The organism is Helicobacter pylori (assembly GCF_021062735.1).
GTDB classification, from domain to species: Bacteria; Campylobacterota; Campylobacteria; order Campylobacterales; family Helicobacteraceae; genus Helicobacter; species Helicobacter pylori_DN.
Genome location: NZ_JAHXLB010000014.1, coordinates 1 through 46,837 on the forward strand (window position 1 = coordinate 1; position 46,837 = coordinate 46,837).

General features: G+C 39.0%; 38 protein-coding genes, 4 tRNA genes and 3 pseudogenes. 21 read left to right on the top strand and 24 right to left on the bottom strand.

Annotated elements, in window-relative coordinates; translation table 11 throughout:
- A pseudogene (locus tag KX581_RS06495) lies at positions 1–260 on the top strand (hypothetical protein); the annotation flags it as partial.
- Between the two features lie 124 nt (positions 261–384).
- Here KX581_RS06495 and speA read toward each other — a convergent pair.
- The 6 genes from speA to metG are packed head-to-tail and all read right to left on the bottom strand — an operon-like array spanning position 385 to position 7,623.
- Positions 385–2,232: an arginine decarboxylase gene (gene speA / locus KX581_RS06500; RefSeq protein WP_231175902.1), complete on the bottom strand. Its 1,848-nt coding sequence runs from the start codon at positions 2,230–2,232 to the stop codon at positions 385–387.
- A gap of 14 nt (positions 2,233–2,246) precedes the next feature.
- The gene (locus KX581_RS06505) at positions 2,247–3,416 is read right to left on the bottom strand and encodes a glycosyltransferase family 4 protein (RefSeq protein WP_231175903.1); all 1,170 of its coding nucleotides are present in this window, start codon (positions 3,414–3,416) and stop codon (positions 2,247–2,249) included.
- Between the two features lie 3 nt (positions 3,417–3,419).
- The gene (locus KX581_RS06510) at positions 3,420–3,848 is read right to left on the bottom strand and encodes a hotdog domain-containing protein (protein WP_171923803.1); all 429 of its coding nucleotides are present in this window, start codon (positions 3,846–3,848) and stop codon (positions 3,420–3,422) included.
- A gap of 16 nt (positions 3,849–3,864) precedes the next feature.
- Positions 3,865–4,650 (bottom strand): tRNA 5-methoxyuridine(34)/uridine 5-oxyacetic acid(34) synthase CmoB, encoded by a 786-nt coding sequence (cmoB, locus tag KX581_RS06515; RefSeq protein WP_231175904.1) that lies wholly within the window; start codon positions 4,648–4,650, stop codon positions 3,865–3,867.
- 3 nt (positions 4,651–4,653) lie between these two features.
- The gene (locus KX581_RS06520) at positions 4,654–5,661 is read right to left on the bottom strand and encodes a ferrochelatase (protein WP_231175905.1); all 1,008 of its coding nucleotides are present in this window, start codon (positions 5,659–5,661) and stop codon (positions 4,654–4,656) included.
- Complete coding sequence (gene metG, locus KX581_RS06525; protein ID WP_231175906.1) at positions 5,662–7,623, bottom strand: methionine--tRNA ligase; 1,962 nt, start codon at positions 7,621–7,623, stop codon at positions 5,662–5,664.
- A 168-nt stretch (positions 7,624–7,791) separates the two neighbouring features.
- Here metG and cfaS point away from each other — a divergent pair, with 168 nt between their 5' ends.
- A complete protein-coding gene (gene cfaS / locus KX581_RS06530) occupies positions 7,792–8,961 on the top strand; it encodes a cyclopropane fatty acid synthase (protein WP_017283187.1) in 1,170 nt (389 codons plus the stop codon).
- Positions 8,962–8,963: 2 nt separating this feature from the next.
- Here the strand turns inward: cfaS and KX581_RS06535 are convergent, their stop codons facing one another.
- The 12 genes and pseudogenes from KX581_RS06535 to KX581_RS06590 all read right to left on the bottom strand — a co-directional run bounded on the left by KX581_RS06535 (position 8,964) and on the right by KX581_RS06590 (position 19,858).
- Positions 8,964–10,835, bottom strand: coding sequence for a mechanosensitive ion channel family protein (locus KX581_RS06535; protein WP_231175907.1), 1,872 nt, complete (start codon positions 10,833–10,835; stop codon positions 8,964–8,966).
- A 604-nt stretch (positions 10,836–11,439) separates the two neighbouring features.
- Positions 11,440–11,516: transfer RNA gene (locus KX581_RS06540), tRNA-Arg, on the bottom strand.
- Positions 11,517–11,534: 18 nt separating this feature from the next.
- Positions 11,535–11,611 (bottom strand) — tRNA-Arg (locus KX581_RS06545).
- A 59-nt stretch (positions 11,612–11,670) separates the two neighbouring features.
- Positions 11,671–11,747, bottom strand: a tRNA-His gene (locus tag KX581_RS06550).
- A gap of 67 nt (positions 11,748–11,814) precedes the next feature.
- Positions 11,815–11,892 (bottom strand) — tRNA-Pro (locus KX581_RS06555).
- Positions 11,893–12,076: 184 nt separating this feature from the next.
- The gene (hpaA2, locus tag KX581_RS06560) at positions 12,077–12,826 is read right to left on the bottom strand and encodes an HpaA2 protein (RefSeq protein WP_231175908.1); all 750 of its coding nucleotides are present in this window, start codon (positions 12,824–12,826) and stop codon (positions 12,077–12,079) included.
- Between the two features lie 77 nt (positions 12,827–12,903).
- Positions 12,904–14,430 (bottom strand): glutamine-hydrolyzing GMP synthase, encoded by a 1,527-nt coding sequence (guaA, locus tag KX581_RS06565; RefSeq protein ID WP_231175909.1) that lies wholly within the window; start codon positions 14,428–14,430, stop codon positions 12,904–12,906.
- 10 nt (positions 14,431–14,440) lie between these two features.
- Positions 14,441–14,929, bottom strand: coding sequence for a hypothetical protein (locus KX581_RS06570; RefSeq protein WP_079372543.1), 489 nt, complete (start codon positions 14,927–14,929; stop codon positions 14,441–14,443).
- Positions 14,930–15,094: 165 nt separating this feature from the next.
- Positions 15,095–17,484, bottom strand: a pseudogene (locus KX581_RS06575) (molybdopterin guanine dinucleotide-containing S/N-oxide reductase).
- Positions 17,485–17,586: 102 nt separating this feature from the next.
- Positions 17,587–18,177 (bottom strand): DUF3972 domain-containing protein, encoded by a 591-nt coding sequence (locus tag KX581_RS06580; RefSeq protein WP_180606048.1) that lies wholly within the window; start codon positions 18,175–18,177, stop codon positions 17,587–17,589.
- A gap of 25 nt (positions 18,178–18,202) precedes the next feature.
- A complete protein-coding gene (locus KX581_RS06585; protein ID WP_120872756.1) occupies positions 18,203–19,525 on the bottom strand; it encodes an aminotransferase class V-fold PLP-dependent enzyme in 1,323 nt (440 codons plus the stop codon).
- Between the two features lie 18 nt (positions 19,526–19,543).
- Positions 19,544–19,858, bottom strand: coding sequence for a histidine triad nucleotide-binding protein (locus KX581_RS06590; protein ID WP_001100331.1), 315 nt, complete (start codon positions 19,856–19,858; stop codon positions 19,544–19,546).
- A gap of 80 nt (positions 19,859–19,938) precedes the next feature.
- Between KX581_RS06590 and pheS the strand changes: the two genes are divergently transcribed.
- From pheS to cheW, 13 genes are all read left to right on the top strand, one after another.
- Positions 19,939–20,925, top strand: coding sequence for a phenylalanine--tRNA ligase subunit alpha (pheS, locus tag KX581_RS06595; RefSeq protein WP_231175910.1), 987 nt, complete (start codon positions 19,939–19,941; stop codon positions 20,923–20,925).
- Positions 20,925–23,219, top strand: coding sequence for a phenylalanine--tRNA ligase subunit beta (pheT, locus tag KX581_RS06600; RefSeq protein ID WP_231175911.1), 2,295 nt, complete (start codon positions 20,925–20,927; stop codon positions 23,217–23,219). The genes pheS and pheT overlap by 1 nt, the downstream gene beginning before the upstream one ends.
- Before the next feature lie 15 nt (positions 23,220–23,234).
- A complete protein-coding gene (aroA, locus tag KX581_RS06605; RefSeq protein WP_231175912.1) occupies positions 23,235–24,524 on the top strand; it encodes a 3-phosphoshikimate 1-carboxyvinyltransferase in 1,290 nt (429 codons plus the stop codon).
- Complete coding sequence (locus KX581_RS06610) at positions 24,514–25,338, top strand: 4-hydroxy-3-methylbut-2-enyl diphosphate reductase (protein ID WP_000403575.1); 825 nt, start codon at positions 24,514–24,516, stop codon at positions 25,336–25,338. The genes aroA and KX581_RS06610 overlap by 11 nt, the downstream gene beginning before the upstream one ends.
- A 120-nt stretch (positions 25,339–25,458) precedes the next feature.
- Positions 25,459–27,129, top strand: coding sequence for a 30S ribosomal protein S1 (locus KX581_RS06615; RefSeq protein ID WP_231175913.1), 1,671 nt, complete (start codon positions 25,459–25,461; stop codon positions 27,127–27,129).
- 28 nt (positions 27,130–27,157) lie between these two features.
- The gene (locus KX581_RS06620; protein ID WP_120872768.1) at positions 27,158–27,691 is read left to right on the top strand and encodes a hypothetical protein; all 534 of its coding nucleotides are present in this window, start codon (positions 27,158–27,160) and stop codon (positions 27,689–27,691) included.
- 15 nt (positions 27,692–27,706) lie between these two features.
- Positions 27,707–29,281, top strand: coding sequence for a phosphoglycerate dehydrogenase (serA, locus tag KX581_RS06625; RefSeq protein WP_120872770.1), 1,575 nt, complete (start codon positions 27,707–27,709; stop codon positions 29,279–29,281).
- Between the two features lie 9 nt (positions 29,282–29,290).
- Entirely contained in the window at positions 29,291–31,141 is a 1,851-nt protein-coding gene (locus KX581_RS06630) for a menaquinone biosynthesis decarboxylase (protein ID WP_231175914.1), read from the top strand.
- Positions 31,142–31,150: 9 nt separating this feature from the next.
- Positions 31,151–31,819: a YggS family pyridoxal phosphate-dependent enzyme gene (locus KX581_RS06635; protein ID WP_231175915.1), complete on the top strand. Its 669-nt coding sequence runs from the start codon at positions 31,151–31,153 to the stop codon at positions 31,817–31,819.
- A 1-nt stretch (position 31,820) separates the two neighbouring features.
- A complete protein-coding gene (locus KX581_RS06640) occupies positions 31,821–32,579 on the top strand; it encodes a UDP-2,3-diacylglucosamine diphosphatase (RefSeq protein ID WP_180629630.1) in 759 nt (252 codons plus the stop codon).
- A 3-nt stretch (positions 32,580–32,582) separates the two neighbouring features.
- On the top strand, positions 32,583–33,521 hold the full coding sequence (cheV3, locus tag KX581_RS06645) for a chemotaxis protein CheV3 (RefSeq protein ID WP_231175916.1): 939 nt from the start codon (positions 32,583–32,585) through the stop codon (positions 33,519–33,521).
- 57 nt (positions 33,522–33,578) lie between these two features.
- On the top strand, positions 33,579–35,990 hold the full coding sequence (gene cheAY2, locus KX581_RS06650; RefSeq protein ID WP_231175917.1) for a chemotaxis histidine kinase/response regulator CheAY2: 2,412 nt from the start codon (positions 33,579–33,581) through the stop codon (positions 35,988–35,990).
- Entirely contained in the window at positions 35,987–36,484 is a 498-nt protein-coding gene (gene cheW, locus KX581_RS06655; RefSeq protein WP_000070770.1) for a chemotaxis protein CheW, read from the top strand. The genes cheAY2 and cheW overlap by 4 nt, the downstream gene beginning before the upstream one ends.
- Positions 36,485–36,748: 264 nt before the next feature.
- On the opposite strand, the gene tpx is transcribed toward cheW, so the two are convergent.
- Positions 36,749–37,249, bottom strand: coding sequence for a thiol peroxidase (tpx, locus tag KX581_RS06660; protein WP_231175918.1), 501 nt, complete (start codon positions 37,247–37,249; stop codon positions 36,749–36,751).
- 223 nt (positions 37,250–37,472) lie between these two features.
- Between tpx and sodB the strand changes: the two genes are divergently transcribed.
- Both sodB and cmoA read left to right on the top strand, forming a co-directional pair.
- Complete coding sequence (gene sodB, locus KX581_RS06665; RefSeq protein WP_000494623.1) at positions 37,473–38,114, top strand: superoxide dismutase [Fe]; 642 nt, start codon at positions 37,473–37,475, stop codon at positions 38,112–38,114.
- 51 nt (positions 38,115–38,165) lie between these two features.
- Positions 38,166–38,897, top strand: a complete 732-nt coding sequence (gene cmoA, locus KX581_RS06670) for a carboxy-S-adenosyl-L-methionine synthase CmoA (RefSeq protein ID WP_231175919.1) — start codon at positions 38,166–38,168, stop codon at positions 38,895–38,897.
- Between the two features lie 32 nt (positions 38,898–38,929).
- Here the strand turns inward: cmoA and KX581_RS06675 are convergent, their stop codons facing one another.
- The 3 genes from KX581_RS06675 to KX581_RS06685 are packed head-to-tail and all read right to left on the bottom strand — an operon-like array spanning position 38,930 to position 41,250.
- Positions 38,930–40,789 carry a primosomal protein N' gene (locus KX581_RS06675; RefSeq protein WP_231175920.1) on the bottom strand — a complete coding sequence of 620 codons (1,860 nt, stop codon included), beginning with the start codon at positions 40,787–40,789 and terminating at the stop codon, positions 38,930–38,932.
- Positions 40,774–41,010: a hypothetical protein gene (locus KX581_RS06680; RefSeq protein WP_000555364.1), complete on the bottom strand. Its 237-nt coding sequence runs from the start codon at positions 41,008–41,010 to the stop codon at positions 40,774–40,776. The genes KX581_RS06675 and KX581_RS06680 overlap by 16 nt, the downstream gene beginning before the upstream one ends.
- A 12-nt stretch (positions 41,011–41,022) precedes the next feature.
- The gene (locus tag KX581_RS06685; RefSeq protein ID WP_021173588.1) at positions 41,023–41,250 is read right to left on the bottom strand and encodes a hypothetical protein; all 228 of its coding nucleotides are present in this window, start codon (positions 41,248–41,250) and stop codon (positions 41,023–41,025) included.
- Between the two features lie 202 nt (positions 41,251–41,452).
- Between KX581_RS06685 and KX581_RS06690 the strand changes: the two genes are divergently transcribed.
- Positions 41,453–42,199: an SPOR domain-containing protein gene (locus KX581_RS06690; protein ID WP_180510957.1), complete on the top strand. Its 747-nt coding sequence runs from the start codon at positions 41,453–41,455 to the stop codon at positions 42,197–42,199.
- A 39-nt stretch (positions 42,200–42,238) separates the two neighbouring features.
- Here the strand turns inward: KX581_RS06690 and KX581_RS06695 are convergent, their stop codons facing one another.
- Positions 42,239–42,763, bottom strand: a complete 525-nt coding sequence (locus KX581_RS06695) for a hypothetical protein (protein WP_180611005.1) — start codon at positions 42,761–42,763, stop codon at positions 42,239–42,241.
- Between the two features lie 180 nt (positions 42,764–42,943).
- Here KX581_RS06695 and KX581_RS06700 point away from each other — a divergent pair, with 180 nt between their 5' ends.
- The 3 genes from KX581_RS06700 to gdhA all read left to right on the top strand — a co-directional run bounded on the left by KX581_RS06700 (position 42,944) and on the right by gdhA (position 46,406).
- Complete coding sequence (locus tag KX581_RS06700; RefSeq protein WP_231175921.1) at positions 42,944–44,167, top strand: M48 family metallopeptidase; 1,224 nt, start codon at positions 42,944–42,946, stop codon at positions 44,165–44,167.
- Positions 44,164–44,988 carry a peptide chain release factor N(5)-glutamine methyltransferase gene (locus KX581_RS06705; RefSeq protein WP_180611002.1) on the top strand — a complete coding sequence of 275 codons (825 nt, stop codon included), beginning with the start codon at positions 44,164–44,166 and terminating at the stop codon, positions 44,986–44,988. Before KX581_RS06700 ends, KX581_RS06705 begins: the two co-directional genes overlap by 4 nt.
- Positions 44,989–45,059: 71 nt before the next feature.
- On the top strand, positions 45,060–46,406 hold the full coding sequence (gene gdhA / locus KX581_RS06710; RefSeq protein ID WP_079339702.1) for an NADP-specific glutamate dehydrogenase: 1,347 nt from the start codon (positions 45,060–45,062) through the stop codon (positions 46,404–46,406).
- 18 nt (positions 46,407–46,424) lie between these two features.
- Here the strand turns inward: gdhA and KX581_RS06715 are convergent.
- Positions 46,425–46,837 (bottom strand): annotated as a pseudogene (locus KX581_RS06715) (glycosyltransferase family 10 domain-containing protein); the annotation flags it as partial.

A 46,837-nucleotide genomic window follows, 5' to 3' on the forward strand; every position in this document is an offset into this window, starting at 1 on the left:
AAAACTTAACAAGACCCGATGGTAAGAGTGTTGGTGTTACTTTGGAGGAGTGGGCGAGGTTTTTACCTAAAAATAAAGAAGAGGCGAAATTTGTTGCGCAACTTTTATGCGATGGCGGTATCAATAAATACGGATTAAGCTGTGCAGGTCTTACCGAAAATCTGTTAAAAGACATTTACCCTGTCTTTGGTTTGGCGAGCGTGGGCGAGATCAATGAGTATCTTGATAATTTAGATTCGATGAGTATCTTGGTATTTTAGATAAGGAGGGCGAGGTAGAATAACCCCACCCTTATAAGGGGGCTCTCTTTTATTTTCTCTCTTATTTTTCTTTTTTCATTGATTGATAGCGATTAAAGTCGTTTAAATCCATTGATAGCGCTCTTTAAGAAATCGTGCGCAAATACCCGTTTTCGCTCAGCATGACATACAAGCGCCCCATGATTTCTTTCTTTTCTTCCATGTCCAGTTGGTTGTTGTCTTCAATTTTTTGTTTTAAAAGGCGCTCGATTTCTTTAGTGTCATAGTCTAAATCATCTAGCACATCTAAAATCGTTTGGGCTTCGCAAATATCTTCCACTTCATAATCGCCTTTTTCATCAAAAACCACGCTAAATTCCGTAGGGTGCGTGAATAAATTGTGTTTCATGCCTAAAACTTCTTGATACGCTCCCACTAAAAAGAACGCTAAAAAGTATTCTTCTCCATCTATATCTATATCGTGCAAAAACAAGGGCTTTGTGGAATCAAAAGCGATTTCCCCATCGCTATCGCAAGTAATATCCCACAAGCTCGCGCTCCTGGTGGGCTTTTCATCTAATTTATTCAAGGGCATGACTGGGAAATTCTGTCTCAAGCCCCAATAATCCGGCAAGCTTTGGAAAAACGAGCAATTCAATAAATAGCGCTCTTGAACCTGCTCTTGAATGCGTAAAATATCGTTATGATCCTTAACATAAAGCAACTGCACCGCTTTTTTGACGATCAAATGGGCTAAAACTTCAGTATTGCTCCTGTCAATCAAATCAATATAGCCCAGATCAAAAAGCGTGAATAGCGACTCGGTGTGATCAAAACTATCATGCAAGTATTCAATGGCGTTTTTTTCATTGATATTAGCGAGCAAGTCTAGCATTTCATCAATCAAGGGAGGGTTATTACTTTCTTTGATTTTTAGGGATTTTTCATTGTATTCATGCGAAAACAATTCTAACACCGGGGCCACTAAAACGGCATGGTTGGCGGAAATATAACGGCCTGATTCAATGAAAATATCCGGCTCTATTTCCTGCTTATTTTTCACAATTTCCCTCAATAAAAACACCACATCAGCGCTGAATTCCTCTAAAGTGTAGTTCTTGTCTTGGTGGTGCTTGTGTTGGGTGTATTCTACGGCTAACCCCCCTCCAATATTCACGCTATTAAGATTTTTAGCGCCCATTTTACGCAATTCTGCATACAAGTTTCCCGCTTCTCTTAAAGCCTTTTTTAAAGGCGAAATATCGCTGATTTGAGAGCCTATGTGGAAATGTATCATGTGGAAATGCTCTAACAAGTCGTTTTCTTCTAAAAGGCGCATCGCTTCTAAAACTTCAGTGCTGCTAAGACCAAATTTAGAATTGATCCCCCCACTCTTTGCCCAAACGCCAGTGCCAGTGCTGTGCAAACGGATGCGAATGCCAATTTTAGGGCAGGCTAAAAACTCGTTTTGTTTAGCCACGGCGATAATGGTTTTTAACTCATTCAAACCCTCAATGGTTAAAGTGATTTCATGCTGCATGCTTTTAGCGATAAAGCCAAGCTCAATCATTTCTTTGTCTTTAAAGCCATTCACGGTGATAGGGGCTGTAGGGTTAGTGTAACTCATTGCGATGATGAGCTCAGACTTGCTCCCGGCCTCTAAGCCGTAATCCAAACCCTTAGCCCCTTGCACTAAAGGGAAAACAAACGAGGGCATTTGATTGACTTTTAAAGGGAAAACCGCCTTAAAAGCCCCGCTGTATTGATACTCTTTAATCGCTGAAGAAAACGCATCAAACAGGCTTTTGATTTGTTTTTGCACCAAATGGGGGAATCGCACCAACAAAGGCCCTCTATAGCCCTTATCGCGCACGCTTTGAACGATTTCTAAAAGCGAGGGGTTTTTGCCATGGCAAACTTTAACCAAGCCTTTTTCTATCTTAAATTCGTTATTGCTCCAAAATTTAATCCCATAATCATGGACTTCTTGCATTTTTTATCCTTTTGTTACGATAAGGTTTTAAAGAGATGGGGGTTATTTTTAAAATCTTTAATCGCTTCTTCATAAACTTTTTCAATGTGAATGACTGAATTTTCTAAAGTGTAATTTAAAGCGCTTTTAGCGTATTTATTTTGCATCCTTTCTCTTTCAAGCTTGTTTTCTAACCACCAGTCTATTTTAGCGCTCAAATCTTTAGCGTTATTAGGCTCAAATAGCGATCGTTCATCTAGCGCAAATTGCCTGGTCGCGCTTAAATGGCTATTAGCGATAATAGGCACAATCCCCACGCTAATAGCCTCTAAACACGCAATCGCTTCGCTTTCCACATTGGCTGTGTGCACATAAAGGGTGCAAGTTTTTAAAATCTCTAACAATTCATTGGAATTGACAAACCCAAATTCCGTTTTTACGCCTAGTTTTTGGGCTAAAAGTTTGATTTTTTTCTCCTCAGGCCCTTTGCCTTTGAGCAATAATACAATATCTTGTTTGTATCGGCTTAAAGCAATCGCTTTGATTAAAACGCTTTGATTTTTTTCATTAGAATAGCGCCCTACCATAGCGATTTTAAAGGGTGTGGTGTCAAAAAGGCTTTTTTGCGGGTGTTCAAATTTAAACATGGGATCAAAGCCGTTAGAGATAGCGTATTTTTTCCCTCCATAGTTGTATTTTTCTAATTCTTCTACAATGAATTTTGATGGGCAATGGATATGGTGGATATAGCGGTAATGCGAAGATTTAAACCACGAAAAAAGCGTCATGTTAAACCACGAAAACCACCCCAATTTCATGTTATAAGAAATATGCTCTGGCTGTAAATGGAAAGAGCCAATATAAGGCACTTGCATTTCTCGTGCGATTTTTACGGCTGTTTTTTCTAGCAAAAAAGGCAAATAAGTATGGATCATATCCGCTCCCTTAAAAGCCTTTCTTAAGACTTTTTCATTGGGTTTAGCAAAAAGAATGTGTTGTTTGTGTGAAATTTCTGTAACTAGGGGAATATAGCGCTCTTTAAGGTTGTAATACCCCTCTTCTTCGCTCCCTAAATTATCCACATGAGGGGCAACCACTCTCATAACATGCCCTCTTTTTTTCAGCGCTTCAAAAAAACGAAACGCCGTCATAGAAGTGCCATTACTGGTGTCTTTAAAGCTATCCACGACTAAAACAATAACCATTAACTACTCTTCTTTAAAATTGAATTTAAAAGGCTTTTTATCAAACACCACGATTTCTATCATTCCCTCTAAAACCTGAATGTCTAACACAAACGCCTCTATTTTGATTTCAGCTTTTTTCACGCCATCTTGAATGACTTGCGCTTTAATGAGCGCTTCTTGATTCAATTCTAGGGGGGCATAAAAATTGATGTTATTAGAAACCACCACGCTGTGTCTTTTATTCAACGCACACAAGGCCGCATAATTGCACGCAATAAGCACAAACCCGGTATGCACAAAATTTTCTTCATACACCATGCTTTCATTGCCCTTGAAACGTGCATGGGCTATATCTTTTTCTAAAACGACCAATTCAGTGCCAACGCTTGGTTTGAAATTCTTACAAGTCTCTAAAGAGTCATAATCCACACGAACGACTGATTCTTGCACTATCTTAATCCTTTATTTAACGCTTGCTTGGTTTAAGCATTTTAAAATACCCCCTTAAAGGAGCGTCATACCCCTCTAAAGTTTTAGAGAGATCTGTTTTATCCAAAAAATCTTCCAAACTCTGCCCCAAAATAAAATCCGTTTTACGCTGTTCTTTAGGCGTGGTCTTTAAAACGCTAAGAATCTCAAAATTTTCAAACCCTACCCTTTCGCACCACCCTTTTAAAGTGCTAACACTGGGGATAAAATAAACGTTTTTCATTTTAGCATAAGTTTTTTTAGGGCAAAGGGCGATGTCTAGGGGCGAATCAATGATTAAGGTATCCAACACCAGCTCCCCTTTTATCTTTAAAGCATGATACAAGGCTTTTAAAGCCTCTAGCGGGCTTTTTCTATGGTATAGCACCCCTAAGCAAAAAATGACATCAAAAGCGTTAGGGTATTTTTCATGCAAATCCTCTACCCCTAAAGACTCGTAAATGATTTTTTTTTCTTTATCAAAAAAGGGGGCTAAAAATTCAAATTGTTTTTTGACTAAAACGCCCGGATCAAACCCCACCAAACTTTTAGGCCCATGTTCTAGCATTTTAAACAAGTAATAGCCGTTATTGCAACCCACATCAGCCACAACCTTATCTTTTAAAGGAGTGGCGTTTTTGACTAAATCCCATTTAATAGAGCTATCCCATTCGCTGTCAATCTTGATTTGAGAAATTTCAAAAGGGCCTTTACGCCATGGCCTTAACGCCATGATTTCTTCTAAAAGGGTTTTTGGATTGAATTTATCGTTACAAATGAGCATGACTTACCATAGCGTGGGGGTTTTTTTAAAAAGGGGGGGGTTTAAAAGGGATTCTAAATGATGAGAGCTAATCCCATAAATAAAAGCGAAATTAAACGATAAATTTTTTAATTGCTCTTTTAAGTTGTTGTGGGTGGTGTAAAAATAAGGGTTGGTTTTTTGAAAGAAAGCCGCGCTGTTTTTACGGCAAAACACGACAATTTTCCCCCACGATAAAGTCTCAAAGGCTTTTTGAAGCATCATTTCAAACAATTCTTTTGAAGTCTCAGCGGCAATCACCCTTGCCGTTGCACCATAGGGGGCTATTTCTAAATTTTTATTCACAAAAAAGGGTTTACAATGATCTAGTGGGTATTCTTTTTTGCCCAAAAGATTCAAATCAAACGCAATTTGTAATTTCTCGCACAATTGAATGACCCTTTTTAAAGGCTCTAAAAAGATGCATGGCATTTTTAATTCGTATTCTTGTTTTTCATAGACTAAAGCGCTGCAAAAAAACGATTGGTTGAGAATGATCAAACGGCTTTCTTTTAAATCTTCTTTTAAACGCTCTTGCTTATAAAACAAATGAAGCCACTCCAATTTATCAAAAAAGGCTATTTTACACCCCTCTATAATGAACAAATCTTCAAGGCTCTCTTTCAAGCACCACACAAAATCGCTCACCATGATTTTAGAAGCGATCTCTAATTCTATAGGGCTTAACAGCGCTCCAACCACGCGCTCATTCAACAAGCAAAATTTAAACAAATGATTCAAAGAATGCTCTATATCTTTAAGCTTGATCCATGCCACATCTCTATCGTTTAAAGGATACTCTCCTGCGTATAAAATCCCATAAGCCCCTAACTCTAAAGCTTTAGGAATGAGAGTGTGATCTTTGGCTACAAATAAAGAGCCTTTTTGGACTTTGTTTAAAGACAAAACAATAGAATTAAAATAGCTGATTGAGGGCGTGTTTTGCAATTCGCCCAAACTCAATTCTACGGCTTCATTCACCCCTAATCGCATTTAGCTAATCAAACTTCCTGCAATTTTTTCTCTGGTAGGGCTGATTAAAGCCAGATTATCATTATCTCGCACCGCTAAAATCATACCCTCACTCATCTCACCCATAAGCTTTGCGGGTTTTAAATTAGCCACCACGCACACCATTTGACCCACCAAGCCTTCAGGCTCATAATCCAAAGCGATCCCTGAAATAATCTGTCTCAAACGGCCTTCGCCTAAATCCACTTTTAAACGCAGTAATTTATTGGATTTTTCAATCCTTTGAGCTTCTTTGATAAGCCCCACTTTAATTTCTACTTTTTTGAAATCCTCAATGCCGATATAGTTTTCTTGTTTTAGTGGGGCTTTTTCTTTTGCGTCCTTTTTTTCTTTTTTTTCTTTTTCGTTTTTTTCTGGTAAGACTTCTCCCGCTTTTTCAGCCTTTTCAATTTTCTCAATTTTGGAAAATAAAGGCTCGGTGTCTTGTAAAATCATATCTTGTAATTTTTTAGCTTTAAAAAAGCGTTCGTAATTATCAGGCGTAATTTCTGCATGAAAAGCGCTCGCTAATTTAGCCGCGCTCTTTGGCATGAACGCATAGAGCAAAAAGCTTGATTGTAAAAGCACATTTGCGATCAAACTCAATAAGGCTTCTAGTTTTTCTGATTCGTTGTTTTTGTGCAAAACCCACGGCTCTTCTTTAGCGATGAGTTTGTTTAAAAAATCATAAACATTAAACAATTCTTCTAAAGCTTTATGCAATTGCATTTTAGGCACAAAAGAATTAGCGTTATCTAAAATTTGATGCACTTTTTCTAGCTCTTTAGAATAATAAGCGGTGATTTTTGCGCTTTTTAGAGAATGGTTGAAATATTTTTTAGCCATGCCTAGCAAGCGATTCAACAAATTCCCTAAATCGTTATTCAAATTCGCATTGATCCTTTCTATTAACGCTTTTTTAGAAAAATCCCCATCTTGCCCAAAAGGCACCTCACGCAATAAAAAATAGCGTAATTCCTCAATCCCATACTCCATAGCGATTTTTTGAGCGTCTAAAACATTACCCAAGCTCTTACTCATTTTCACGCCCTCTATCGTCCACCACCCATGCACGCAAAGCTGTTTGAATAGGGGCAAATTCAAACTCATCAAAAAAGCCGGCCAATAAATGGCATGGAAGCGTAAAATATCCTTACCCACAATATGCCTAGCGCATGCAAAATGTGCCATTTTATTGTCTAAATTATTCAAATACCCTAGCGCGCTCGCATAATTCAATAAAGCGTCCAGCCAAACATACACCACATGTTTAGGATCGTTCATTTTTTTAGGCAAAGGAATGCCCCATTCAAAGCTCGTGCGCGTGATAGACAGATCCAATAAACCCTGCTCAATAAAAGAAGTTACTTCATTTTTACGATAAATGGGCAAAATCGCTTCAGGGTTTTTAGCGTAAAAATCCAATAAAGGCTTCTTATACGCGCTCAATCTGAAAAAATAACTCTCTTCTTCTAAAAGCGTGGTCTCTCTCAAGCAATCAGGGCATAAGACTTTATCGTTCGTATTGTCCGTTTTAGAGATCGCGCAATAACTCTCACAGCTCACGCAATAATACCCACTATAAGCACCTTTATAAATATCCCCTTTTTCAAACATGATTTCAAAGGCGTTTTGCACGCATTTTTGATGCTCGCTGTCTGTGGTGCGGATAAAACCATCATAATCTAAATTGAAAAAATCCCACTGGTCTTTAAAAATCGCGCTAATGCTATCAGCGTAAGCTTTAGGGCTTTGATTTCTCAATCTCGCGCTTTGTTCGATCTTTTGCCCATGCTCATCGGTACCGGTTAAAAAAAAGACTTCTTCGCCTTGAAGCGTGTAATACTTCTTTAAAGTATCCGCAATCAAAGTCGTATAAGCATGGCCAATATGGGGGACATCATTCACATAATAAATGGGAGTTGTGATCAGTGATTTTTGCATCTTTATAATCGTGTTACCTTAAAATTGTTTAAATCTCTTAATTTTAACATGCTTTTAAAAATTTAGAGAATAGAGGTTGAATTTATGCGTATTCATGGGGTGTTTTTAGCTTAAAATTCATTATAATTAACGCTCAAAAAATTGAAAAATGAGTTAAGGAATAGACAGATGATTTCAAAATTTTTACTCAAAAGCATGTTCAAGCAGTGGAAAAACGGCGATTATCAGGTCGTTTTTTGGGATAATAGCGTTTATAGAAATGGCGAACATTCGCCTAAATTCACCCTTAAGATCCACCGCCCCCTAAAATTTAGCGACATTAAAAAAGACATGTCTTTGACGATTGCTGAGGCTTATATGGACGGCGTGATTGACATTGAAGGCTCTATGGATGAGGTGATGCATTCTTTGTATTTGCAAACCAATTATGAGCATTTGCACAAACATGACAACGCTAAAGCTATCCAAAAACCCATCAAAGAAAGCTCCAACATTTCTAAACATTACGATCTAGGGAATGACTTTTATTCTATCTGGCTGGATGAAACCTTAAGCTATTCATGCGCGTATTTCAAAAAAGACGATGACACTCTCCATGCCGCCCAACTCCAAAAATTGGATCACACTTTAAAAAAGCTCCATTTAAAGCCTGGCGAAAAACTGCTGGATATAGGCTGTGGTTGGGGCTATCTCTCTGTAAAAGCCGCGCAAGAATACGGGGCGCAAGTGATGGGGATCACCATTTCTAGCGAACAATACAAACAGGCTAACAAACGAGTCCAAGAGCTAGGGTTAGAGGATAAAGTAACGATCAAGTTATTGAACTACCAGGATTTAGACGGGCGCTTATACCGCTTTGATAAGGTGGTGAGCGTGGGCATGTTTGAGCATGTGGGTAAGGATAATTTGCCCTTTTATTTCAAAAAAGTTAAAGAAGTGCTAAAGAGAGGCGGGATGTTTTTGCTCCACTCCATTTTATGCTGTTTTGAAGGCAAGACTAACGCATGGGTGGATAAATACATCTTTCCAGGTGGCTACTTGCCCTCTTTAAGAGAAGTGATGAGCGTGATGAGCGAATGCGACTTCCACTTGCTCATGGCGGAAAGCTTACGCATCCATTACGCTAAGACTTTAGACATTTGGCGAGACAATTTCAACCACAATCTAGACCAAGTGAAAAGACTCGGCTATGACGAACGCTTTATCCGCATGTGGGATCTGTATTTAAGGACTTGCGCGTCCGCTTTTAGGGTGGGGAGCGCGGATTTATTCCAATTGCTTTTAACCAACAGCGTGGATAACACTTTCCCCTTAACCAAAGAATACATCTACCAATAATTTTAGATTTTAGCCCCTTCTTTCAGGCTAACTTCTGGCAAACTCTCCACATACAAGCTCTGTGATGGGAAAGCAAAACTCAGATGGTGCTTTTCTACAATCCCCATGATTTTTAACATCACATCTTCTTTGATTTCTAGCCACTCTTCCCAAACCACTGTTTTAGAAAAGCAATACACTAAAATATTGATAGAACTGTCCGCAAACTGGTCTAAAAAGACAAACAAATCGTTTTTATACCCTAAAAAATCATCAATAGAAACAATATCTTTTTTAAACATGTAGCGGTAATCGCTCACATTTTGTAAAGCGCTATCGGCTCCATTAGCGATTTTAGGGTGGTTTTCTAACATTTCTTTAATGTCTTTCACGCAAAGCTGTAAAGCGCTTTGACTGGAGCTATAAGTTAAGCCTATTTCCATTTTAATACGCCTTCCCACTTTACGGCGGCTCCAATTCCTAATGGGTTTTCCGGCTAATTCTGAATTAGGCACGGACAAAAGAGCGTTATCAAAGGCTCTGATCGTGGTGCGTCTTAACCCCATTTCCACCACCGTGCCCTCCACTTCACCGCACACGATCCAATCCCCTTGAGAAAACGAATTGTCTAATAATAAAATGACAGAAGCAAAAAAATTCGCCAACACATCTTTAACCGCCAAAGCCACCGCTAACCCCCCAATCCCTAAAGAAGCGATGATGGCTGAAACATTAAACCCTAGTTGTTTTAAAACCCCTAAAAGCGCGACAATAAAGATCAAAAAATACACGACTTTTAAAATCAAGTTGATCACTTCTTTTCTAAAATTGTGCGTGCTTTTGGTAGCCATATTCGTAACTAACGCTTCCCCATAGCCTTTAAAAAGCGCTATCACTAACCATGCTAAAAGCATGATATACACCGCGCCCACCCACATAGAAACTTTAGGGGGCGACGCGTTAGGGTAGTAGAAAATATCTAAAGCTATATCGCAACTAAACAGGGCTAAAAAGACAGAAACCGGCGAAACAATGCTTTTTTGCACATTGACATGCATTTTTTTATTGCGTTGCATGACTTCAAAAATCCAATCCAACAATAAAGCTAAAAGCCAAGTGATCAACTTCCTTAAACCTAGCAATAAGGCTAAAATCGTCAAAGCAAGCACAATCTTACTCACTTGCAAGCTATGGGCTGTGAAAGGCAAGACCTTGCTGATTTTGTTTAACACAAAATCCATATTCACTTCCATGACCAGGTTTTTAGGAAGCACTTCTTTAGGGTGGTTTTTAATGTAACGCAAGACTTCAGTGTAAGTGTTCAAACGCAATTCATAATCGCTAAACATCTGCTCTAATTCATGCATTTTGACATTGTCTAAATTTTTAGGGAAAGTGTAGAGTTTGAATTGCCCTAAACGCAAAAGAAAAGCATCGCTGATACTTTCCACATCTTTTTGTTCGCTAAAAATATCAATACTGCTCCTAATTTTATCTATAAAACGATACAAAATTTCATCTATCAACAAAATATCTAAAGACAATCTGTCTTTCATGAAAGTGTAGAAATCATTGCCCTTAATGCTTCTGGACAAACGCTTTTTGATTTTCTCTTGCTCTTTTAAATTTTGATTGATGTCAATGCCAATTTTATCCCTTTCATTCAACACTTTAGAAGTCAAACTTTTAATCAAGTCATTCTTTTGGGTGTTATACAGAGAGATTTCAGCGCTTTTTTCAGGGTTTTTCTTGTAAGTTTCAATGACTTGATTGAGTTGGTTGATTTGATTGAGAATCAAAAACAAATCCACCGCATCTGTTTCATGCTCTTCAACCGCTCTCAAAGGATTTAAAAACAATGACAATACCAATGCCCAATACAATAACCAACGCATATAAAACCCCATTCAAACAATAAAATTTCTTTCTATGATTTTTAGCCAATGTCTTGCGATTATACCAAAAATTAGAAACGCTTCACCCCATAAAGTTGCCCATGCAATTTGAAAGCGCTTTTTATTTATCCCTAAAAAGCGGGCTTTATCCCAATTGTGAGCCTCTTTTCAGATCGCTATATTGCTTGATGGCTTTGAGTATTTTTTAATTTTATGATTGAAGTTCAATTAAAAACAGAGCCTTAATTTTTAACAAATCTTGCTTTATATTTGATATTTTTATAGTAGGATTTCGCGCAAGTCGCAGTCAAAAAGCTTTCTCTGTTCGGTGCAATAAAGTCACGGATAATGTGCATATCTTTTATTCTTACATGTTTCACTTTTTAGGTTTTTATAACCGCTTTTATTAATGTTTTCATGCAAGATCTGTGTTTTAGAGATTTCCAGCCCTACCACTTGTGATTGGGCTATTTTGATGATCAATCTTTAGAAGAAAAAACCATAAAGATGTAGTATCCTATGCCTATAAGAAAAACAAGAATTAAGAAAATGAGCAATCCCCACTCTAAAGAATCCATAACTCCTCTTTAAAGAATGTCAAAAGTGGTGCGCTTGGCAGGACTCGAACCTGCGACCTACGGCTTAGAAGGCTGTTGCTCTATCCAGCTGAGCTACAAGCGCATGGTATTTGGCGTTAGGTGGTGCGCCCGAAGGGAGTCGAACCCCTAACCCCCAGATCCGAAGTCTGGTGCTCTATCCAATTGAGCTACGAACGCTTACAATTCAAATAAAGAAACGACTAATATAAATTTGGTAAAACGCTTATTTAATGAGATGGGGTGGAAGATGGGAATTGAACCCACGACCCTCAGGACCACAATCTGATGCTCTAACCGACTGAGCTACTCCCACCATTCAATGAAAGGAAGCAATATTCTACCAAAGAATTTTAAACAGAACAATAAATTATGCAAAAAAGTGGTCGGGGCGAAAGGATTCGAACCTTCGACCCCTTGGTCCCAAACCAAGTGCGCTAACCAGACTGCGCTACGCCCCGAAATTTTCACATGAAGCGTTATTATAGCTGAATTTTTTGATTTTTGAGCGTAATTTTTCAAAAATGCCACTAAAATCAAAAGCGGCACTCAAAAATGATATTAATCCAACTCCCCCACCCTTTTAAAAAGCTACTCTTTTAAAAACAACTCTAAAGGATTTTTAAGCTTTTCGTTTCTTAAAAACTACTTTCGTTTTTTCATTTCACCAGAAACTTTTTCATAATGTTCCATGTGTTTTTTGCTTAACTCTTTGGTGATAAGCACCATCACTTTGTGATAGGCTTGATTCATGATCTTTTTAATAGCTCTGTCATGGTCGGTTTCTTTAATCTTATGCACAAAAGTTTTGGGGACAAAACCTCCAGAATTGGTGCGCCGTAATTCCACTCTTTCAATCATAGCCTCAATCTTTGAAACATCAATACCAAAACTATGGACAATATCCTCGCTACTAGGCTCAACAAAATTCAAATTCAAATACCCCGAAGACATGTCTATAACCTTTTCTTCATTCGCCGCATCGTCTCCTTCTACAATATCTTCTAAGATAGCCATATTCCCATCCATGCGTAAAACAAGCAACGCTTTTTCTTTGATGTCTTGAGGGATTTCGCTAACATCTTTGAATTGCGAAACGCTATAACCCTTCCTTTCCAAAACATTACTCAATTGAAGGGCTAAAGATTTTTCAAACTCTTTTTGATAGCTTTCAGGGATAACCTTATTGATCTCTATTTTAGGTTCGATCAAAACGACTAAATGGCCATTTTTAGGCTCTTGCTTGCCTTTAATAGGGTAGTGGAAATGCAACTCCACGGACTCGCCCGTATTATTGTGCTGTTGCTTTGCAGGCATTCCATCAGCTAGAGCCGTATAAAACGCCCCACTCACTAATAACGATCCTAAAACTACCGCTAAACTACCTTTTTTCATTAACTTCCTTTCTTTTTTAAAATCAATTCCTAATCTTACCCAAAAAATCCCACTTTTAGCGCTATTTTTACGGATAATCATTCCCATTCAATCGTTCCTGGTGGCTTAGAAGTAATATCATACACCACCCTATTGATACCGCTCACTTCATTAGTGATACGATTAGAAACCTTTTCTAAAAAAGAATGCTCTAAAAATGAAAAACTCGCCGTCATGCCATCGCTCGCATTTACCGCTCTTAAACAAATAGCGTTTTCATAAGTGCGATTATCCCCCATAACCCCCACAGAATTGACATTCAACAGCACGCAAAAAGCCTGCCAAACCTTGTCATACAGATCCGCCTTTTTAAGCTCTTCTATAAAAATAAAATCCGCTTCTTGCAAGCATCTGATCTTACTCTCGCTGACTTCGCCTAAAATCCTTACCGCAAGTCCAGGCCCTGGAAAGGGGTGGCGCATCAAAAAATCCTGGCTAACGCCCAATTCCTTACCCAACAAACGGACCTCATCTTTAAACAATTCCCTTAAAGGCTCTATGAGTTTAAAGTCCATCCATTCAGGCAGTCCGCCCACATTATGGTGGGTTTTGATCACTTTTGAAGGCCCTTTAACGCTCACGGATTCAATCACATCAGGGTATAAAGTGCCTTGGGCTAAAAACTCAATTTTGCCTTTTAAATGGTGCTTCTTGGCTTCTTTTTCAAACACTTCAATAAAGGTTTCGCCGATGATTTTTCGCTTCAATTCAGGCTCGCTCACGCCCTTTAATTTAGACAAAAAGATTTCTTTAGCGTCTATCGTGCTTAAAGGGATTTGCAAGTCTTTAAACATCGCTTGGACTCTTTCTTTTTCATTTTTACGCAACAAGCCATGATCCACAAAAACAGCGATCAAATTATCCTTAATGGTTCTGTGTAATAGCGTAGCGACCACCGTAGAATCCACGCCCCCACTCACCGCACACAAAACCTTAGCGTTAGCAATTTTTTCTTTCAACCTTACAACTTCTCTTTGAGCGAAATGCTGCATCCCCCAAGTTTTTTCACAGCCACAAACTAAAAGGGCAAAATTTTCTAAAATCTTACCCCCTTCTTCGCTTTGAACGACTTCTGGGTGGAATTGCAAGCCAAAAATCTTGCCGTTTTCAATCGCGCAATGGGGGGAATTAGGGCTTTTGGCAAGGGTAGTGAAGCCTTTAGGCAATTCTATGACTTTATCCATATGGCTCATCCACACAAGGCTTTTAATCTTCACGCCTTCAAAAATCACAGAATCTTGAACGATTTCTAAAACAGCCTTACCAAATTCTTGCTCATTCGCACCAGCCACTACCCCCCCAAAAAAATCCACCAAATACTGCATGCCGTAGCAAATCCCTAAAATCGGCAAATTCAAATCAAAGATTTTCTCGTTAGGCTTGTAAGCGTCTTTAGCATACACGCTCGCTGGCCCCCCACTCAAAATCAAACCTTTAGGGGCTTTTTTTTGAATGTTTTCTATGCTTTCAAAAAAAGGGACTATTTCTGTATAAATCCCGCTCTCTCTCAATCTTCTAGCAATCAGCTGTGTGTATTGGCTCCCAAAATCTAATACTAAAATCATCGCTCATTCTTTATTTTTGTGGGATCTGTGTTTTATTGTATTGATTTTTGTAATTCACCCTATAGCTTTCAGCCAACTCAGGCGCTTTTTGCACAAACCAGCGTTCTAATTTTTCTAGTTCGTATCTGTAATTTCCACCTTTTGAGCAATATTGAGAATCAATCAGCGAAAACACATAGAGCGTCTTATTTTCTTTAGATTGGAATAAAAACTCCTTATGGAATAGCGCTTTTTTAGGCATGCCACTCATCAGAGTCTCAGGCAATAAAAAAGCGTCAAAATCACAAAGCACTTTTTTACTCAATTTGTTGCTTTTGGTAACCACAAAAATGATCTCTTTTTTCATGTCTTGTTTAAAAGCTAATGAAAGCACATTCAAAAAGGGCGGAGTCAAACTTTTATCCACCCTAACCTTAAAAGCTTTAGAATCCCCTAATAAGACCCCCATAGACAAAACCAACCCCACGCAACATTTCAAACTCGTTTGAAAAATATTCATCTTTTATCCTTATAAGCGTCAATATTGAAAACAGAAATTAAACACATTGATTGGGTATTATAATATAAAAATTGAGAATTACCCCACGCTTCAGCTTGGCTAGCGCTCAAGTCTTTAGTGCTTAAGTCTTTCTAAAACACTCTCATGCTAGTATTTTCACTCCGTTTAAACCCCAATGATGCTTGGTGTTGAAATGGAATGATAGGGTTTGACTAGTTCATACCTTCTGAGTCTTCTAATATTAACTAAGGCGGTATTGGCTGAAATGGCTTGTGTCATGCTGCTTGTGGGGCGTAAAGAAGTGAGCGTATTCACATGCCCTGCATTGCATCGTGGGTTTCTAACCCTCTCATCTTCTGGGTCATACCACGCCCCTTTTTGGATACTCAAAACCCCTTGACGGATATTCTTAGTTACAAACGCCCCTGCTAACAACCTCCCCCTAGCGTTAAACACTTCCACGATTTCACCATGCCTAATGCCTAATTTATTAGCGTCTAGTTCGTTGATCATTACAGGCTCTCTGCCTTGAATTTTATACACATTCCTAACCCAAGTGTTATCAAGCTGTGAATTGACACGGTATTTTGGGTGCGGAGAGATCAAATGGAACGGATAAATCTCAGCCATTTTAGAGCCTAGCCACTCAGCTGGCTCAAACCAAGTAGGATGCCCTTTAAAATCAGCCAGTTTAAAATCCGTGCATTTTTGAGAAAAAATTTGAATTTTCCCGCTCTCTGTATCCAGTTTATTACTAATAGGGTCTTGCCTGAATTTCGCATGACGCACAAACTTTCTCGCATTTTCAGGGATTTCAAACTCCACAAAGCCATCCCTCCAAAATTGATCAAACGATTTCAAAGTAGGGCCATCGCTTTTTTCATAAAGGCCCTTAATCCATTCCATGTAACTCTTAGATTCAGTGAATTTCTGCTCTGTTTCATTGCCCCCAATGCGCAAAGCAAGCTGTCTGAAAATCTCATAATCGTCTTTGGATTCATAAACAGGCTCTACCACTTTACGCATGGCATAAACCACATTCTTAGAATAACTCCCTCCAAAAGTAATATCATCTCTTTCCATAGTGCTAGTGGAAGCAAAGACAATATCAGCAAATTTCGCTGTAGGCGTCCACCAAGGCTCATGCACGATCACGCAATCTAAGGTTCTTAAAGCACGAATCAGCTCGTTTGTATCAGCTTCATGCCCTAATAAATCCGCCCCACAATTATAAATCATTTTGATTTTAGGTAATTGGAGTTTTTTACCCATAAAATCAATTTCTTTATCCGGATTTAAAATCGCTTCAGAAATTCTAGATGCTGGAATAACGCTTTTTACAGAATTATGCCCTTGCGAAATCATAGGAACAATTCTTGCCCCAGAGCTTGCTTGAGCGTTCCCTCCATAATGCATAGAAAAGCCAAAGCCCCCACCCGATAAGCCCACTTGACCAATCATGCTGGCTAAAACAATTAACGCCCAATCCGGTTGCTCGCCATGCTGAGCTCTTTGCATGGCCCAATTGCCCGCTAAAAAAGTGCGCTTAGAGACAAATAAATCCGCTAATTCTTTGATTTTTTCTGCGCTCACTCCAGTGATTTGAGACGCCCATTCTAAATTCTTAGGCGCATTATCGCTCTCTCCTAGCAAATAGGGTAAAAATTTATCAAAACCATCAGTGTATTTAGCGATAAACGCTTTATCGTATTGATTGCTTGTATAAAGATAATGCATCATGCCTAGCATTAACGCTACATCAGTATTAGGGCGAATGGGTATCCATTCAGCACTAAAGGCTTGAGCGGTTTCGGTATAAATGGGATCAATACTAATGAATTTAATACCGGCTCTTTTATACTTAGGGTAGTAGCTGTCATTGACATGGTTTGGCACAAAATAATCAATGCGGTTGCACTTGAATAAATCCGCCCCCCACATGACATACACCTTACAATTTTTAATCATCTCTTCATGCGTGGTTTGTTGCGAATAAACTTCCATATCCCCTACAATCATAGGGTTTATTCTTGCAGCCGCGCCATTGCCATATTCCCCATCAGTGCCAATAGCCCCCCTAAAGTCGTATTAAAAAAACGCCATGTTAAATGATGGCAACGATGCAAGCTGCCCGCATGCCCCCAACCACCATAACTGGCATTATAAATGTTTTCTTTAGGGATTTCTTTAAGCTTTTTAGCCGCTAAATCCAACGCCACATCCCAACTCACGCGCACAAACTCTTCTCTCCCGCGCAATTCTTTGTGGTTTTTTTTGTTTTCTAAAAAGCTCTTACGCACGCAAGGATACTTCACCCTACTATCTGAATATACCCTATCTGCCATCGCTTTTAACATCATAGTGGGGTTATAATCGCTCTTTTGGGGGACAATATCTTTAATCACTCCATTTTGAACCTTTGCGATAAAGGGGCCAAAATGCGTTGCATGCGGAATGGATTCTACTTTTTCAAAAACACCAACAGCTTTCAAAACATTAGTGCTAGCGAGCGCGATGGGGACTTTTGTTAGGATACTTCTGCGTGAGATGGACATGGTTCTCCTTCAAGCTTGCATTCTGTTAAAACACCCCAAATTCTAACATAGATTCACCTAAAATTACCGCTAATAAGCCCTCAGCATGGGCGTTAATTTAAACTACTTTTTATTCACGCTGCTCATGTCAGCGACTTTCCCCCACATCAAGCGGTATTTCCTCTTCATAAATTCAATTTCTTCCCTCGCTTGATTGAGTTCATCGCACAAAAGATCGATGGTTTTTTTATCTTCTTCATAGACTTCTTGCATAGAGATTAAAGCGTCTTTTAAAAACATGTTTTCATTTTTAAAGGCTGAAATCGTTTCATCTTTAGCGTTAATGACCTTATCATGCAAGTTTAAAATCGTGTTAATGGTTTTTTCCACAAACACAGGCTCTAAAGAACGCCCGTTCATATCCATAGAAATCAAATTATTTTCTACCTTTTTGATTAGAGCGTTTGTCCCGCTGCTCGCATCAATTAAGAGCTTGTTGTGGCTTATTTTGCTCTTGATTTTACCAAGATTCACTAATTCTAAAATCCTTTCTTTAGGAAGCCCTGAAAGGCGGCTAAATTCTTCTAATTCAAGCCATGCTAAGGTGCTCAAATCTTCTAAAACCACCGGCTCTTTAGACTCTTTTTCTTTATCCTCTACCTCTTGTTCATTTTGTTGTGTCGCTTGCGCTTTATTCAAATCTAAAATATCCAAATTTTTCCTTAAAAATAGTTTTAGCTTAACGCAATTTTTTAACCGCTTTTTTCAAGCTGTCTAGCAAATAATCAATATCGTTTATGGAATGCGTGAAGTGCAAGCTCACCCTAAGCCATCCGGGTTTAGCGTTAAAATCGCTTGACTTTTGAGCGTTAAGATTCAATAAATCATGCCCATAAGGCCCCGCGCAAGAGCAACCTGCCCGGGTCTCAATAGCGTATTCATAGCTTAAAACTCTCGCTAAATCATAGGGCGAAATCCCTCCAATATTAAAAGCCACTACCCCCACACGACTCGCTGTTAAATTCCCATAGATATTAATAGCGGGCAAGTCTTTTAAGCCATGCATAAGCACTCTTAAAAGGTTGTTTTCTTTCTTGTGGATAAAATCCAAACCGCATTCATCTCTTAATTGATACGCTAGAGCGCTCCTGTAAAATTGCAACAACCCTGGCGTGCCAAACTCTTCTCTTAAAGGCAATTCATCAATAAATTCATGCCGTGTGCGATTAGCGTATTTGATCACACCCCCTGCACTAAAGCTCGGGGCGATCTGCGTGTCAATCAAATCTTTAGAAATGCCTAAAAGCCCGCACCCTCCAATGCCCCCCAAAAGCTTATGAGGCGCATAAAAACCGGTTTGGTATTCGCAATCTTTAGGGTTAGCATGCGCACTAAAATTCGCTAAATCCAAAGCCAAAGCGGCCTGATATTTCTTACACAACAATGAAACTTCTTTTAAGGGCGTAAGCAGCCCCGTTACATTAGAAGCCGCACTTATAGAAACCAAGCTGTTAGGGGATTTTTTTAAAGTTTGCTCTAAAATTTCTAAATCCAATAAGCCATGTTCATTCAAAGGGATACGCACCACTTCACACAAGCCTTCACGCCAGCTGATTTCATTAGAATGATGCTCATAAGGCCCTACAATCACACGCTTTAAAGCCATATCTTTCAAATACGGCTCTAAATTTTTCTTCGTTTTTGAAGGGATGCACACCCCTAAAATTTCTTGAAATTTCTTAATCGCTGAGCTCGCCCCATACCCCGCGCTCAAGACGCAATAAGCATCGCTCAAATTTAAAGAACGCTTTAACTTTTCTTGGCACTCTTTTAAAAGCATGCCCATTAAAATCGCATGTTTAGAAGCGACAGAATGAGCGTTCGCGTAATAAGGCAGTAAGGATTTCACGCGCTTTTCCACTAAAACGCTCGCTAAACCTGAAGCCCCCCAATCAAAATAAGACACCCCTTTTTTTAAAATAATACTGGATTTAACCTGCTCTAAAGGACTTTCATTAGGGTTGAGCAAGGGAGCGAAACTCCTATTTAAAAACGCTTGCATGAAATACCACCAACGCTTTTAATGTTTATCCCCACTTAAAATATGAAAATGCAAATGCATCACCTCTTGCCCGGCGTTTTTACCCACATTCGTTAAAAGCTTGTAACCTTTCTCTTTGATGCCTAATTTTTCCACCACTTCAAAAATAAAACTTGTCATTTGAGCCATAAGCTCTGGGGTGATGCCATTAAAATCCTGAATGCTTTGTTTGGGGATCACTAATGCATGCACTTTAGCTTTAGGGTTAATGTCATAAAAGGATAAAAAACGCTCGTTTTCTAAAATCTTAGAACAAGGGATTTCGCCTTTGATTATTTTTTCAAACACATTCATGCTTTTTTGCTCCCTTTTAAGGTTTTTCTTTTATTAAAGTTGTATTATAGCTTTTTAAAAATAAAATATAAGGATCGTTATTGCACACCTTAATAGAGCGATTAGAAAAGGTTACTAATAGCAAAGAGTTAGAAGAAGCACGCTTGAACGCTTTGGGTAAAAAAGGGGTTTTTGCGGATAAATTCAACCAGCTCAAACATCTGAACGGCGGAGAAAAAAACGCCTTTGCTAAAGAAATTCACCATTATAAACAAGCGTTTGAAAAAGCCTTTGAATTGAAAAAAAAGGCTATTTTGGAGCTTGAATTAGAAGAACGCTTGAAACAAGAAAAAATTGATGTGAGTTTGTTTAACGCTATCAAAACAAGCTCTTCTCACCCTTTAAACTACACTAAAAATAAAATCATTGAATTTTTTACCCCATTAGGATACAAGCTTGAAATCGGCTCTTTAGTGGAAGATGATTTCCATAATTTCAGCGCTTTAAACTTGCCCCCTTACCATCCTGCAAGAGACATGCAAGACACTTTCTATTTTAAAGATCACAAGCTTTTAAGGACCCATACTTCGCCCGTGCAAATCCACACCATGCAAGAACAAACCCCACCCATTAAGATGATTTGTTTAGGCGAAACCTTTAGACGCGATTATGATTTGACCCACACGCCCATGTTCCATCAAATTGAAGGGCTTGTCGTGGATCAAAAAGGGAATATCCGTTTCACGCACTTAAAGGGCGTGATCGAAGACTTTTTGCATTATTTCTTTGGCGGCGTGCAATTAAGGTGGCGCTCTAGCTTTTTCCCTTTCACAGAGCCAAGCGCTGAAGTGGATATTAGTTGCGTGTTTTGCAAGCAAGAAGGCTGTAGGGTTTGCTCGCACACAGGCTGGCTAGAAGTGTTGGGTTGTGGCATGGTCAATAATGCGGTGTTTGAAGCCATAGGGTATGAGAATGTGAGCGGGTTTGCCTTTGGCATGGGGATTGAAAGATTGGCCATGCTGACTTGCCAAATCAATGATTTGCGCAGTTTCTTTGAAACTGATTTGAGGGTGTTGGAGAGCTTTTAATGAAACTGAGTGTCAATGATTTGAGCGTTTTTGTCAATACGCCTAAAGATATAGCCAAACTCTGTGAGGATTTGAGCTGCTTAGGTTTAGAAGTGGAGAGCTGTATGCTTTGTGTCGCTCCTAAAAATGTGGTTGTTGGTAAAGTTTTAGAAAAAGCCCCCCATAAAAACGCTGAAAAGCTCAGCGTGTGTCAAGTGGATGTGGGCAAGGAAGTGTTACAAATCGTGTGTGGGGCTAAAAATGTCGCGCCAAACCAATTCGTGCCAGTCGCTTTAAATGGGGCGCTAATCGGCTCAACCACCATCGCTAAAACGGAGCTTAGGGGGGTTGAAAGCTGCGGCATGATTTGTTCTAGCACCGAATTGGGATTCCCTAAAATCAATGATGGCATCTTGGAATTAGATGAGAGTGTTGGGGAGTTGGTTTTGGGGAAGGAATTGAATGAATACGCCCCTTTCAACACGCATGTTTTAGAAATTTCATTGACCCCCAATCGTGGGGATTGCTTGAGCGTTTTAGGCGTTGCTAGAGAGGTTAGCGCGTTTTACCACACGCCCCTAAAGCCTATTAAGGCTTTAAATTTTACGCCAACAAGCGATTTGATCACACTTAGTGCGGACAAAAATATTGAATCGCATTTGGCTTATTATTTGGTTTGCAATCATTCTTTAAAAACCCCTTTAAATGTCAAACTTTCGCTCGCTCATAATAACGCCTTAAGCGAGAACGATCTAAACAATTTCATAGAATTTAGCATGCATTTTAGTGGGGTAATAATGAACGCTTATAGCCTGAATATAACCCCTATTGATTTGAGTGTGAAAAACGATGAAAACAACCTTGAAAGCGTTTATATCAACCATCAAAAACGCTCCACTATCGCTATAAAGCATCAAGATCAAAAAGATTTGAGCGAGCATTTGCTTTTAGAAGCGAGCTATATTGATCCGATAAGCCTGTCTTTAAAATTACACGCCCTAAAAGATAAAACGCTTCAAAAAGACAACGCCCTTATTTATAGGAGCGCTAGGGGGAGCAACCCTAATTTATCAGACGGCTTGAATTTTTTAAGCGCTCATTTGAAAGCGGCGATTTTAGAAAGCAAACAGACCCAGCATTCTTTAAAAGATCGCACCCTTAAATTCCAACTTGAAGACATTACCGAAATTTTGGGGCTTGCTGTAGAGGAAGAAAAAATTCAAGGCATTTTAAAAAGTTTAGGCTTTAAAGTTAGCGTAAAAGAGCCAAACTCAAAACCCCCAATTTTAGAGGTTGTTGTGCCAAAATTCAGGCATGACATTAAAACGATCCAAGATATTGCTGAAGAAATCTTACGCTTTGTAGGGATTGATAATCTAGTCTCAAAGCCTCTTAATTGCATCAGTAATAAAAATTCAAACCCCCATTATGACACGCACCGCTTTTTTGAAAACCTTAAACACAAGGCTCTCGCTTGCGGTTTTAAAGAAGTCATTCATTATGTGTTTTATTCTAAAGAAAAGCAGCAAAAACTAGGCTTTGAAGTTTTAGAAGATCCCCTAGAATTGCAAAACCCTATCACAACGGAGTTAAACACCCTGAGAACGAGCCTTGTTTGCGGGCTTTTAGACGCCAGTTTAAGGAATAAAAATTTAGGGTTTAAAAGCATAGCCCTTTATGAAAAGGGGAGTGTGTATAACTCTAAAAGAGAGGAGATCCAAAAACTAGGCTTTTTAGCGAGCGGCTTACAAAAAAAAGAAAGCTACCCTGACACTAAAGGCAAGGCTTGGGATTTTTACTCTTTTGCCGAATGCGTTTCAAAAGTTATAGGAGATTTCAGCTTGGAAAAACTAAACGCTCAAACCCCCATTAACCACCCCTACCAGAGCGCTAAAATCATTCAAAATCATGAAATCATAGGCGTAATCGCTAAAATCCACCCCAAAGCGATCCAAGAATTAGATTTGTTTGAAAGCTATTACGCTGAGATAGACGCTTCTAAACTCAAACGCCCTGCCATGCTGTTAAAACCCTTTAGCATTTACCCTAGCAGTGTGAGGGATTTGACTCTCATCATTGATGAAAACACCGCTTTTAGTGGGATTAAAAAAGCCCTAAAGAACGCTCAAATCCCTAATTTAAGCGAGATTCTACCCCTTGATATTTTTAAAGAAAGCGATAACACCATAGCCTTAAGTCTGCGTTGCGTGATCCATTCTTTAGAAAAAACCCTGAATGATGAAGAGGTCAATTCAGCCGTGCAAAAAGCGCTTGAAATTTTAGAAAAAGAATTTAACGCCCGCCTTAAGGGATAATATAAAGGATAATATGTGATAGAGCTTGACATTAACGCTAGCGATAAATCGCTCTCGCACAGAGCCGTTATTTTTAGCCTACTCGCTCAAAAGCCTTGTTTCGTGCGGAATTTTTTAATGGGAGAAGATTGTTTAAGCTCTTTAGAAATCGCTCAAAATTTAGGGGCTAAAGTGGAAAATACCGCCAAAAATTCTTTTAAAATCACACCCCCAACAACTATAAAGGAGCCTAACAAGATTTTAAATTGCAACAATTCTGGCACAACCATGCGTTTATACAGCGGGCTTTTAAGCGCTCAAAAAGGGCTTTTTGTTTTAAGCGGGGACAATTCCTTAAACGCGCGCCCCATGAAAAGAATCATTAAACCTTTGAAGGATTTTGGGGCAAAGATTTTAGGGAGAGAGGATAACCATTTCGCCCCCTTAGTGATCTTAGGGAGTCCTTTAAAAGCTTGTCATTATGAAAGCCCTATCGCTTCAGCTCAAGTCAAAAGCGCTTTTATTTTAAGCGCCTTACAAGCTCAAGGCGCAAGCACTTATAAAGAAAGCGAGCTTAGCCGTAACCACACAGAAATCATGCTTAAAAGTTTAGGGGCTAACATTCACAATCAAGACGGCGTTTTAAAAATTTCACCCCTAGAAAAACCCCTAGAAGCTTTTGATTTTACCATAGCTAATGATCCGTCTAGCGCGTTTTTTTTCGCTCTCGCTTGTGCGATTACGCCAAAAAGTCGCCTTCTTTTAAAAAGTGTCTTGCTCAACCCCACTCGCATAGAAGCGTTTGAGGTTTTGAAAAAAATGGGCGCTTCCATAGAGTATGCGATTCAATCCAAAGATTTAGAAATTATTGGCGATATTTACATAGAGCATGCCCCTTTAAAAGCGATCAATATTGATCAAAATATCGCCAGTCTTATTGATGAAATCCCTGCTTTGAGTGTCGCTATGCTTTTTGCAAAAGGCAAAAGCATGGTTAAAAACGCTAAAGATTTACGAGCCAAAGAAAGCGATAGGATTAAAGCGGTTGTTTCTAATTTCAAAGCTTTAGGGATTGAGTGCGAAGAGTTTGAAGACGGGTTTTACATAGAGGGATTAGAAGATATAAGCCCATTAAAACAGCGCTTTTCTAGGATTAAACCCCCCCTTATCAAAAGCTTCAATGATCACAGGATTGCGATGAGTTTTGCTGTTTTAACTTTAGCGTTGCCTTTAGAAATTGATAATTTAGAATGCGCAAACATTTCTTTCCCGCAATTCAAACACTTACTCAATCAATTCAAAAAAGGGAGTTTTAATGGAAATTAAAATGGCTAAGGATTATGGTTTTTGCTTTGGCGTCAAAAGAGCGATACAAATCGCTGAAAAAAATCAAAACAGCTTGATTTTTGGCTCGCTCATTCATAACGCTAAAGAAATCAATCGTTTGGAAAAAAATTTCAATGTGAAAATTGAAGAAGACCCTAAAAAAATCCCTAAAAATAAGAGCGTGATCATAAGAACCCATGGCATTCCTAAGCAGGATTTAGAATACTTGAAAAACAAGGGGGTCAAAATCACTGATGCGACTTGCCCGTATGTGATCAAGCCTCAGCAAATTGTGGAATCCATGAGTAAAGAAGGGTATCAAATCGTGCTTTTTGGGGATATTAACCACCCTGAAGTCAAGGGCGTGATCAGCTATGCCACTAACCAGGCTTTAGTCGTCAATTCGTTAGAAGAATTACAAGAAAAAAAGCTCCAACGGAAAGTGGCTTTAGTCTCTCAAACCACCAAACAAACCCCAAAACTCTTGCAAATCGCTTCTTATTTGGTGGAAAGATGCACTGAAGTGCGTATTTTTAACACGATTTGTAACGCTACTTCCTACAACCAAAAAGCCGCTTTGGATTTGAGTAAGGAAGTGGATATTATGATAGTCGTGGGCGGTAAGACTTCTTCAAACACCAAACAGCTCTTAAGCATCGCCAAACAGCATTGCAAAGACAGCTACTTGGTAGAAGATGAAAACGAATTAGAGTTAGCGTGGTTTAAGGATAAAAAATTGTGCGGGATTACCGCTGGGGCTTCCACGCCGGACTGGATTATAGAAAATGTCAAGCAAAAAATCAGCACGATTTAACACATTTTGAAAATTTTCTTTTAAAAAACCGCTAATTGTTAGTTTTTAAACGATTTTGTAAGCCAAAAAAGGATACAATACCCTTAAGGATTTTATATTTATTTTATAGTAAGGCAATCAATGAGCAAGATAGCAGATGATCAGAACTTTAATGACGAGGAGGAAAACTTCGCAAAACTCTTTAAAAAAGAATTAGAAAAAGAAGAAACCCTAGAAAAAGGCACTATTAAACAAGGGCTAATCGTTTCCATCAATGAGAATGATGGTTATGCCATGGTGAGCGTGGGCGGTAAGACAGAAGGTCGTTTGGCTTTGAGTGAGATCACCGATGAAAAGGGGCAGTTGCTGTATCAAAAAAATGACCCCATTGTCGTGCATGTGTCCGAGAAAGGTGAACACCCTAGCGTTTCCTACAAAAAGGCCATTTCCCAACAAAAGATTCAGGCTAAAATTGAAGAATTGGGCGAAAACTATGAAAACGCCATTATTGAAGGCAAGATCGTAGGCAAGAATAAAGGGGGTTATATCGTGGAGTCTCAAGGCGTGGAGTATTTTCTCTCCCGCTCGCACTCTTCTTTAAAGAATGACGCAAACCATATCGGCAAACGCATTAAAGCGTGCATCATTCGTGTGGATAAGGAAAACCATTCTATCAATATTTCTCGCAAACGATTCTTTGAAGTCAATGACAAACGGCAGCTTGAGGTTTCTAAAGAATTGTTAGAAGCTACAGAGCCGGTGTTAGGGGTTGTGCGCCAGATCACCCCTTTTGGCATTTTTGTAGAAGCTAAGGGGATTGAGGGCTTGGTCCATTATTCTGAAATCAGCCATAAAGGGCCAGTCAATCCTGAAAAATACTACAAAGAGGGCCATGAAGTCTATGTCAAAGCCATCGCTTATGATGCAGAAAAAAGACGCCTTTCACTCTCCATAAAAGCGACCATAGAAGACCCATGGGAAGAGATCCAAGACAAGCTAAAACCCGGATACGCCATTAAGGTGGTGGTGAGCAATATTGAACATTACGGGGTGTTTGTGGATATTGGTAATGATATTGAAGGCTTTTTGCATGTTTCTGAAATCTCTTGGGATAAAAATGTCAGCCACCCTAGCCATTACTTGAGCGTGGGGCAAGAGATTGATGTGAAGATCATTGACATTGATCCTAAAAACCGCCGCTTAAGGGTTTCTTTAAAGCAACTCACTAACAGGCCTTTTGATGTTTTTGAATCCAAACACCAAGTAGGAGACATTATAGAAGGCAAAGTGGCGACTTTAACGGATTTTGGGGCGTTTTTGAATTTGGGTGGGGTGGATGGTTTGCTCCACAATCACGACGCTTTTTGGGATAAAGATAAAAAATGCAAAGACCACTATAAAATTGGCGATGTGATCAAAGTCAAAATCCTTAAAATCAACAAAAAAGATAAAAAGATTTCTTTGAGTGCGAAGCACTTGGTTACTTCCCCTACAGAAGAATTCGCTCAAAAGCATAAAACAGACAGCGTGATTCAAGGCAAAGTGGTGAGTATTAAGGATTTTGGCGTTTTCATTAATGCTGATGGCATTGATGTGCTGATCAAAAATGAAGATTTGAACCCCTTGAAAAAAGATGAAATCAAAATGGGGCAGGAAATCACATGCGTGGTGGTTGCGATTGAAAAATCTAATAACAAGGTGCGCGCTTCTGTGCATAGGTTAGAGCGCAAAAAAGAAAAAGAAGAATTGCAAGCTTTTAACACGAGCGATGATAAAATGACTTTAGGGGATATTCTTAAAGAAAAACTCTAAAGAGCGATTTTAAAAGCATGAGAATGGCATGAGATTTAAGGGTGTTGTTGCTTTTATTTCCCTAGCTGTCGCTCTTGGCGTTTTAGCCTATTTATTTTTAAGCGTTAAAAAAGAAATGCCCGCTACTTCTCATGCGATCTCTCAAACAAATGAAGGCCTCTCTCAAACAGATGCAAAAAGCCATGAAATCAACCTAGAAGAAAGCCCCAATAATCCTAATACCCCTAACGATGAAAAAGCCTCCCATAACGAAGAAGATCGCAATAACGCCCTTTCTCAAAACCTTGATGCGCAAGAATCTATCAATTACCCTGTTATAGAGCATCATTTTGAAATCCCTTTTGAAGAAAAAAAAAGGGAATATTCAAAGCTTATCATTAAGGATTTAAAGGACTATCAATGGTGGTGTTTAAAAGAAATCCTTAAAAAAGAACGAATTGATTACGCTTACGATAACACCAAAAACCAATCCAATCTCATCATCTATTTAGATGAAAATAAAAAAGAACGCTTGCTGGCTGATTTAGACTATTATAAAATACGCTATCATGCTGTTTTTTAAATTCAAAGGATAAAAATGTATCAAGTAGCCATTTGCGACCCCATCCATGCTAAAGGCATTCAAATTTTAGAAGCTCAAAAAGACATTGTCTTGCATGATTATTCCAAATGCCCCAAAAATGAGCTTTTAGGAAAACTCACTCCCATGGATGCCCTCATCACTCGTAGCATGACCCCTATCACAAGCGATTTTTTAAAGCCCTTAACCCACTTAAAATCCATCGTAAGAGCGGGCGTGGGAGTGGATAATATTGATTTAGAAAGCTGCTCTCAAAAAGGCATTGTGGTGATGAATATCCCTACTGCTAACACGATTGCCGCTGTGGAATTAACCATGGCGCATTTGATCAATGCAGTGCGCTCGTTCCCTTGCGCGAACGATCAAATCAAACACCAACGGCTATGGAAAAGAGAAGATTGGTATGGCACGGAATTGAAAAATAAAAAGTTGGGCATCATTGGTTTTGGAAACATTGGCTCTAGGGTGGGCATTAGGGCTAAAGCCTTTGAAATGGAAGTCCTAGCCTATGATCCTTATATCCCTTCTTCAAAAGCCACTGATTTAGGGGTCATTTACACAAAAAATTTTGAAGATATTTTGCAATGCGATATGATCACTATCCACACCCCTAAAAATAAAGAAACCATTAACATGATAGGCGCTAAAGAGATTGAACGCATGAAAAAAGGGGTTATTTTGATCAATTGCGCTAGAGGGGGGCTTTATAATGAAGACGCCCTTTATGAAGCTTTAGAAACCAAAAAAGTGCGTTGGCTTGGCATTGATGTCTTTTCTAAAGAGCCTGGCATTCATAACAAGCTTTTAGACTTACCTAATGTGTATGCGACCCCCCATATTGGCGCGAACACTTTAGAGTCCCAAGAAGAAATTTCCAAACAAGCCGCTCAAGGGGTTATGGAATCTTTAAGGGGTTCAAGCCATCCGCATGCTTTGAATTTACCCATGCAAGCTTTTGATGCAAACGCAAAAGCCTACTTGAATTTAGCGCAAAAACTGGGTTATTTTTCCAGTCAAATCCATAAGGGCGTGTGCCAAAAAATTGAACTCAGTCTTTGTGGGGAGATTAACCAATTTAAAGATGCCCTTGTAGCCTTTACGTTAGTGGGGGTGTTAAAACCCGTTGTAGGGGATAAAATCAATTACATTAACGCCCCCTTTGTGGCCAAAGAAAGAGGCATTGAGGTTAAGGTTAGCCTTAAAGAAAGCGCTTCGCCCTATAAAAACATGCTCTCTTTAACTCTAAATGCGGCTAATGGTTCAATCAGCGTGAGCGGCACGGTGTTTGAAGAAGATATTTTAAAACTCACTGAGATTGATGGGTTTCATATTGATATAGAGCCAAAGGGTAAAATGCTTCTATTTAGGAATACAGATATTCCAGGCGTTATTGGGAGTGTGGGGAATGCGTTCGCTAGGCATGGCATTAACATCGCTGATTTTCGTTTGGGGCGTAACACGCAAAAAGAAGCCTTAGCGCTCATTATTGTAGATGAAGAAGTTTCTTTGGAAGTTTTAGAAGAGCTTAAAAACATTCCTGCATGCTTAAGCGTTCATTATGTGGTTATTTAAGGTAGTTGGATGCGAGATTTTTTAAAGCTTTTAAAAAAACATGATGAATTAGAGATCATTGACACCCCCCTTGAAGTGGATTTGGAAATCGCTCATCTAGCCTATATAGAAGCGAAAAAACCTAATGGAGGCAAAGCCCTTTTATTCACGCAACCCATAAGAAAAGGGCATGACCAGATCAAAACCTTTGGCATGCCGGTTTTAATGAACGCTTTTGGTTCTTTCAAACGCTTAGATCTTTTATTAAAAACCCCCATAGAAAGCCTGCAACAACGCATGCAAGCGCTCTTGCACTTTAGCGCTCCTAAAAATTTCACTGAGGGTTTGAAAGTCTTAAAAGATTTATGGGATTTAAGACACATTTTCCCTAAAAAAACCACTCGCCCTAAAGATCTCATCATCAAGCAAGATAAAGAAGTCAATTTGTGGGATCTACCCGTTTTAAAAACTTGGGAAAAAGATGGCGGGGCTTTTATCACTATGGGGCAAGTCTATACCCAAAGCCTAGATCATAAAAAAAAGAATTTAGGCATGTACCGCTTGCAAGTTTATGATAAAAACCATTTAGGCTTGCACTGGCAAATCCATAAAGACTCCCAACTCTTTTTCCACGAATACGCTAAAGCTAAAGTCAAAATGCCTGTCAGTATCGCTATTGGTGGGGATTTACTCTACACATGGTGCGCGACAGCCCCCCTACCTTATGGGATTTATGAACTCATGCTCTATGGGTTTATGAGAGGAAAAAAAGCACGCGTGATGCCATGCTTGAGCAATCCTTTGAGCGTGCCAAGCGATTGCGATATTGTGATAGAAGGGTTTGTGGATTGCGAAAAATTAGAGCTTGAAGGGCCTTTTGGGGATCACACTGGCTATTATACCCCCATTGAGCCTTACCCTGTTTTAGAAGTCAAAACCATTAGCTATAAAAAAGATTCCATTTACTTAGCCACTGTGGTGGGTAAGCCCCCTTTAGAAGACAAATACATGGGGTATTTGACTGAACGCTTGTTCTTGCCCTTGCTTCAAATGAACGCCCCCAATCTCATAGATTATTACATGCCAGAAAATGGGGTGTTTCATAATTTGATTTTAGCCAAAATACACACGCGCTATAACGCTCATGCCAAGCAAGTCATGCATGCTTTTTGGGGTGTGGGGCAGATGAGTTTTGTCAAACATGCGATTTTTGTCAATGAAGACGCTCCTAATCTAAGGGACACCAACGCTATCATTGAGTATATACTGGAAAATTTTTCTAAAGAAAACGCGCTCATCTCTCAAGGCATATGCGACGCCTTAGATCATGCAAGCCCTGAATACGCTATGGGAGGGAAACTCGGTATTGATGCGACCTCTAAAAGCAATACCCCCCACCCCACGCTTTTAAACGATAACGCCTTATTAGCGCTTTTACAAGATAAAATGCCAAATATCGTTCTTTTGAAGCAATATTACCCGCACACCCGTAACCCCATTTGCGTCATTAGCGTGGAAAAAAAAGACAAAAGCGTCATTGAATTGGCTAAAAACTTGCTCGGTTTTGAAGAGCATTTACGCATTGTCATCTTTGTAGAGCATACCAGCAACGATTTGAACAACCCTTACATGCTGTTATGGCGCATCGTTAATAATATTGATGCCAAGCGCGATATCCTCACCTCTAAACATTGTTTTTTTATAGACGCTACCAATAAGGGCGTTATGGATAAACATTTTAGAGAATGGCCCACCGAAACCAATTGCTCCATGGAAGTCATAGAAAATTTGAAAAAGAAAGGGCTTTTAAAAGATTTTGAAACTTTAAATCAAAAATTCCACCTCACGCATTCTTTTAGCACGCATAAAGAAGATCTATAAAGAAGAGCTATGACAGATTATAGCCAAAGGATTGATACCCTCATCGCAAAAATAGAAAAGGCTCGCATCGCCTATTCAAGGCACCACATTGTAAAAATCGTGGCTGTTTCAAAAAACGCTTCCTTAGAAGCCATTCAAAATTACTACAACTGCTCTCAAAGGGCTTTTGGAGAAAATAAAGTTCAAGATTTAAAAATCAAAATGCATTCTTTAGAGCATTTACCCCTTGAATGGCACATGATAGGCTCTTTACAAGAGAATAAAATCAATGCGCTTTTGAGTTTAAAGCCCGCTCTTTTGCATTCTTTAGACTCCTTAAAACTCGCTTTGAAGATAGAAAAGCGTTGCGAAATGTTGGGCGTCAATTTAAACGCTCTTTTACAGGTTAATAGCGCGTATGAGGAAAGTAAAAGCGGGGTGATGCCTGAAGAAACGCTAGAAGTTTATTCTCAAATCAGTGAAACTTGCAAGCATCTCAAACTTAAGGGGCTTATGTGTATAGGGGCTCATGCTGATAATGAAAAGGAAATTGAAAAATCCTTCATCACCACCAAAAAGCTTTTTGACCGATTAAAGAACGCGAGCGTTCTTTCAATGGGCATGAGTTGTGATTTTGAATTAGCGATTGCTTGCGGGGCGAATCTTTTAAGGATTGGCTCTTTTTTGTTCAAAGAGTAAGATGCTAGAAACTTATGCGCTTAAAAGTGGGGCTGTTTTTATCTCTGATGCGCATTTTTTGCCCAAAAGCCCTCATTTAATCAACACGCTTAAAGAACTTTTATGCGCCAAACCCCCACAAGTCTTTTTCATGGGCGATATTTTCCATGTTCTTGTGGGCTATTTACCCCTAGACAAAGAGCAACAAAAAATCATTGATTTAATCCATGCGTTAAGCGAAATTTCACAAGTCTTTTATTTTGAAGGTAACCATGATTTTTCCATGCGTTTTGTATTCAATTCCAAAGTGATGGTTTTTGAGCGCCAAAACCAACCCGTATTATTCCAATACGATAACAAACGCTTTTTGCTAGCCCATGGGGATTTATTCATTACTAAAGCGTATGAATTTTACATCACGCAGCTCACTTCCACTTGGGCTAGATTTTTTTTAACTTTTTTAAATTTTGCGAGCTTTAAAACCTTATACCCTTTTTTGAAAAAACGCATCTATCAAAAACCCGTCCGCCTTTGGGAATTAGAGCCAAAAGAATTGCAATCTTTTATTGAAAAGCGCCTAAAAACCTATCAAAACTACATTAAAAATCTTAACATTGGTAACATTGACGGCATTATAGAGGGGCATTTTCATCTCAAAAGCGGTGTAAAAATCCCCTTGAATGCGCCCATTTACTGCCCACTGCCCTCCTTTTATTACGAACAAAGCCTTTTTAAGGTATCATCAAGCGTTTTAGAACCATCTCAAAATAAGGACGCCTAAATCATGGCAGAAAAAACAGCTAACGATTTAAAACTAAGCGAGATAGAACTCGTGGATTTTCGTATTTATGGCATGCAAGAGGGCGTCCCTTATGAGGGGATTTATGGCATTAATGTGGCTAAAGTCCAAGAAATCATCCCCATGCCCACCCTTTTTGAATACCCCACGAATTTGGATTACATTATCGGTGTGTTTGATTTGCGCTCCACGATCATTCCGCTTATAGACTTGGCTAAATGGATAGGGATTGTCCCGGATAAAAGCAAGGAAAACGAAAAAATCGTCATTATCACTGAATTTAACAATGTCAAATTGGGCTTTTTAGTCCATTCCGCTAGGCGCATCAGGCGCATTAGCTGGAAAGATGTGGAGCCTGCATCCTTTAGTGCATCTAATAGCATCAATAAGGAAAATATCACCGGCACCACGCGCATTGAAAACGACAAAACCCTGCTCATTTTGGATTTAGAAAGCATTTTAGACGATTTAAAGCTTAATGAAGACGCTAAAAACACTAAAGATACCCCTAATAAAGAGCGTTTTGAAGGCGAAGTGTTGTTTTTAGACGATAGCAGAACGGCGAGAAAAACCTTAAAAAACCATTTGAGCAAATTGGGTTTTAGCATCACGGAAGCTGTGGATGGGGAAGACGGGCTGAACAAATTAGAAATGTTATTCAAAAAATACGGGGACGATTTGAGGAAACATTTGAAATTCATTATTTCAGATGTTGAAATGCCTAAAATGGATGGCTATCATTTCTTATTCAAGCTCCAAAAAGACCCTAGGTTTGCTTATATTCCTGTGATTTTTAATTCTTCTATTTGCGATAATTACAGCGCTGAAAGGGCTAAAGAAATGGGGGCTGTAGCGTATTTAGTCAAGTTTGACGCAGAAAAATTCACCGAAGAAATTTCTAAGATTTTAGACAAGAATGCGTAATTCTTTTTATAAAATTGTAAAATACTCTTATCTCAAACGCTAAAAAGGGGTTTTAAAATGGATGATTTGCAAGAAATAATGGAAGACTTCTTGATTGAAGCCTTTGAAATGAACGAGCAGTTGGATCAGGATTTAGTGGAATTGGAGCATAACCCTGAGGATTTGGACTTGCTCAATCGCATTTTTAGAGTCGCTCATACTATTAAAGGCTCTAGCTCGTTTTTGAATCTCAACATTCTCACGCATCTCACGCACAACATGGAAGATGTCCTAAATCGCGCCAGAAAGGGTGAAATCAAAATCACGCCTGATATTATGGATGTCGTGTTGCGTTCCATTGATTTGATGAAAACCTTGCTCGTAACGATTAGAGATACCGGATCAGATACCAATAACGGCAAGGAAAACGAGATTGAAGAAGTAGTCAAACAGCTTCAAGCCATCACGAGTCAAAATTTAGAGGGCGCTAAAGAAACTTCAGAAGCTAAAGAAGCCCCCCAAAAAGAAGCAAAAGAAGAAAATAAAAAAGAAAATCAGACAGAAACAAAAACCCCTACTGCAGAAAATCCCGCAAGCGATAACCCGCTAGCCGATGAGCCGGATTTGGATTATTCCAACATGAGCGCTGAAGAAGTGGAAGCGGAAATTGAACGCCTACTTAACAAGCGCCAAGAAGCCGATAAAGAGCGAAGAGCTCAAAAAAAACAAGAAGCCAAACAAGAAGTTACCCCAACAAAAGAAGCCCCTAAAACCGAAACCCCCAAAGCCCCTAAAACCGAAACTAAAGCTAAGGCTAAAGCCGATACTGAAGAAAATAAAGCCCCCTCTATTGGCGTGGAGCAAACCGTTAGGGTGGATGTGCGCCGCTTGGATCACTTGATGAATTTAATCGGTGAGCTTGTGTTAGGAAAAAATCGCTTGATCAGGATTTATAGCGATGTGGAAGAACGCTATGATGGGGAAAAGTTTTTAGAGGAATTAAACCAGGTGGTTTCTTCTATTTCAGCGGTAACGACAGACTTGCAGCTTGCGGTGATGAAAACCCGTATGCAACCAGTGGGCAAGGTGTTCAATAAATTCCCTCGCATGGTAAGGGATTTGAGCCGGGAATTAGGCAAGAGCATTGAATTAATCATTGAGGGCGAAGAAACCGAATTAGACAAATCCATTGTAGAAGAGATTGGCGATCCGCTCATCCACATTATCCGCAACTCATGCGATCATGGGATTGAGCCTTTAGAAGAAAGAAGAAGGCTTAACAAGCCTGAAACCGGTAAAGTGCAATTGAGCGCGTATAATGAGGGTAACCACATTGTGATCAAAATCTCTGATGATGGCAAGGGGTTAGACCCTGTGATGCTTAAAGAAAAAGCGATTGAAAAAGGGGTGATTAGCGAAAGAGACGCTGAAGGCATGAGCGATAGGGAAGCGTTTAACCTCATTTTCAAGCCAGGCTTTTCTACCGCAAAAGTCGTTTCCAATGTCTCAGGCAGGGGCGTTGGCATGGATGTGGTGAAAACCAATATTGAAAAGCTCAATGGGATCATTGAAATTGATTCAGAAGTGGGGGTAGGCACGACTCAAAAGCTTAAAATCCCTCTCACTCTGGCTATCATTCAAGCTTTACTCGTGGGCGTTCAAGAAGAATACTACGCTATCCCGCTTTCTTCAGTTTTAGAAACCGTGCGCATCAGCCAAGATGAAATCTACACCGTTGATGGCAAGAGCGTGTTGCGTTTGAGAGATGAGGTGCTTTCTTTGGTGCGCCTTTCTGATATTTTTAAAGTGGATGCTATTTTGGAATCCAACTCAGATGTGTATGTGGTCATCATTGGCTTAGCCGATCAAAAAATTGGCGTGATCGTGGATTATTTGATCGGTCAAGAAGAAGTGGTCATCAAATCTTTAGGCTACTACCTTAAAAACACTAGAGGCATTGCTGGTGCTACGGTGAGAGGCGATGGGAAAATCACCCTTATTGTAGATGTGGGGGCGATGATGGATATGGCAAAAAGCATCAAGGTCAATATCACTACCTTAATGAATGAATCCGAAAACACGAAGAGCAAAAATTCTCCTAGCGATTACATTGTCTTAGCGATTGATGACAGCAGCACGGACAGAGCGATTATCCGCAAATGTTTAAAACCATTAGGCATCACGCTTTTAGAAGCCACTAACGGGTTAGAGGGCTTAGAAATGCTTAAAAATGGCGATAAGATTCCGGACGCTATTTTAGTGGATATTGAAATGCCTAAAATGGATGGCTACACTTTCGCTTCTGAAGTGCGTAAATACAATAAATTCAAAAACCTGCCTTTGATCGCAGTAACCAGTCGGGTAACCAAAACCGATAGGATGCGCGGCGTTGAATCCGGCATGACTGAATACATCACCAAACCTTATAGCGGTGAGTATTTAACCACCGTAGTGAAGCGCAGCATTAAATTAGAAGGAGGCGAATCGTGAGCAATCAATTGAAAGATTTATTTGAAAGACAAAAAGAAGCTAGTGTGGGTTCTAAACAAGAAGACAATGAAGAAATTTTGCAATTCATTGGCTTTATTATTGGCGATGAAGAATACGCCATTCCTATTTTGAATATTTTAGAAATCGTCAAACCCATTGGTTACACACGAGTCCCTGAAACCCCAAACTATGTGCTTGGCGTGTTCAATTTAAGAGGTAATGTATTCCCTTTGATCAGCTTGCGCCTAAAGTTTGGCTTGAAGGCTGAAAAACAAAATAAAGACACTCGTTATTTGGTGGTGCGCCATAACGATCAGATCGCTGGGTTTTTCATTGATCGCTTAACCGAAGCCATTCGCATCAAGCAAACCGATATTGACCCGGTGCCAGAAACCTTGAGCGATAACAATAATTTAACTTATGGTATTGGGAAACAAAACGACAGACTCGTAACCATTTTAAGAGTGGAAGAAATCTTAAAGAAAGACTTCTAAAAATTTTAGTTTATCCATAGCCCCTATGGGCTTTGAGAAAGACTTTTCCCGTTAAAAAGCTTGATTAAAATCAAGCGATAACCTTAGCGTTTGATTGAAAACAAAGTCTTTTTTAACATTTTCTTTTAAACATAGCGTGAAACTTTTTTAAACGGATTAAAAAGAACTTCTTGTTTGTTAGTCTTTACCGCCAACACTTTTTAATGAGTGGGGCTTTTTGCATTGAAACTTGCTAGATTGTAGCCCCCTCCTTTTAAGGATTTCCTATTCCAACACTTTTAAAAGCGCTTCATAATTGGGCTCTTCTAAAATGTTTTGAACGATTTCTTTATAGATAACCACCCCTTTATCATCAAGAACAAACACTGATCGAGCGAGCAAGCCTTGTAAAGAGCCTTTACCTAACAGCACGCCGTAATTTTCCCCAAAAGCCTTATACCTAAAATCGCTTAAAATTCTTAAGTCCTTAATGCCTTCAGCGCCGCAAATTTGCCCTTGAGAAAAAGGCAAGTCCATAGAAATAACGCTAAAACTCACAGAAGGCAGTTTGCCGACTTGCTCATTGAAGCGCTTGGCTTGGAGCAAGCAAACCGATCCGGTTAAGCTAGGAAGCGCACTAATGACTTGAAAACGCACGCCTGGCTTCAACAAACTGACTTCTTGCAAATCGCCATCCACCAATTTCACATCAGGAGCTTTATCGCCCACTTTCAAGGTTTTCCCTTCTAATTGGTATGTTTCTTCTTTAAAAGTAACTTTTTGCATGGTTAAATCCTTTCTAATTGAATTGCTATATTGCGTTAGAATAGTAGCCCATTAAGATTAACTCTTAACAAATTTAAAAAGAATTTGTTTAAAAAGTCGTTTTCATTTTAAAAAACCCCTTAAAATCTACAAAATTTGCATAAAGATCAATTTTTAAGAAAAGATTTACCAAAAAGTATTAAAAAATGATTACAATACGGCTATCTGATCACAAGGAGAAAACATGTTTACATTACGAGAGTTGCCTTTTGCTAAAGACAGCATGGGAGATTTTTTAAGCCCTGTAGCGTTTGATTTCCACCATGGGAAACACCATCAAACTTATGTGAATAATTTGAACAACCTTATCAAAGGCACGGATTTTGAGAAAAGTTCTTTGTTCGCTATTTTGACGAAGTCTAGCGGAGGCGTGTTCAATAACGCCGCTCAAATTTACAACCACGATTTTTATTGGGATTGCCTAAGCCCCAAAGCGACTGCTTTAAGCGATGAGTTAAAAGGGGCTTTAGAAAAAGATTTCGGATCGTTGGAAAAATTTAAAGAAGACTTCATTAAGAGTGCGACCACTTTGTTTGGCTCTGGTTGGAATTGGGCAGCGTATAATTTAGACACTCAAAAAATTGAAATCATTCAAACTAGCAACGCTCAAACCCCGGTTACGGATAAAAAAGTGCCGCTTTTAGTGGTGGATGTGTGGGAGCATGCTTATTATATTGACCACAAAAACGCACGCCCTGTGTATTTGGAAAAATTCTATGGGCATATCAATTGGCATTTTGTCTCTCAATGCTATGAATGGGCGAAAAAAGAAGGCTTAGGCTCAGTGGATTATTACATCAATGAGTTGGTGCATAAAAAAGCTTAAGCGTTACGGCTATTGTGGTTTAAAGATTTTTAAACCACGCTTCTTTTTTGAATGAAAGACACTCTGTTTAATCAATCCCTAAACAAACGCTTTTGTTTTGATGAGAAAGTCGCCCATGTTTTTGACGACATGCTGGAGCGCTCCATTCCCTATTATCATGAAATGTTGAATCTGGGAGCGTATTTTATCGCTCAAAATTTAAAAGAAAATATCTATCCTAAGTCCTTGTCTAAGCCCTTGGTTTATGATTTGGGCTGTTCTACTGGGAATTTTTTTATCGCGCTTAACCGACAAATCCAACAAGATATTGAGCTTGTAGGGATTGACAATTCCATGCCCATGCTCAAAAAAGCGCAAGAAAAATTAAAAGATTTTAACAATGTCCGTTTTGAATGCATGGATTTTTTAGAGGTTGAGTTTAGAGAAGCGAGTGCGTTTTCATTGCTTTTTGTGTTGCAATTTGTCCGCCCCATGCAAAGAGAGGTGTTGCTCAAAAAGATTTATAACAGCCTTGCGTTGAATGGGGTTTTATTGGTGGGTGAAAAGATCATGAGCGAGGATCGGATATTAGACAAGCAAATGATAGAGCTATACTACCTTTATAAACAAAATCAAGGCTATAGCCACAATGAAATCGCTTTCAAAAGGGAAGCGTTAGAAAATGTGCTTGTGCCTTATAGTTTGAAAGAGAATATCGCTCTTTTAGAAAGCGTGGGGTTTAAGCATGTAGAAGCGCTGTTTAAATGGGTGAATTTCACGCTGTTAGTTGCCAGAAAAACTTAAGTTTTTTGAAATAATATATAAAACATGAGTTTTTAAAAAATATCCACAGGATCCATGTTCACGCTGCAAGGGATATTGGGAGCGGTTTTTAAAAACGCATGCACGCTTTTGATTAGGCTTAAAGGGTCTTTGGAACGCAATAAAATCAGGTAGCGGTAAGAAGAGGCGATTTTTTCAATGGGGGCTTTAAAGCTGGAGAGCGTTACGCCCTTTTCTAAACACGAAGAAAGGGTTTGAGAGGCCTTTAGGCTCAATTGTTGGGCTTTTTCTTCGTTTTTATGCTTGAATTCCAACAAACACAGCCTTGAAAAAGGCGGGTAGAGTTCGCACCTTTCTTGCAATTCGTATTGTAAAAAATCTTCATAATCTTCTAAGAAATTTTCTAACAGATCCGTTTCGGTGCTTTGAATGAACACTTGGCCAGAAATTTGCCTAGCGCTCCTCCCGGCGATTTGATAAAGTAACGACACGCCTTCTTCTAAAGCCCTGTAACTATTAGATTTAATGATATTGTCTATGCCTAAAACAACCGCTAAACTCACTTTAGCGTAATCATGCCCTTTGCTTATCATTTGAGTGCCGATTAAGATATTGGTTTTTTGAGCGTTGAAATCGTTTAAAATGTTGTGGAGTTTTTTTTGCGTGCTGGTGTGGTCTTTATCTAAAATCGCTATTTTAGCGCCTTTCAAAAGGCCTTCCAACTCGTTCAACACTTGCATGGTGCCTATCCTTTTACCCACTAAAACTTCGCTTTGACACTCGTTGCAAATTTTAGGGATAGGGCTTGAAAAATGGCAATAATGGCACATGAGTTTGTTGGTTTTTAAATGCAAGCTCATATTCACGCTGCAAAAGGGGCATTGAACGCTTTTGTAACAACTTTGACACAGCAAGGTTTTGAAATTAGCCCTTGTAGGCACAAAAATAATGGCTTGCTCGTTTTTGTCTATCACTTGTTGTAGCGCTTCTAGGAGTTTGGGCGTGATAAAATTCTCGGTTTTTTCAAAAATAATGTTTTTTTGCGTAGGGGTGTAGCGCCCCTTTAGGCGCACTAAAGCCTTATCTTTGAAGCGTTTGTAACTATTTAAACTTGGCGTAGCAGAGCCTAAAACCACTTGAATAGGGAATTTATGGGATAAATACAAGCATAAATCCCTAGCGTTATACATAGGGCTTTGATGAGACTTATAAGAAAAGTCATGCTCTTCATCTACAATGATTAAGCCCAACTCCTTAAGGGGTAAAAACAACGCGCTTCGTGTGCCTACCACTAATTTGATTTCTTGCGAATAAAGCTTTTCTAAAAATTGTTTTTTTTGATTTTGAGAGAGTTTGCTATGCCACAAGCCTAAATTTTCTTTAAAGACCCTTTTAAGGCGTTGTTGCATTTGAGGGGTGAGAGCGATTTCTGGCACTAACAATAAAGCGCTTTTTTTTTGCTCTAAAGTTTGAGCGATTGCATGCATATAAATCTCGGTTTTCCCGCTACCCGTATCGCCAAAAAGCAAGCTTGCTGAATGTTTTTGCAATTCTTTTAAAGCGTTGGTTTGCGTTTGGCTTAATATATTAAGAACGGGCTCAATTTTTTCTAACCCCACTAAATCGCATTCTTTAAAAGGGGTGAAAAGGCTTAAGACTGAAGAAAGATTAGCCGAGTAATATTGAGCGATAAAAATAGCGAGCTCCATTTGAAAGGGGAGTAAAAAATAAGGGGTTTTTTCTAGCTCTAGGCATTCAAAAGAGGGTTTTGAAACTTCTTCAAGGACGACGCCCAAAAGCGTTTTATTCCTTAAAGGGATATTGACTAACGCTCCTTTAAGGTGTCGCTCTTTAGAAAAGTAAGTTAAAGGGGGGGTTTTATTTTTTAAAGGAGCGATTAAGTGATAGAACATGATGAGATTTTTTCTAAAAGCTTTTGGAGTTCATTGTGCAAATACTCGTTTTGACAACTTTCATGCAAATAATCCTTTAAAAGCTCTAAGGCGTTTAATTCTTGGTTATGGAAACGCTCCTTTAGGGTGCGTTTCATCTCATCGCTAAAGGTGTTATTGAGAGAGATTTTATAGCGTTTGCCTAAATAAGTGATTTCTAAGCTGTCGTTTTCTGAATGCATGTTTTTAATGGTTTATGACAATAAATCAGAGATTTTGTCATAAAGACCTTGAATGCCCTTATCTTTAGTGCTCAATTCATCGTATAAAATAGCGATTTGAATGTCTTTTTCTTCATTTTGCGCATTCAAGGTGGTGTTTGCTTGGCGTAAAGCGTTCAACTCTTCTTCTTGTTTTTGGATTTTTTCAATCAATTCATCAATTTTAGTGCCCAATTGGTTTAACAAACTTAAAGATTGCATAATAAGCCTTTCATGGTTTTTAAAAGTTATTATATCAAAGCTATTGAATTATCGCAAAATACCCCTATCCCATTAAGGTAATGGCTTTTAGCATCAAATAAAGTAACTAAAACCCCATGTTTTAAACCATTCTTATGGCGGTATTTGGTATTTTTGATTACCATAAAGTAACAAGACAGAAAGCTTGACATGGGAGTGATAAATGCAAAAAAGTATATTAAAAATGACTCTGTTGTTGGTTTTTTTCTTTTTAAGAAACGCTGTTGGTTTAGAGGATAAAAAAGCCGATCTTAAAAGCGTTCAAAATACGCCCAAAAATTTACCCCCTATCCAATTAAGACTCAATCAAGTCCATGAAGAACTTATAGAAATGTTAGAAAATATGGAGAAAGGCACGCAGTATGAGTTCCCTAAAATCAAAGAAATCCTAGAGCAAAGCGAAGAAGAATGGCTCAAAGTCGCCCATGAAGAATGCGTGGCGTTGGTTATGCTAATAAGCCCCAAGGCTTCTATTGAAAATAGCCCGATTTATAAGAATTGCTATGAAGCTTATGTGAAGCAAAGAATCCATGATTTATATGATTTTTATATAGAAGGCAAAAAGGTGAAAAGAAAAATCAAGAAAACCCATAAGCAAGAGGTTGCTATTAAGCAATCCCAACCTTTAACAAAAGAGCCGCCTAAAAGCGAGAATAAAAAGAGTTTAACAAAACCTAGCTTAAAAGATGCGAGTATCCCTAAAGGGTATTATTTGCAAATTGGGGCTTTTTTGAACGTGCCCAGTAAGGATTTTTTGCAAACGCTCAAAACTTTCCCTTACCAAATAAAGAAAAAAGACTCTCTCACGCATTATTTGATTGGCCCTTATAAAACGAAAGAAGAAGCCCTAAAACAGCTTGAAAATGCACTTAAAAGCTTTAAAAATAAGCCCGTGTTGGTGGAAAAGTAATCGTTTTAACTATCCTTATTTGAAAATAAATCTATGGTTTTATTGGATTTTATAAAGCCACCTGGCTATTAGCGCGACAAACAAACTCGCGCCCAAAAACACATAGCCTATCATTTTATAAAGGGGGATAAAATTTTTTTGAATTTCTTCTTCTGCAATAATGATTTTAGAAACCCCTAAGCGGTTAGTTGGGGTGCTGTCTGTGAGGTAAAAGCCCTGTTTTTTAAGCGCAAAATAAGGGGTTTTAATTAAGGCGTCATTTTTAAAAGAGGCCACAAACGCCCCGATATTAGAAAACTTGACTTTGTTATCCGCATCTAATAAGACAAAGGGGGTGTTTTTGAATCGTTCTTCTAAGATTTTTAAAGGCTCTAAAGAAGAGGCATTATCCAACTCTAAAAGGCTTTTAGCGATCGCATCAGCGGTGTATTGCATGCGTATTTGGGTGTTTTCTAATAGGTTATTTTTCGCATAAAAGAAAAATAACGCTAACAAAACCCCCACTAAAAGCAAGGTAGAAAGGGCGTAAATGATTAAAAAACGCTTTTTAAAAGAATGGGGCATGACAAACCTTTTTATTGATAGCGGGTTGGATAACACGGCTTTTTTATGATTGGATTAAAAACGCTCAAAAACAGCCTCTTTTTTCTACCATACTTATTTAATTTTATGGTAAATTTTTGAAAAATTGTTATAATTCCTACACTTTTATTGGTAAATTTAATGGAGAAAGGAGTTTGGAATATGCTTGACATATGGATAGATATGATAATTTGTATTTTTTATTTGCTCTTTTTTACGACTCCTTACATTGTAGGCGATATTTTGCAATTGAAATTTATCCGTCAAAAGCTCTGCGAGAAGCCTGTTTTGCTCCCACAAAAGGATTATGAAGAAGCGGGAAATTATGCCATTAGGAAAATGCAATTATCCATTATTTCTCAAATTTTAGACGGGATCATCTTTGCTAGTTGGGTCTTTTTTGGTTTGACGCATTTAGAAGATCTCACGCATTATTTAAACCTTCCTGAAACGCTAGGTTACTTGGTGTTTGCTTTGTTGTTTTTAGCGATTCAAAGCGTTTTAGCTTTACCCATTAGCTACTACACCACCATGCATTTGGATAAGGAATTTGGCTTTTCTAAGGTGAGCTTGTCGTTGTTTTTTAAGGATTTTTTCAAAGGGTTATCGCTCACTTTAAGCGTGGGGTTGTTGTTGATTTACACTCTTATTATGATCATTGAACATGTGAAACATTGGGAGATTAGCTCGTTTTTTGTCGTGTTTGTTTTTATGATATTGGCTAATCTTTTTTACCCTAAAATCGCCCAACTTTTCAACCAATTCACCCCCTTGAATAACCGGGATTTAGAGAGTCAAATTGAGAGCATGATGGATAAGGTGGGTTTTAAATCTGAAGGTATCTTTGTGATGGATGCTAGCAAAAGGGATGGGCGTTTGAATGCGTATTTTGGGGGCTTGGGTAAAAACAAGCGGGTGGTGTTGTTTGACACTTTGATCTCTAAAGTTGGGACAGAAGAGCTTTTAGCCATTTTAGGGCATGAATTAGGGCATTTTAAAAATAAGGATTTGTTGAAAAGTTTAGGGATTATGGGAGGCTTGCTCGCTCTTGTTTTTGCTCTGATCGCTCATTTGCCACCGATCGTTTTTGAAGGCTTTAATGTCTCGCAAACGCCAGTGAGTTTGATTGCGATTTTACTCTTGTTTTTGCCGGTATTTTCTTTTTACGCTATGCCTTTGGTCGGGTTTTTTAGCCGAAAGAATGAATACAATGCGGACAAGTTTGGGGCGAGTTTAAGCTCTAAAGAGGTTTTAGCCAAAGCGTTAGTGTCTATTGTGAGCGAAAATAAAGCGTTCCCCCATTCGCACCCTTTTTATGTTTTCTTGCATTTCACGCACCCGCCCCTATTAGAGCGTTTGAAAGCTTTGGATTATGAAATTGAATGACCCTTTCACAAGCCCTAAACAAAGCCAAAAAAGGATTATCGCCAAAAGGTTTTAGGGGGGGATTAGAGTCTGAAATTTTATTAGGCTTTGTCTTGCAAAAAGAGAGGGTTTTTTTGCACACGCATGCTTATTTAGAGTTAAACCACGAAGAAGAGGTGCGCTTTTTTGAATTGGTAGGAAAGCGATTGAATGACTGCCCCATAGAGTATTTATTAGGAAGCTGTGATTTTTATGGGCGTTCTTTTTTCGTGAATGAGCATGTTTTAATCCCACGGCCTGAAACCGAGATTTTAGTCCAAAAAGCCCTTGATATTATTTCTCAATACCATTTAAAAGAAATAGGCGAAATCGGCATAGGGAGTGGTTGCGTGTCTGTGAGTTTGGCTTTAGAAAATCCTAAGCTTTGTATTTATGCGAGCGATATTTCACCCAAAGCTTTAGAAGTGGCGTTAAAAAACATTGAACGCTTTAATTTAAAAGAGCGTGTTTTTTTAAAACAAACGCACCTTTGGGATCATATGCCAACGATAGAAATGCTTGTCTCTAACCCGCCCTATATCGCTAGAGGTTATCCTTTGGAAAAATCCGTTCTTAAAGAACCGCACGAGGCCCTTTTTGGGGGGGTTAAAGGCGATGAAATCTTAAAAGAAATCATTTTTTTAGCCGCTGGATTAAAAATCCCTTTTTTGGTTTGCGAAATGGGGTATGACCAGTTAAAAAGCTTGAAAGAATGCTTGGAATTTTGCGGTTATGATGCAGAGTTTTACAAGGATTTGAGCGGCTTTGATAGAGGGTTTGTGGGCGTTTTAAAAAGTTTTTAAGATAAGGTTAAAACTTAATTACCCTTTTAGTGTTACAATAAAAACACTTAAAACAATAAAGGATGTCGCTCATGTATGTTGAAAAAATTCTCCAATCTTTACAGAAAAAATACCCTTATCAAAAAGAGTTCCATCAAGCCGTTTATGAAGCGATCACTTCTTTAAAACCCCTTTTAGACAGCGATAAAAGCTATGAAAAGCATGCAATTTTAGAGCGTTTGATTGAGCCTGAAAGGGAGATTTTTTTTAGGGTGTGTTGGCTAGATGATAACCATCAAATCCAAGTCAATCGGGGGTGTAGGGTTGAATTCAATTCAGCGATTGGCCCTTATAAGGGGGGTTTGAGATTCCACCCTAGCGTGAATGAAAGCGTGATCAAATTTTTAGGCTTTGAGCAAGTGTTGAAAAATTCGCTCACCACTTTGGCTATGGGGGGCGCTAAGGGGGGGAGCGATTTTGACCCTAAAGGAAAGAGCGAGCATGAGATCATGCGTTTTTGCCAGGCGTTCATGAATGAATTATACCGCCATATTGGGGCTACGACTGATGTGCCAGCTGGGGATATTGGAGTGGGCGAAAGAGAGATTGGCTATCTGTTTGGGCAATACAAAAAATTAGTCAATCGTTTTGAGGGCGTATTGACCGGTAAAGGGCTAACTTATGGGGGGAGTTTGTGCAGAAAAGAAGCTACCGGTTATGGGTGCGTGTATTTTGCTGAAGAAATGTTGCAAGAAAGGAACAGCTCTTTAGAAGGTAAGGTTTGCAGCGTTTCTGGGAGCGGTAATGTCGCTATTTACACTATTGAAAAATTGCTTCAAATAGGAGCCAAACCGGTAACGGCGAGCGATTCTAATGGCATGATTTATGATAAAGACGGCATTGATTTAGAGCTTTTGAAAGAGATTAAAGAAATCCGTCGTGGGAGGATCAAAGAATACGCCTTACAAAAACCAAGTGCGAAATATACGCCTACAGAAAATTACCCCAAAGGGGGGAATGCTGTATGGCATGTGCCTTGTTTTGCGGCTTTTCCTAGCGCGACCGAGAATGAATTGAGCGTTTTAGACGCTAAAACCCTCCTTTCTAACGGGTGTAAATGCGTGGCTGAAGGGGCGAACATGCCCTCAAGCAATGAAGCGATCGAATTGTTTTTACAGGCTAAGATTTCTTATGGCATAGGCAAGGCGGCTAATGCTGGGGGGGTGAGCGTGAGCGGCTTGGAAATGGCGCAAAATGCGAGCATGCACCCTTGGAGTTTTGAAGTGGTGGATGCGAAATTGCACCATATCATGAAAGAGATTTATAAGAATGTTTCTCAAACCGCTAAAGAGTTTAAAGACCCTACTAATTTTGTTTTAGGGGCTAATATCGCTGGTTTTAGGAAAGTAGCGTCTGCGATGATAGCGCAAGGGGTTTGATTGATTGGTTTTACAAACCTATTTTTTAACCCATCTCCTTATGGCACGCAACAAGGGTAAGGACTTTTGATAAATTTTGCGATAGATTTTAAAAGAGGTGTTTTGGGATAGCTCCAATAAAGGGGTAGCCTTTGATAAGAGGCGTTCATGATCTCTTCTCAAATCATCATAATTAACCCTCAAATCATCATAATTAACCCTCAAATCATCATGATCTCTTCTCAAATCATCAACAGACACTAACGGCTCATTCAAATCACGATGAAGAGCAGAATAATGGGCATCATTGCAATGATAAATCGTATCGTTTTCTAAAATCGTTTTAAAAAAATCTAAGATTTTTTTAAAACTCAAATCTTGGTAAAAGTAAGCTTTCCCATCAATGGTGTTTAAAGGGTTTTCATAGAGCATGTCTAAATAAGCGTTTTGGT

Excerpts from the sequence above, each read along its gene's own strand:
- guaA (WP_231175909.1), bottom strand. The coding sequence starts at position 14,430 with ATGATTTTAGTATTAGATTTTGGGAGCCAATACACACAGCTGATTGCT.
- KX581_RS06675 (WP_231175920.1), bottom strand. The coding sequence starts at position 40,789 with ATGTTCTATCACTTAATCGCTCCTTTAAAAAATAAAACCCCCCCTTTA.
- cmoA (WP_231175919.1), top strand. The coding sequence starts at position 38,166 with ATGAAAGACACTCTGTTTAATCAATCCCTAAACAAACGCTTTTGTTTT.
- KX581_RS06680 (WP_000555364.1), bottom strand. The coding sequence starts at position 41,010 with ATGCATTCAGAAAACGACAGCTTAGAAATCACTTATTTAGGCAAACGC.
- KX581_RS06585 (WP_120872756.1), bottom strand. The coding sequence starts at position 19,525 with ATGCAAGCGTTTTTAAATAGGAGTTTCGCTCCCTTGCTCAACCCTAAT.
- KX581_RS06640 (WP_180629630.1), top strand. The coding sequence starts at position 31,821 with ATGCTAGAAACTTATGCGCTTAAAAGTGGGGCTGTTTTTATCTCTGAT.
- KX581_RS06620 (WP_120872768.1), top strand. The coding sequence starts at position 27,158 with ATGAGATTTAAGGGTGTTGTTGCTTTTATTTCCCTAGCTGTCGCTCTT.
- KX581_RS06695 (WP_180611005.1), bottom strand. The coding sequence starts at position 42,763 with ATGCCCCATTCTTTTAAAAAGCGTTTTTTAATCATTTACGCCCTTTCT.
- metG (WP_231175906.1), bottom strand. The coding sequence starts at position 7,623 with ATGCAAAAATCACTGATCACAACTCCCATTTATTATGTGAATGATGTC.
- KX581_RS06615 (WP_231175913.1), top strand. The coding sequence starts at position 25,459 with ATGAGCAAGATAGCAGATGATCAGAACTTTAATGACGAGGAGGAAAAC.
- cfaS (WP_017283187.1), top strand. The coding sequence starts at position 7,792 with ATGATTTCAAAATTTTTACTCAAAAGCATGTTCAAGCAGTGGAAAAAC.
- cheV3 (WP_231175916.1), top strand. The coding sequence starts at position 32,583 with ATGGCAGAAAAAACAGCTAACGATTTAAAACTAAGCGAGATAGAACTC.
- cheAY2 (WP_231175917.1), top strand. The coding sequence starts at position 33,579 with ATGGATGATTTGCAAGAAATAATGGAAGACTTCTTGATTGAAGCCTTT.
- KX581_RS06535 (WP_231175907.1), bottom strand. The coding sequence starts at position 10,835 with ATGCGTTGGTTATTGTATTGGGCATTGGTATTGTCATTGTTTTTAAAT.
- cmoB (WP_231175904.1), bottom strand. The coding sequence starts at position 4,650 with ATGCTCATTTGTAACGATAAATTCAATCCAAAAACCCTTTTAGAAGAA.
- serA (WP_120872770.1), top strand. The coding sequence starts at position 27,707 with ATGTATCAAGTAGCCATTTGCGACCCCATCCATGCTAAAGGCATTCAA.
- KX581_RS06685 (WP_021173588.1), bottom strand. The coding sequence starts at position 41,250 with ATGCAATCTTTAAGTTTGTTAAACCAATTGGGCACTAAAATTGATGAA.
- hpaA2 (WP_231175908.1), bottom strand. The coding sequence starts at position 12,826 with ATGAAAAAAGGTAGTTTAGCGGTAGTTTTAGGATCGTTATTAGTGAGT.
- sodB (WP_000494623.1), top strand. The coding sequence starts at position 37,473 with ATGTTTACATTACGAGAGTTGCCTTTTGCTAAAGACAGCATGGGAGAT.
- gdhA (WP_079339702.1), top strand. The coding sequence starts at position 45,060 with ATGTATGTTGAAAAAATTCTCCAATCTTTACAGAAAAAATACCCTTAT.
- KX581_RS06705 (WP_180611002.1), top strand. The coding sequence starts at position 44,164 with ATGACCCTTTCACAAGCCCTAAACAAAGCCAAAAAAGGATTATCGCCA.
- KX581_RS06505 (WP_231175903.1), bottom strand. The coding sequence starts at position 3,416 with ATGGTTATTGTTTTAGTCGTGGATAGCTTTAAAGACACCAGTAATGGC.
- KX581_RS06610 (WP_000403575.1), top strand. The coding sequence starts at position 24,514 with ATGGAAATTAAAATGGCTAAGGATTATGGTTTTTGCTTTGGCGTCAAA.
- KX581_RS06690 (WP_180510957.1), top strand. The coding sequence starts at position 41,453 with ATGCAAAAAAGTATATTAAAAATGACTCTGTTGTTGGTTTTTTTCTTT.
- tpx (WP_231175918.1), bottom strand. The coding sequence starts at position 37,249 with ATGCAAAAAGTTACTTTTAAAGAAGAAACATACCAATTAGAAGGGAAA.
- KX581_RS06520 (WP_231175905.1), bottom strand. The coding sequence starts at position 5,661 with ATGCGATTAGGGGTGAATGAAGCCGTAGAATTGAGTTTGGGCGAATTG.
- KX581_RS06590 (WP_001100331.1), bottom strand. The coding sequence starts at position 19,858 with ATGAATGTGTTTGAAAAAATAATCAAAGGCGAAATCCCTTGTTCTAAG.
- pheT (WP_231175911.1), top strand. The coding sequence starts at position 20,925 with ATGAAACTGAGTGTCAATGATTTGAGCGTTTTTGTCAATACGCCTAAA.
- KX581_RS06700 (WP_231175921.1), top strand. The coding sequence starts at position 42,944 with ATGCTTGACATATGGATAGATATGATAATTTGTATTTTTTATTTGCTC.
- speA (WP_231175902.1), bottom strand. The coding sequence starts at position 2,232 with ATGCAAGAAGTCCATGATTATGGGATTAAATTTTGGAGCAATAACGAA.
- KX581_RS06630 (WP_231175914.1), top strand. The coding sequence starts at position 29,291 with ATGCGAGATTTTTTAAAGCTTTTAAAAAAACATGATGAATTAGAGATC.
- KX581_RS06635 (WP_231175915.1), top strand. The coding sequence starts at position 31,151 with ATGACAGATTATAGCCAAAGGATTGATACCCTCATCGCAAAAATAGAA.
- KX581_RS06570 (WP_079372543.1), bottom strand. The coding sequence starts at position 14,929 with ATGAATATTTTTCAAACGAGTTTGAAATGTTGCGTGGGGTTGGTTTTG.